This window comes from Leptolyngbya sp. Cla-17, assembly GCF_016807185.1.
Taxonomy (GTDB): Bacteria; Cyanobacteriota; Cyanobacteriia; order Leptolyngbyales; family Leptolyngbyaceae; genus ULC077BIN1.
The window spans coordinates 1,411,222-1,468,892 of sequence record NZ_JAEVYN010000002.1 but is presented as its reverse complement, the minus strand read 5'-3'; the positions used below and the strand labels follow the sequence as shown (position 1 = coordinate 1,468,892).

54 protein-coding genes and 1 pseudogene (1 of these 55 running past the window's edge) are annotated in these 57,671 nt (G+C 47.8%); 30 read left to right on the top strand and 25 right to left on the bottom strand.

Annotation, left to right across the window (positions count from 1 at the left end):
- Positions 1-281 precede the first annotated feature (281 nt).
- Complete coding sequence (locus tag JOY44_RS17925) at positions 282-842, bottom strand: DUF721 domain-containing protein (protein WP_171574956.1); 561 nt, start codon at positions 840-842, stop codon at positions 282-284.
- Between the two features lie 283 nt (positions 843-1,125).
- On the opposite strand from JOY44_RS17925, the gene JOY44_RS17920 reads away from it, so the two are divergent.
- Both JOY44_RS17920 and JOY44_RS17915 read left to right on the top strand, forming a co-directional pair.
- A complete protein-coding gene (locus JOY44_RS17920; protein WP_171574955.1) occupies positions 1,126-2,556 on the top strand; it encodes an SPOR domain-containing protein in 1,431 nt (476 codons plus the stop codon).
- A gap of 52 nt (positions 2,557-2,608) precedes the next feature.
- The gene (locus JOY44_RS17915; protein ID WP_171574954.1) at positions 2,609-3,352 is read left to right on the top strand and encodes a PspA/IM30 family protein; all 744 of its coding nucleotides are present in this window, start codon (positions 2,609-2,611) and stop codon (positions 3,350-3,352) included.
- 217 nt (positions 3,353-3,569) lie between these two features.
- Here the strand turns inward: JOY44_RS17915 and JOY44_RS17910 are convergent, their stop codons facing one another.
- Positions 3,570-4,070, bottom strand: coding sequence for a pentapeptide repeat-containing protein (locus JOY44_RS17910; protein WP_171574953.1), 501 nt, complete (start codon positions 4,068-4,070; stop codon positions 3,570-3,572).
- Positions 4,071-4,120: 50 nt separating this feature from the next.
- On the opposite strand from JOY44_RS17910, the gene JOY44_RS17905 reads away from it, so the two are divergent.
- Positions 4,121-4,537: a helix-turn-helix domain-containing protein gene (locus tag JOY44_RS17905; protein ID WP_171571820.1), complete on the top strand. Its 417-nt coding sequence runs from the start codon at positions 4,121-4,123 to the stop codon at positions 4,535-4,537.
- Positions 4,450-5,091 (top strand): IS630 family transposase, encoded by a 642-nt coding sequence (locus tag JOY44_RS17900; RefSeq protein WP_171571819.1) that lies wholly within the window; start codon positions 4,450-4,452, stop codon positions 5,089-5,091. The genes JOY44_RS17905 and JOY44_RS17900 overlap by 88 nt, the downstream gene beginning before the upstream one ends.
- Before the next feature lie 657 nt (positions 5,092-5,748).
- Here the strand turns inward: JOY44_RS17900 and JOY44_RS17895 are convergent.
- Positions 5,749-6,312 carry a Uma2 family endonuclease gene (locus JOY44_RS17895; protein WP_171574952.1) on the bottom strand — a complete coding sequence of 188 codons (564 nt, stop codon included), beginning with the start codon at positions 6,310-6,312 and terminating at the stop codon, positions 5,749-5,751.
- A 137-nt stretch (positions 6,313-6,449) separates the two neighbouring features.
- On the opposite strand from JOY44_RS17895, the gene JOY44_RS17890 reads away from it, so the two are divergent.
- The 8 genes from JOY44_RS17890 (at position 6,450) to JOY44_RS17855 (ending at position 16,279) form a co-directional block, all read left to right on the top strand.
- A complete protein-coding gene (locus tag JOY44_RS17890; RefSeq protein ID WP_171574951.1) occupies positions 6,450-7,232 on the top strand; it encodes a PspA/IM30 family protein in 783 nt (260 codons plus the stop codon).
- 157 nt (positions 7,233-7,389) lie between these two features.
- A complete protein-coding gene (locus JOY44_RS17885) occupies positions 7,390-7,725 on the top strand; it encodes a thioredoxin family protein (protein WP_171574950.1) in 336 nt (111 codons plus the stop codon).
- Between the two features lie 36 nt (positions 7,726-7,761).
- Positions 7,762-8,973 (top strand): LL-diaminopimelate aminotransferase, encoded by a 1,212-nt coding sequence (locus tag JOY44_RS17880; protein WP_171574949.1) that lies wholly within the window; start codon positions 7,762-7,764, stop codon positions 8,971-8,973.
- A gap of 59 nt (positions 8,974-9,032) precedes the next feature.
- Complete coding sequence (locus tag JOY44_RS17875) at positions 9,033-10,565, top strand: hypothetical protein (protein WP_171574948.1); 1,533 nt, start codon at positions 9,033-9,035, stop codon at positions 10,563-10,565.
- Between the two features lie 226 nt (positions 10,566-10,791).
- The gene (locus JOY44_RS17870; protein WP_171574947.1) at positions 10,792-13,293 is read left to right on the top strand and encodes a hypothetical protein; all 2,502 of its coding nucleotides are present in this window, start codon (positions 10,792-10,794) and stop codon (positions 13,291-13,293) included.
- Between the two features lie 73 nt (positions 13,294-13,366).
- Positions 13,367-14,137 (top strand): Uma2 family endonuclease, encoded by a 771-nt coding sequence (locus JOY44_RS17865; protein ID WP_171574946.1) that lies wholly within the window; start codon positions 13,367-13,369, stop codon positions 14,135-14,137.
- Positions 14,138-14,147: 10 nt separating this feature from the next.
- The gene (locus JOY44_RS17860; protein ID WP_171574945.1) at positions 14,148-15,725 is read left to right on the top strand and encodes a DEAD/DEAH box helicase; all 1,578 of its coding nucleotides are present in this window, start codon (positions 14,148-14,150) and stop codon (positions 15,723-15,725) included.
- An 11-nt stretch (positions 15,726-15,736) separates the two neighbouring features.
- Entirely contained in the window at positions 15,737-16,279 is a 543-nt protein-coding gene (locus JOY44_RS17855; protein ID WP_171574944.1) for a hypothetical protein, read from the top strand.
- A gap of 19 nt (positions 16,280-16,298) precedes the next feature.
- Here JOY44_RS17855 and pdeM read toward each other — a convergent pair whose 3' ends face one another.
- Positions 16,299-16,961 carry a ligase-associated DNA damage response endonuclease PdeM gene (gene pdeM, locus JOY44_RS17850; RefSeq protein ID WP_171574943.1) on the bottom strand — a complete coding sequence of 221 codons (663 nt, stop codon included), beginning with the start codon at positions 16,959-16,961 and terminating at the stop codon, positions 16,299-16,301.
- A gap of 14 nt (positions 16,962-16,975) precedes the next feature.
- Entirely contained in the window at positions 16,976-17,539 is a 564-nt protein-coding gene (locus JOY44_RS17845) for a Uma2 family endonuclease (protein ID WP_171574942.1), read from the bottom strand.
- Positions 17,540-17,744: 205 nt separating this feature from the next.
- Here JOY44_RS17845 and JOY44_RS17840 point away from each other — a divergent pair, with 205 nt between their 5' ends.
- The 6 genes from JOY44_RS17840 (at position 17,745) to JOY44_RS17815 (ending at position 24,705) form a co-directional block, all read left to right on the top strand.
- Positions 17,745-18,047 carry a DUF3593 domain-containing protein gene (locus tag JOY44_RS17840; RefSeq protein WP_171574941.1) on the top strand — a complete coding sequence of 101 codons (303 nt, stop codon included), beginning with the start codon at positions 17,745-17,747 and terminating at the stop codon, positions 18,045-18,047.
- A gap of 84 nt (positions 18,048-18,131) precedes the next feature.
- Positions 18,132-18,971: a tetratricopeptide repeat protein gene (locus JOY44_RS17835; protein WP_171574940.1), complete on the top strand. Its 840-nt coding sequence runs from the start codon at positions 18,132-18,134 to the stop codon at positions 18,969-18,971.
- 86 nt (positions 18,972-19,057) lie between these two features.
- A complete protein-coding gene (locus JOY44_RS17830; RefSeq protein WP_171574939.1) occupies positions 19,058-20,710 on the top strand; it encodes an ABC1 kinase family protein in 1,653 nt (550 codons plus the stop codon).
- 62 nt (positions 20,711-20,772) lie between these two features.
- Positions 20,773-21,978 carry a glutathione S-transferase family protein gene (locus JOY44_RS17825; protein WP_171574938.1) on the top strand — a complete coding sequence of 402 codons (1,206 nt, stop codon included), beginning with the start codon at positions 20,773-20,775 and terminating at the stop codon, positions 21,976-21,978.
- Between the two features lie 390 nt (positions 21,979-22,368).
- Complete coding sequence (locus JOY44_RS17820; protein WP_171574937.1) at positions 22,369-22,770, top strand: fasciclin domain-containing protein; 402 nt, start codon at positions 22,369-22,371, stop codon at positions 22,768-22,770.
- A 357-nt stretch (positions 22,771-23,127) separates the two neighbouring features.
- A complete protein-coding gene (locus tag JOY44_RS17815; RefSeq protein ID WP_171574936.1) occupies positions 23,128-24,705 on the top strand; it encodes a B12-binding domain-containing radical SAM protein in 1,578 nt (525 codons plus the stop codon).
- A 66-nt stretch (positions 24,706-24,771) separates the two neighbouring features.
- Here JOY44_RS17815 and JOY44_RS17810 read toward each other — a convergent pair whose 3' ends face one another.
- The 4 genes from JOY44_RS17810 to JOY44_RS17795 form a co-directional block, all read right to left on the bottom strand.
- Complete coding sequence (locus JOY44_RS17810) at positions 24,772-24,975, bottom strand: NblA/ycf18 family protein (protein WP_171574935.1); 204 nt, start codon at positions 24,973-24,975, stop codon at positions 24,772-24,774.
- Positions 24,976-25,694: 719 nt separating this feature from the next.
- Positions 25,695-25,922 carry a DUF3134 family protein gene (locus JOY44_RS17805; RefSeq protein WP_171574934.1) on the bottom strand — a complete coding sequence of 76 codons (228 nt, stop codon included), beginning with the start codon at positions 25,920-25,922 and terminating at the stop codon, positions 25,695-25,697.
- A 631-nt stretch (positions 25,923-26,553) separates the two neighbouring features.
- The gene (locus JOY44_RS17800) at positions 26,554-27,186 is read right to left on the bottom strand and encodes a sterol desaturase family protein (RefSeq protein WP_197985544.1); all 633 of its coding nucleotides are present in this window, start codon (positions 27,184-27,186) and stop codon (positions 26,554-26,556) included.
- A gap of 130 nt (positions 27,187-27,316) precedes the next feature.
- The gene (locus JOY44_RS17795; protein WP_171574932.1) at positions 27,317-29,632 is read right to left on the bottom strand and encodes an NACHT domain-containing protein; all 2,316 of its coding nucleotides are present in this window, start codon (positions 29,630-29,632) and stop codon (positions 27,317-27,319) included.
- 319 nt (positions 29,633-29,951) lie between these two features.
- Between JOY44_RS17795 and JOY44_RS17790 the strand changes: the two genes are divergently transcribed.
- Positions 29,952-30,647, top strand: a complete 696-nt coding sequence (locus JOY44_RS17790) for a DUF547 domain-containing protein (RefSeq protein WP_171574931.1) — start codon at positions 29,952-29,954, stop codon at positions 30,645-30,647.
- Here JOY44_RS17790 and JOY44_RS17785 read toward each other — a convergent pair.
- The 5 genes from JOY44_RS17785 to JOY44_RS17765 all read right to left on the bottom strand — a co-directional run bounded on the left by JOY44_RS17785 (position 30,629) and on the right by JOY44_RS17765 (position 34,257).
- A complete protein-coding gene (locus tag JOY44_RS17785; RefSeq protein ID WP_171574930.1) occupies positions 30,629-31,360 on the bottom strand; it encodes a TIGR04283 family arsenosugar biosynthesis glycosyltransferase in 732 nt (243 codons plus the stop codon). The genes JOY44_RS17790 and JOY44_RS17785 overlap by 19 nt on opposite strands.
- A gap of 29 nt (positions 31,361-31,389) precedes the next feature.
- Entirely contained in the window at positions 31,390-31,764 is a 375-nt protein-coding gene (locus JOY44_RS17780) for a rhodanese-like domain-containing protein (protein ID WP_171574929.1), read from the bottom strand.
- A gap of 95 nt (positions 31,765-31,859) precedes the next feature.
- Positions 31,860-33,188, bottom strand: a complete 1,329-nt coding sequence (locus JOY44_RS17775; RefSeq protein ID WP_171571962.1) for an IS110 family transposase — start codon at positions 33,186-33,188, stop codon at positions 31,860-31,862.
- The gene (locus tag JOY44_RS17770; RefSeq protein WP_171571961.1) at positions 33,188-33,367 is read right to left on the bottom strand and encodes a hypothetical protein; all 180 of its coding nucleotides are present in this window, start codon (positions 33,365-33,367) and stop codon (positions 33,188-33,190) included. Before JOY44_RS17770 ends, JOY44_RS17775 begins: the two co-directional genes overlap by 1 nt.
- Before the next feature lie 60 nt (positions 33,368-33,427).
- A protein-coding gene (locus JOY44_RS17765; protein ID WP_415881116.1) for an IS5 family transposase occupies positions 33,428-34,257 on the bottom strand; the annotation gives its coding sequence in 2 pieces (ribosomal slippage) (positions 33,428-33,867 and positions 33,867-34,257; 831 coding nt in all).
- A 382-nt stretch (positions 34,258-34,639) separates the two neighbouring features.
- Between JOY44_RS17765 and JOY44_RS17760 the strand changes: the two genes are divergently transcribed.
- Complete coding sequence (locus JOY44_RS17760) at positions 34,640-35,881, top strand: glycosyltransferase (RefSeq protein WP_171574928.1); 1,242 nt, start codon at positions 34,640-34,642, stop codon at positions 35,879-35,881.
- Between the two features lie 81 nt (positions 35,882-35,962).
- Here JOY44_RS17760 and JOY44_RS17755 read toward each other — a convergent pair whose 3' ends face one another.
- The 4 genes from JOY44_RS17755 to JOY44_RS17740 all read right to left on the bottom strand — a co-directional run bounded on the left by JOY44_RS17755 (position 35,963) and on the right by JOY44_RS17740 (position 40,005).
- The gene (locus tag JOY44_RS17755) at positions 35,963-36,574 is read right to left on the bottom strand and encodes an SAM-dependent methyltransferase (RefSeq protein WP_171574927.1); all 612 of its coding nucleotides are present in this window, start codon (positions 36,572-36,574) and stop codon (positions 35,963-35,965) included.
- A complete protein-coding gene (locus JOY44_RS17750) occupies positions 36,574-37,368 on the bottom strand; it encodes a PIG-L deacetylase family protein (protein ID WP_203032048.1) in 795 nt (264 codons plus the stop codon). The genes JOY44_RS17755 and JOY44_RS17750 overlap by 1 nt, the downstream gene beginning before the upstream one ends.
- Positions 37,362-38,603 carry an acyl-CoA dehydrogenase family protein gene (locus tag JOY44_RS17745; protein WP_197985543.1) on the bottom strand — a complete coding sequence of 414 codons (1,242 nt, stop codon included), beginning with the start codon at positions 38,601-38,603 and terminating at the stop codon, positions 37,362-37,364. Before JOY44_RS17745 ends, JOY44_RS17750 begins: the two co-directional genes overlap by 7 nt.
- A gap of 115 nt (positions 38,604-38,718) precedes the next feature.
- Positions 38,719-40,005 carry a serpin family protein gene (locus tag JOY44_RS17740; protein ID WP_171574924.1) on the bottom strand — a complete coding sequence of 429 codons (1,287 nt, stop codon included), beginning with the start codon at positions 40,003-40,005 and terminating at the stop codon, positions 38,719-38,721.
- A 209-nt stretch (positions 40,006-40,214) separates the two neighbouring features.
- Here JOY44_RS17740 and JOY44_RS17735 point away from each other — a divergent pair, with 209 nt between their 5' ends.
- Positions 40,215-41,711 carry an ArnT family glycosyltransferase gene (locus tag JOY44_RS17735; RefSeq protein ID WP_171574923.1) on the top strand — a complete coding sequence of 499 codons (1,497 nt, stop codon included), beginning with the start codon at positions 40,215-40,217 and terminating at the stop codon, positions 41,709-41,711.
- A gap of 88 nt (positions 41,712-41,799) precedes the next feature.
- Here the strand turns inward: JOY44_RS17735 and JOY44_RS17730 are convergent, their stop codons facing one another.
- Together JOY44_RS17730 and JOY44_RS17725 are read right to left on the bottom strand one after the other, a co-directional pair.
- The gene (locus JOY44_RS17730) at positions 41,800-43,410 is read right to left on the bottom strand and encodes an ArnT family glycosyltransferase (RefSeq protein WP_415881115.1); all 1,611 of its coding nucleotides are present in this window, start codon (positions 43,408-43,410) and stop codon (positions 41,800-41,802) included.
- Between the two features lie 106 nt (positions 43,411-43,516).
- A complete protein-coding gene (locus JOY44_RS17725; protein WP_242541801.1) occupies positions 43,517-44,104 on the bottom strand; it encodes an SMI1/KNR4 family protein in 588 nt (195 codons plus the stop codon).
- A 58-nt stretch (positions 44,105-44,162) separates the two neighbouring features.
- Between JOY44_RS17725 and JOY44_RS17720 the strand changes: the two genes are divergently transcribed.
- Together JOY44_RS17720 and JOY44_RS17715 are read left to right on the top strand one after the other, a co-directional pair.
- Entirely contained in the window at positions 44,163-44,525 is a 363-nt protein-coding gene (locus tag JOY44_RS17720) for an ArsR/SmtB family transcription factor (RefSeq protein WP_242541800.1), read from the top strand.
- A 142-nt stretch (positions 44,526-44,667) separates the two neighbouring features.
- Entirely contained in the window at positions 44,668-45,282 is a 615-nt protein-coding gene (locus JOY44_RS17715) for a cation transporter (protein WP_171574919.1), read from the top strand.
- A 32-nt stretch (positions 45,283-45,314) separates the two neighbouring features.
- Here JOY44_RS17715 and JOY44_RS17710 read toward each other — a convergent pair whose 3' ends face one another.
- Positions 45,315-46,970, bottom strand: coding sequence for a hypothetical protein (locus JOY44_RS17710; protein ID WP_171574918.1), 1,656 nt, complete (start codon positions 46,968-46,970; stop codon positions 45,315-45,317).
- A 275-nt stretch (positions 46,971-47,245) separates the two neighbouring features.
- Here JOY44_RS17710 and JOY44_RS17705 point away from each other — a divergent pair, with 275 nt between their 5' ends.
- The 6 genes and pseudogenes from JOY44_RS17705 (at position 47,246) to JOY44_RS17680 (ending at position 52,420) form a co-directional block, all read left to right on the top strand.
- Positions 47,246-48,319, top strand: coding sequence for a Gfo/Idh/MocA family protein (locus JOY44_RS17705; protein WP_171576090.1), 1,074 nt, complete (start codon positions 47,246-47,248; stop codon positions 48,317-48,319).
- A gap of 447 nt (positions 48,320-48,766) precedes the next feature.
- The gene (locus JOY44_RS17700; RefSeq protein ID WP_171574917.1) at positions 48,767-49,279 is read left to right on the top strand and encodes a helix-turn-helix domain-containing protein; all 513 of its coding nucleotides are present in this window, start codon (positions 48,767-48,769) and stop codon (positions 49,277-49,279) included.
- A 171-nt stretch (positions 49,280-49,450) separates the two neighbouring features.
- The gene (locus JOY44_RS31185; protein WP_207211195.1) at positions 49,451-49,654 is read left to right on the top strand and encodes a hypothetical protein; all 204 of its coding nucleotides are present in this window, start codon (positions 49,451-49,453) and stop codon (positions 49,652-49,654) included.
- Positions 49,655-49,685: 31 nt separating this feature from the next.
- Positions 49,686-50,700, top strand: a pseudogene (locus tag JOY44_RS17690) (transposase).
- A gap of 136 nt (positions 50,701-50,836) precedes the next feature.
- Positions 50,837-51,202, top strand: a complete 366-nt coding sequence (locus tag JOY44_RS17685; RefSeq protein ID WP_171574915.1) for a hypothetical protein — start codon at positions 50,837-50,839, stop codon at positions 51,200-51,202.
- A gap of 340 nt (positions 51,203-51,542) precedes the next feature.
- Positions 51,543-52,420 (top strand): IS630 family transposase gene (locus JOY44_RS17680; protein WP_242541783.1). Its coding sequence is split into 2 segments (ribosomal slippage): positions 51,543-51,872 and positions 51,875-52,420, totalling 876 coding nucleotides; the frame shifts between segments, so codons are not numbered across the junction.
- Positions 52,421-52,538: 118 nt separating this feature from the next.
- Here the strand turns inward: JOY44_RS17680 and cobT are convergent.
- From cobT to JOY44_RS17665, 3 genes are read right to left on the bottom strand one after another with little or no spacing between them, the layout of a single operon-like run.
- The gene (gene cobT, locus JOY44_RS17675) at positions 52,539-53,672 is read right to left on the bottom strand and encodes a nicotinate mononucleotide-dependent phosphoribosyltransferase CobT (RefSeq protein ID WP_171574914.1); all 1,134 of its coding nucleotides are present in this window, start codon (positions 53,670-53,672) and stop codon (positions 52,539-52,541) included.
- A 38-nt stretch (positions 53,673-53,710) separates the two neighbouring features.
- Positions 53,711-54,571 carry a DUF2232 domain-containing protein gene (locus JOY44_RS17670; protein WP_197985539.1) on the bottom strand — a complete coding sequence of 287 codons (861 nt, stop codon included), beginning with the start codon at positions 54,569-54,571 and terminating at the stop codon, positions 53,711-53,713.
- An 11-nt stretch (positions 54,572-54,582) separates the two neighbouring features.
- Positions 54,583-54,945, bottom strand: coding sequence for a hypothetical protein (locus JOY44_RS17665; RefSeq protein ID WP_171574913.1), 363 nt, complete (start codon positions 54,943-54,945; stop codon positions 54,583-54,585).
- Positions 54,946-55,306: 361 nt separating this feature from the next.
- On the opposite strand from JOY44_RS17665, the gene ftsH reads away from it, so the two are divergent.
- A complete protein-coding gene (ftsH, locus tag JOY44_RS17660; protein WP_171574912.1) occupies positions 55,307-57,070 on the top strand; it encodes an ATP-dependent zinc metalloprotease FtsH in 1,764 nt (587 codons plus the stop codon).
- 85 nt (positions 57,071-57,155) lie between these two features.
- On the opposite strand, the gene glsA is transcribed toward ftsH, so the two are convergent.
- Positions 57,156-57,671: the 3' portion of a glutaminase A gene (gene glsA / locus JOY44_RS17655; protein WP_171574911.1), read on the bottom strand. It continues 381 nt past the right edge of the window; 516 of the gene's 897 nt are visible here — the last part of the coding sequence; its start codon lies beyond the right edge, outside the window; its stop codon occupies positions 57,156-57,158.

Sequence of the window (57,671 nt, the reverse complement as noted above, 5' to 3'; positions counted from 1 at the left end):
AAAATGAGTCTTTTTTTGGGGATCGGTATCTATAGAAGTATCTTATCCACCGACCATAAGAGAAAAAATCTCACTTTTGAAAGAGCTTAGAGATTGATTTTCGACTGCTTTTCGACTGCTAAGATAACCTTCGCGTTCGTTTAACCTTTGCGCTCATTATGCCACCCAATTACTAACGGCTAGTTAATATTGGCTCCTTGGAAAAATTTGTGCATGTTCTAACTCACTAGAACATGTGATTGTTGTCACTTTGCAAATTGATAAGCTGAGTCGAAGCTTGGCTACCAATGTTTTGCCGCGCAGAGTGAACAAACTTGCCAACGCTCTAGTTCACCTGCTGGAGTGGGTGAATGACATTGAGGACAGCGGGGAAGGTGTTTGGTTCGCGATCGCACGACCATCGACCAATTTTGGAACGCCAGTAGCGGAGTATCTGAGGGCGATGCAGCGGGGGTGGGATGCGGAATAGCCGCCCCTGGCAAACGACTAGGATGAGACTGCCATAGCTCTCTCTGATCCTGTTCACCGGGAAAGGTTGCTAAGGGAATCTCTGCCCACTGAGCTGTAGAAAAACGAATATCGGTCAGCGATCGCGGCAAAACTTGATTCAGCTTCTCCAAAATACGCTGGCGCTCAAACACAAGATTCTGTGCCCAAGCAGAACTAGAAGTTGCAACTTTAAGCACTCCTCGCTGAATTGAGGTTGGGCGAGTTTGTGCCGCAACGACGGCTCCAACCACCGTTTGCCAGTGCCCCAAAACCTGTTGAAACTGCTTCTGGTGTTGCTGCTTATACTGGTTTTCTAAAGAACCAAGGACATGGTTGAGCGAATGAAAAGCCATGATTTGCAAGATCTGCAATAAAAGATTAAAAAATGTAATTAAAAAAAGTGATCAATGTCAGATAAAGAAGTGTATAACTTTGGCTCAGGTTCAACTTAAATTTCAATTGATTAGAGATACTGTGCGAAATTTGGTTTTTACCTTGGAGAGCATCGGCATCTATACCTCGCCGTAAGTCAGCTAGATAGTATCGTATTCTCTTGATTTTGAAACACTGAACTTCGATTGGTTGTGGGGTGGATCGCTTGGGTGATTTGATGAGGAATTGGTTGGGAGTTTTGAAATGCGTCAGTCTTCTACAATAACGTCTTCTAAAGCTTATGCTCAATCGCTGCATCCACTGTTGCAGAGAGCTTTTGCATGTTCCGATATTCAGCTTGATGAAGAACTTTCTCGGTACCGACGGCAAAAAGCGCTTGGCAAAGCGACCTATTCTCCTCGCCCTGCGGCTTATCGAAAAGCGCCAAAAAGTCTTGACCTAATCTCAACTGCGCCAATCCCTGAATCCTCTCCATCTCAGCAAGTTACATCCAACGCTGAACTGACATTAGAGCGATCGCCGGCAACCGTTGGACTGAACTTGGCGATCGCGGCTGTGCCTGAGCAAGCCAACTTATCTATTTCAAACGACTCTGAATTGAAAGAACTGGCCGCCCAATATGCGGCACAGGTTGCCGATGGAGCAGAGTCAGCTTTGGATGAAGTTAGCCCAGACTACTATTTAGAGTCCTCTGAATTGTTGCGAAGTCTCGCCGCTGAGGAGGCAGAAGTTCAAGCCGAGCAAAGCTTTTTGCAAAGTTTGCTGACCCCGTTAGGCATGGGGTCTATGTTGTTGTTGCTGCTGTCTAGCGCGATGTTTGGCTTTTTAGTGATGAATCCAGCCAGCATCAGCCGTTTCTTTGATGGTAAAGAGATTCAAACAGTTGCCAATTCTCCAGGAGCCTCTACTTTCACTCCAAACAACTCTACTGCTGGCATGGCTAATGCGCCTCAACCCAATCTTGCCAGCCGTGAATTTCCCGATTTAAGCTTGCAAACATTAGGCTCTGTTGAAGTAGCGCCTACTGTAAGCATGGGCACTCCTCCATCGGGCAATGTAGGGAGTCCGGTCAAAGGTACTCAACCTGTAAACTTAGGGCTTTCTGGCAATTCAACTTCTACTAATGGGCTAACGCAATCTTCTGAGCCTGTGCCAATCAGCGCTGCAAATCTAAGAGTTGCAGAACCCCTTCCTGATGCTGCGTCTTCATTTTCTTCCTCTGCACCTATTTCAAGCTCAGCGCCATCGACTTCTAGAGTGTCGTTACCTAAACCCTCGGCTCCTATTCCTCGCTATAGACCCTCGGCTCAGCCTTACCGTTCTGCTCCAGCGCAAAGTTCTGCGCTGCCTGCTAAATCCTATGTTGCGCCGCCTGTCAGGTTTGAGCCTGTGAAGCCAGAACTTCCCACTGTTGCTCCTGCTCCAACGCCATCTCAACAGCCTGCTCCCGTAGGAGAGCTTGATTATAAGGTTGTAACTCCCTATAGCAGCGATCGCTCTTTAGATGAAGCACAGCAAAAAGTGCCCGATGCCTATTTGCAAAATTATCCGGCTGGAGCAAAAGTACAGCTTGGCTCTTTTGAAAATGAAGGTGCTGCTAAAGCTCGTGTTGAACAATTGCGTCAACAGGGAGTGCAAGCAGAAATTTATAAGCCAGAAGGGATAAAGCCTTAACCGAAAAGGTAGGGTAGTATGATTGACATGCTCTTTTACCTGTGGGAATGTCATGGGATTTTTTGACCGAATCTGGCGGGTGATTCGTGCCAACTTGAATGCGCTGATCAGTCAGGCAGAAGATCCTGAAAAGATCTTGGAACAGGTTGTGTTGGATATGCAGGATGACCTGATTCAACTGCGGCAAGCCGTAGCACAGGCGATCGCGACCCAGAAACGTACCGAGCGGCAATACTCCCAATCGAAAACCACAGCCGATGAGTGGTACAGGCGAGCGCAGCTTGCCCTGCAAAAAGGGGAAGAAGAGTTGGCAAGAGAAGCACTTGTACGCCGTAAATCCTATGAAGAAACCGCTACAGCAATGCAAGCTCAACTGACCCAGCAAGTTGGAGTGGTGGATCAGCTTAAGCAAAACATGAGAAAGCTGGAAAATAAAATTTCTGAAGCGAAAACAAAGAAAGATCTTTACATTGCTCGTGCCCGTTCTGCCAAAGCTACTCAGCAAATCAATGAAATGATGGGTAACGTGGGAACTGGTAGTGCCATGCAAGCGTTCGATCGCATGGAAGAGAAGGTGCTGCAACTGGAAGCCCAGTCGGAAGCCATCACTGAACTCAGCATGGACGATTTAGAACAGCGGTTTGAAAAACTCGGTCAAGCTGATGACATTGATGCAGAGCTAGAATCAATGAAATCGCAAGCTCTCTCTGGCACGAGTTCAACCGTTCAACTTCCAGCTAGTCAATCTGCCGACCCGGAACTAGAAAAACTCCGCCAGCAAATCCGCGAGGGTTAGACCATAAATCACTACAGCATGGTCATTTATTGGTCTGAAACAGATCAGCTTTACCTGTACATCTGCCAGAATTTCCGATCCAGCAATTTGTGATGCATGGCAGCACCTACGAAGAAGCTGCAAGAAATGGTCAAGAGATAATTGACAGCCTTGTAGAGTGGTACAAGTCACAAGGCGAACTCTTGCCCCAAGCCATCTTCGCCAAAGTTGCTTAGACTTACTGCTCCGATTCCCGTTCGTCCGCTTTCTCTTCAACTTCCTCAACAGGTCGGTTTTGCAATAAATAATCCGGCAACTCTGCTTCTTGCCAGTTCTTAGCGTGTATCACGCTATCCCATATGAGTCCCTCTGCACTGAGATAAAGCTGCTTTTGCTTAAATTTTGCTTCTTGCAGATCAGTCTCTAAAAACCAAGCTCCATGAAGCTTTGCGCCACCAAGTTGAGCCTTTTGCAGTTTCGCTCTTGTTAAATCTGCATCCTGCAAATCAGCTAACTCAAGACATGCATTTTGCAAGTTAGCTGCGAAGAAGCATACTCCTTTCAAGTTAGCGCCCACAAATTCAGCTTCTTGAAGATTAGCTCTTAAGAAACTTGCGCCTTCTAATTCAGTCTTTGTAAGCATTGCTCCTTGCAGATTAGAGTCGGAAAAATCTATACCTGACAATTGGGCATATTGAGGAAGTTGCACACTCCGCAAGTCAACTTTCGTTAAGTTCAAAGTATAAGGTTCCGCAGAATCTACAGCGGATTGCAGTCAGATAGAGGACAATGAAGGATTACAACGTTGGGTCAAAAATGAAGCCGTATTCCATAGACTTTCGAGAGAAGATTGTAAGTGCTATGGAGAAGGGTGATAGCTCGATCCGAAAAGTTGCTGCCCGCTTTGCTGTCAGCAAGAGTTGCGTCGAGAGATGGATGATTCAGAAGCGCACAGAAGGTCACGTCGTTCCCCATAAGCAGGGTGGTTCGGTGAGTCCTGTGATGGAGCACAAAGACCAGTTAGTGGCGATCTTCGAGAACCAGCGCGATGCGACCTTAGCGGAATATTGTGAGCTACTCTTTGATGAGACTGGGCTATGGGTTAGCCAAAGTACTATGTGCCGAACCTTTCAGAGACTCAATTTACCGCGCAAAAAAAAACGCTCCGCTCCAGCCAAGCCACCAGCGAACGAGTCCAACTCCTGAGACAGGAGTACTGGGCACAGGTGACGAGTATAGAACTCAAAGATTTAGTGTTTCTCGATGAGATGGGTGTTCTACTGGGACTCATGCGAACCCATGCCCGTGCTGCACCTGGGGAACGAGCGTATGACTTCAAACCTTTTTATCGGGGCAAGAAGGTGAGTGTCATGGGCGCGATTACCGTCTCAAAGGTGCTGGCTGTGATGACGATAGATCAGTCGATGGACGCGGTTGTCTTTGAGGTGTACGTCTCAAAGTGTCTTGTGCCTCAACTGTGGAAAGGGGCTGTCGTGGTCATGGATAACCTGCCTGCTCACAAGGTAAAAGCCATTGCACCTTTAATTGAGGCGGTTGGAGCGAAGGTTCTGTATCTGTCTCCTTACTCTCCCGAATTTAATCCGATTGAGCATTGGTGGTCACAGTTAAAGGCTTTCCTAAGACAGTTCTCGCCGACAACCTCGAAAAGGGTAGATACCCTCATTGCCACAGCGATGGATTTGATAGATCCTCAACATTTGCACAACTGGTTTGCACACTGCTGTTACTGTCCCTCTTAACACTGCAATCCGCCGTAGATAGGAATATTTGCGACGGGCAATGACAGTCATTACTGCTTGAATATCGGTTTTTAGAGATAAGCTCTCTTCGGTGTTTGTCATGTCAGTAAAAGCAGGTGACTTTTCGCGGACGTAGGCAGTCAAGGTTTCCATGACTTGCCAGTAGTAATCGTCTTCTGATTGGGCAATTTTTTCTAAGGCATAAATGCCGCCTAATTGGGCGTGGATACTTTCATTTGCCAAAAGTTCTACAGCTTTGCTGAAGCGTTCGGCGACTTGTCTGGCTTCAGTTGCTTCGACGTTTCGCTGTGTCAGAGCAATATTTCGCTGGGTTTCTTTCAGGTTTCGCCAAGCGACGTAAGCAGTAATCGCAACGAACAAACCAGCAATGCCTTGAATCATGCCTGTGCGGATGTTGTTTTCAGCAACGATGCGTTCTTTTTCCAGATCAGCCAGCTTTTCGGGGTTGGTGATGAGCTTCATCCGTTCTTGCAGAGGAGCAACTTGGAGTTTGGGGAGTTGCCAGAGAGCAATGAGGATGAGGGGAATACCGATGAGACTAGCCAGGAGAAGCGATCGCTTAGAAGGTTGAAGCATCTGGCTGAGGAGATGAATGTTTCTAATAGAAACAGGAGTACTAAAGCTTTTTCTGGAGGCTTACTCCAGCAGCCAGCCGAAAACTTCGCCTAGGGTTAGGGTTAAGCCAGCGGCAAAAGCGGGAACGGGCAGAACGGCGGTTGGATCTTCAAATGCTTCGACTTGTTGACCGGGGGAATAAATCAAAATTAGGCTTTCTTCTGGGTCAATTAGCCAGCCGAGTTGAGTGCCGTGTTCCAGACAGTACAGAATATTTAGAGTGACGCGAGTGGTGCGTTGGTCGGGCGAGAGGATTTCAATCGTCCAATCGGGAGGAATGGGAAAAACGTTGGCAACTCTGCCATCAGGTTCACGCGGAATTCTTTCTTGAAGAAACACTGTGACATCGGGCACGGTTGAACGACCACCAAAGGTGCAACGCAGTTCTGTGTATGCTCTAGCAAGCTTCTGTGATTTTAGAGTTGTATTGATAAAGCTACCGAGTTCTATTTGAATTGTGCTGTGGTGTCCTTGGGGTATTGGCTTTTGAATAATTTTGCCATTAATGTATTCGCTGGCAGGTTTGGTTACTGGCCGTTGTAGAAACTCTTCCAAAGACACGGTTTTTTCTGGGGTTTGAACCATGGTTCGCTCCAATAATGAGCATTCTTACTGGTTATGCTAGCTTGATCTATCTTAAAAAATTCTCTGTGAATGGGCGATCGCGGATTGACGTCCTACACTGGAGATTATGCTTCTTACAAAATTAAGGATTGGCAGTCATGGGATTGTTTGACCGTGTTAGCCGGGTAGTACGTGCAAATCTAAACGATGTCGTCAGTAAAGCTGAAGACCCCGAAAAGATTCTAGAGCAAACGATTATTGATATGCAGGAAGACCTGGTGCAAATGCGTCAGGCAGTAGCAAGCGCGATCGCAAGTCAAAAGCGTAGTCAGCAGCAACATAACCAGGCTCAGACCGAAGCAAACAACTGGCAGCAACGGGCACAGTTGGCAATTCAAAAGGGTGATGAAGGGTTGGCGCGGGAAGCTTTGGTTCGTAAAAAGACCAATTCTGAAACTGCTGCCTCGCTCAAAACCCAACTTGACCAGCAAAGTACGATGGTCGATACCTTAAAGCGTAATCTGATTGCGCTCGAAGGTAAGATTTCGGAAGCCAAAACTAAAAAAGACATGCTCAAAGCCCGGGCATCGGCGGCAAAAGCCAACGAGCAACTGCAAAACGTGGTGGGTCGTATGGGCACTGGTAGCGCCATGGGAGCCTTTGAGCGCATGGAAGAAAAAGTGCTGCAAATGGAGGCAAAGTCTCAAGCAGCAGCAGAATTGGCAGGAGCGGATTTGGAAAGTCAGTTTGCCCTGTTGGAATCAGGCGGCGATGTGGATGATGAACTGGCAGCCATGAAGGCCCAGCTATTAGGCGGTGCTCAAGACAAAGCCCAGCTTCCTTCTAGCGCTCCGGCAGACAAAGCGACTGCTCAGCAGGCGAGTAGCCCTGAGGTAGATGCCGAACTGGAAGCGTTGAAAACAAAGCTCGACCAACTTTAGGTTGTGAGGAGTTAGCTGAATAGTCTTTACTAGGCGATCGCTAACGGTCATCATCACAGTTATTTTCCTAGCCTTCTATATTGACTGTATTTGCCTTGAAGGTTCAAAACAAGTCAAAATACGGAGGCTTTGTTTTGAATACTATTTAGGAAAGGGTATGAGTAGCGTCACGATAATCACAGATGCTGAATTTTCGGCGGAAGTGTTGCAAGCCGAACAGCCCGTGCTGGTCTATTTTTGGGCACCCTGGTGTGGTCCTTGCCGCTTGATGGCTCCAATGATGGACGCTGTAGCAGCGGATTATGGCGATCGCCTAAAGGTGATCAAAATGGAAGTTGATCCCAATCCAACATCCGTTAAAACCTATAAAGTGGATGGAGTTCCTGCCTTTCGCCTCTTTCAGGCAGGCGCGGTTGTTGCTTCCGTTGAAGGAGCGATTCCAAAGCAACAGATTGAAGCATTTTTGACTGCCAACATGTCAGCAGCATCCTGAATCCGACTCGTCCAGAATCTTGACGCAACCCCAATCATGCAGTTTGCCCAGCGATTAGCGCCCCTTCAATCGAACGTATTTGCTGATATGGATCAGGCAAAAGCAAAAGCGCGGAGCCTGGGACGGGAACTAATCGATTTATCGCTTGGCTCATCGGATTTGCCCACCCCGGAACCTGTGCTACGGGCGATCGCCGATTCTCTACCCGACTCCAGCACTCACGGCTATCTTCTATTTTCTGGAACTCAAGCGTTTCGCCAAGCTGCTGCCCAGTGGTATACCCAAAAGTTTGGCATCCCCGTTGATCCCGAAACCGAAGTACTGCCGCTGATTGGCTCTCAAGAAGGCACTGCCCATCTGCCACTCGCTATTCTCAATCCGGGAGACTTTGCGCTCTTACAAGATCCGGGCTATCCCTCTCATGCAGGCGGTGTTTACCTCGCCAGTGGACAAATCTATCCAATGCCGCTGCTGGCAGACAATCACTTTTTACCTGTACTAGAAGATATCCCGGCGACGGTGCTGGTGCAAGCAAAAATGATGGTGTTGAGCTACCCCCACAACCCTACCACTGCGATCGCGCCCTTAGAATTTTTTCAAAAAGCCGTCGCCTTTTGCCAGCACCATCATCTCGTTCTCGTCCACGACTTTCCCTACGTCGATTTAGTGTTTGATTCCTCCCTCGGTCAAGGGGGACAAAGGGAGGATCGGTTTGTTGCCACCGCACCCTCCATCCTGCAAGCTGACCCAAATAAAACCGTCTCTATTGAATTTTTCACCATGTCTAAGTCCTACAACATGGGCGGCTTTCGGGTGGGCTATGCGATCGGCAATGCAGAGTTAATTCGGGCGTTGCGTCAAGTGAAAGCGGCAATTGACTTTAACCAATATCGCGGCATTTTGAACGGGGCGATCGCGGCCCTAACTGGCTCCCAAGACTCTATTCAAACGGTCGTCGAAACCTTTCGTCAGCGCCGAGATGCGGCCGTTGCTGCCCTGCATCGCATCGGCTGGAACGTGCCCATCCCTACCGCCACGATGTATATCTGGGCAAAACTTCCCGATCCTTGGACGCAGAACTCTATCGGTTTTTCGACCCAACTCGTAGAAGCAACCGGGGTCGCCGTTTCGCCCGGTGCAGGCTTTGGCAAATCAGGCGAAGGCTATGTGCGCTTGGCGCTAGTGCATGAGCCAGTGGTGTTAGAAACCGCGATCGCCCGCATTCAGCAGTTTTTGGGCGAATCCTGAAGCTTAATTCATTTGGGAGTGCTTGCTTTTCAGTAGCAGTGGAGTGATGGATAGACAGCATGGATCGAAACCGCACAACCGTCTCAGTTCAGGAACGTAACAATAGTTTCGCGATCGCTTTCTCATTCATCTTTTTCCTTGTGGCGTTGGTGGGCGTATTGAACCACGAAATGTGGAGCGACGAACTGATGTTTTGGATGATGGCGCGGGATAATCACTCTCTAGGCGACCTAATCCGAACGCTGCGATTTGAGTATATGCATCCCTGGCTGTGGGGTATTTTGCTCTATGGGATTAGCCGCTTCACACGTGAACCTCTAGCAATGCAGGTGTTTCACATTGCGATCGCTACAGCTTCTATATTTTTGCTGGTCAGGTTTGCCCCCTTCACTCGCCTGCAAAAAGTGCTGCTATCTTTTGGCTACTTTTTCTTGTATGAGTACAGCGTCATTAGCCGTAACTACGGGCTGGGGGTGCTGGTCATCTTTTTATTTTGCGTCTTGTTTCCCAGTCGGCGACAGAGCTATTTACCGCTCGGTGGCGTTTTAGCGGTAATGGTAAACGTCAACTTCTACAGCCGCATGACCGCGATCGCTCTGGTTGCCATGCTGCTGCTGGAGCTTTGGCGCGATAAAATCCTGATAAAGCGAGCCTTTCAGCGAAAAGGAGAACTCACTGCCAGTGCATTGATTGTAATGGCAGGACTATTACTGTCCGTTATTCAGAATATTCCACCGGATAGAGGTGGTGGTTCCTTGGGACTTTTGAGCAATGGACTGACGCTGAAGCAGGTTGCCTCCGCGATCGCCAACCTGTGGCGCGCTTACTTTCCCATACCCGGATTGTCATTGCGCTTTTGGAACAGCAATATTTTGGATGATGGCACTGCCGCGCTTCTCAGTTGGATTCCACTTGGCTTCTCCATTGCCCTATTTCGTCACCGACCGCTAATCCTGTTTCTATACCTATTTAATCTGGCAGAAGTGCTGCTGTTTCATATTTTATGGACAGGGTTGGTGCGGCATTTGGGGATAATTTTCATTCTATTTATTGTGTGTTTGTGGCTCTCAAACGAGTATCCCGCAGAGCCAATACCAGCGCGCTCTAAGTTTCGGTTGCCAGGTTTTTTCGATCGCTACCAGGCTCAATTTTTAAGCGTTGTATTGGTAGTTCAAGTTGTGGCTGGCGTTTATGCCTATACCCTGGATTTGGTGAATCCTTTTTCGGCAGCAAGAGCCGTTGCCCAGTTTATTCGCAGCCAGCCAGGAGAACCTCGATTAGTTGCCGGAGCAATCGATGTGTTCACGCAATCGGTTTCAGGCCATTTAGATCAACCCATTTTTTATCCAGAACGCGATCGCCTGGGCACCTACATTAGTTCCGACCAGCGGGCATTGCGACCAACCTCGCAGCAATTGGTTGAAGTCATCACCAAAGTGCCTGGGGGCGACAACAGCTTGCTGATATTAAACAAACCTCTTAATCCGGTTCCAAAGATTCCCAACTGGAGTTTGACAGAAATTGCTCAGTTCCAGAACGCGATTGTTCGCGTCGAAAATTACTCGCTCTATTCCCTGCGCCGCAACCCGTAGAGCTACCTTCATTGATGTAACGAAATATTTTGATGTTCGCCGAATATGGATCGCCGGCATACACTGGTCAGGCTAAAATGCGATATTTATAAATTTTTGTAAAAAATATCCACTCTTCAACTACATCTAGTATGCTAAGCGTTCAAAGGCGGTATTTTTCATTTGTAGAACGCTAGATGTAGTTTTTTGAGTTGTTAATCCAGCGGAGCATTCCCTAAAGGTAGATATGGAAGAGTGGAAGTTTCTCGTACAAAAAGATGGCGATCGCTCCTGGCTGCCGCTGGATTCCCCCGATGTTGAAATTTTAGAAGGGCGATATCGCATCGTTGCACGATTTGCCCAGGCGAATACAGAAGTGCATATTCGCATCTGCCATTTAGCGATCGCAGAAGATCCCCCTAAGCGCCGACTTCAAAAACGCTTTAGTCAAACCAACGCGAATGGGCTGATGGTTGTGGTTCCCTACACCTACCTTAGTCCTGGCATTTGGGATTTTTCTTGTTTTTCCCCTGACCCAATGTCCCATTTGATGGGTGACACACTGCATCACTCCATTCGTTTACAGGTGTTTGCTCCTGTCCTTGACCAAGGTGAAGATTGGGATTGGGATGGCGACGAGTCAAATGATGTAGATGTGGAAATTGAATCCACTTCATCCCCAGAAACGCGATCGAGCGGGATGGAAAACAACGAAATTGAGCCGAACAATGTTGAGGAAAGCGCTTTATTAGAAGTTGCGGAAGCTCCAACTACGCCAGAAATCGTAGCTTTAAATGTGGAAATTGCTCAGGCATTGGGACTGTCTATGGATCGCTTAGTTGCGATGACAGAGCAGCTCTCTCATCAACTGATTGAAGAAGTGTTTCGAGAGTTTGGCACTGTCCCAAGTGCCAGTCAAGCTGAATTAAGGTTAGGTGCCAATGAGCCTATGCCTGAGTTAGCTATTGAACAAGATTTAGAGCCGCAGCCGCCAACGACCTTAGGGCAGGTGGATGCTAGAGCCGTGCAGATTATTTTGGAGCAGGAAGCATTTCAAGCCAGCGTCGGGCAGAGTGTAACTGTAGCAGGTCGTTTGATGCTACAGGATCGGTGGCAAATCCCCAAGATTGCACTCAGGACAGACAATAGCCTGGACCAGGCACAAAATGATGGAGAGACTGACTTAGATGGGGCGATTTTAGATGGGGCGATCGCAGCCTCAACGCAATGGATCGCTCAAGAACTGCGGATTTCTTTCCGCAATCCCCAAGATTCAGAAGTTATTTTTAGCAATCTCCAGTCTCTTACAAATGAGCAGTTGCCTCACGCCTTCAGCTTCACAGTAGAGTTGCCTGCCCACTTGACCACTCATCTTTTGATTGGGGAAATAGAACTGTGGGGATCCGCCTCCGAACAGGCTGAACCGATTGCCCTCCAAAGCGCAACCGTCACTGTTACCATGAATCCCGAAGAACTGATGGCAGAATTTCAGCGGGTGAGAACGGCGCTAGACCAAGAGCCAGACGACAGTGATTTGTCTGATTTGGCGGTTGAATTTAGTGAGCGGCTACACCGCTCCAAAACCAAGCCGGTTCTGGACCTCTCATTCTTAGACCTGACAGCGACAAATTTGGTTGCGGGGCAAGACCGAGCTTCAACGCAAGAGATCTCAGCGTTATCCCAAACTGCAAGATCTCAGGGATTGGGACTTCCGCCTCAATTGAGTGAACCTCAAACCGACTCCACTGGCATAAAGCGCAAGCTTGATCTGCCTGAGTTTATCGTGACCACTCGAACGACCACCAGCGCTACAGCTGTTCAGGAGGCGATCGCCCAGGAAACAATTGTTGAAGAACTGAATGAGCAGGTCAAGAGTGCAGAGGCTGGACATGAAAGTGAAGCAGCAGTTACAGAAGCGATTCGTGAAACGCTCTCGCCCGGAATCGCTGTTAGTGAATTGACCGAAAAAGAGCAAGATAGCGATGTTGATTCTGAGGTTATGGCTTTAATAGAGCAATTATCTATTGATGCAGCCAAAGCAGCAGATACCCCAACCGTTGTAGAGAAACCGTCGCCAATCAAGTCTGCGTTTCAAGCCTTGCGATTACAAGACCGCTTTTTAGAGCGTCTTTCGGTGTTGGCAGCCGATGAAGAATTGTTAGTCGCTTTAAAGGAAATTTTTCCACCAGAAACTACTACTGAAAGCAATTCAGTGACGGCTGAAGAAACCTTGACTCAAACCCCAGCAGAAGATTGGGTCACTCATGAAGTCGTCGTGGATGATGATCCGATGTGGCAAGAGTGGATGCGGCGATCGCTCTCCCGTGCCAAGCGAGGAGAAGCTTTGGAGTTGCCTTGTGCCAACCCACTGATGATGCCAGAAGACGAAGCGATTCCAGTTCCAATCATTGAGATTTTGACTGACGAAATCGTGGCAGGTAGACCGATGAATGTGCGGCTGAAACTGCCGAACCTGTTGCCCAAGATCTACATCAAGCTGTGGGTGAATGATTGCCAAACGCGATCGCTGTTGGATGGTCCCCGCTGGATGGTAGATTTCTTTCCCAATGGACACGACGAACTGGAAGCTGTAACTCAACTCACTGTTCCCTTCGGCACGCTGGCAATTCGACTAGAAGCGATCGCGGTAGAAGTGCAAACCCAACGAGAAAGCCAAAAGACTAGCTTCGACTGCGAAGTGATTCCCCCCGACTTTTTAGAACTGCCCCTCGAAGACTTTAACTTCTAAACTGTCAAGAATTCCCGTGCTAAATGCTTTCAAACCCGCTACTATAGCCTTAGAGTAGCGGGAACCAGTATCTATGTCCCAAGGCTTAACAACGGAAGTTGATCTCTCAGCAGATGAATTTGGTCTCTCACCAGATATTGACGCTTTGGTGATTGAGGATAATGCACCTGTGGATAATTTAATTTCCGAGAAACAGCAGCGTTTACTCACTGAGCCACTGTATAGCAACGAAAACCTGTTGGGTGATCGCATTTTTTTAGCCGCTGCAAACGTGGGTGTGTTTTATGCAATCAAACAGTCGCCTCTGGTGCCAGATGTTTTTGTCAGCCTAGATGTAGAAGTGCCGCAGGATTGGACACAAAAGAAAAACCGCTCTTATCTAATTTGGGAATTTGGCAAGCCGCCCGACATAGTGATCGAAATTGTTTCCAATCGGGAAGGAAACGAATTGGGTCGCAAATTGCGAGATTACGCCCGCATGGGAGTTGGATACTATGCTGTGTTTGATCCCTTACGTCAACTGGGCAGCACCGACTTGTATCTATTTGAAAATCGGGCAAATCGCTATCAAGAATTATCTGAGCACTGGTTTGAAGAAATTCAGCTGGGGTTAATGCTGTGGGATGGAGTCTTCGAGGGAAAGGGAGATCACTGGCTACGCTGGCATGATGCAACAGGAGCTGTGATTCCCACCGGCGCAGAACTGGCGAACCAAGAACGTCAACGCGCCAATACGGAAAGCCAACGTGCAGAGACAGAACGCCAACGCGCCGAAGCAGCAGAAGCGAGGGCAGCGCAGTTGGCAGCACAACTGCGATCTCTGGGCATCAATCCTGATTTGTAGAGGATACTCAATGGCGCGGAAACCGACGCTATCCTACGATCGCGGCACCCTGATTTTGCATCCGCCGCCAAGCGGAAAAGAATGGTTGGACTACGCAACTTGGGATGATCGCATTGAGCGCTTTCGAGTTCCGGCAAGCCAGTATCGCAGCTTAGTTTTAGGGCTACGCGCAGCAGATATTGATGTCATCGATAAAGCCAAGGGCTTTCAAGAAATTGAACTGGTGCCTAGCCTGGAAATGGAACCCTATCGGCATCAGCAGGAAGCCCTAGAAGCATGGAAGCAGGCGGGTCGAATGGGTGTGGTTGTGCTGCCCACAGCCGCCGGAAAAACCTACCTGGCGCAACTGGCAATGCAGTCAACGCAGCGCAGCACCCTGATTTTGGTGCCAACGTTGGATTTAATGCACCAGTGGTATGCTCACCTGATTGCAGCCTTTCCCGATGCCAACATTGGGCTACTGGGCGGCGGATCGCGCGATCGCACCCCCGTTTTGGTTGCTACCTACGATAGTGCCGCGATTAACGCCGAAACGTTGGGCAACCAGTATGCGCTACTGATATTTGATGAGTGCCATCATTTGCCTAGCGATTTTAACCGCGTGATTGCTGAATATGCGATCGCGCCCTACCGTCTTGGCTTAACCGCCACTCCAGAGCGCACCGATGGCAAACACGCCGATTTAGAGATTCTGATTGGTGCAGAACTCTATCGCCGTACTGCCGAAGAACTTTCAGGCACCGCCCTCGCAAAACACAAAGCGGTTCAAATTAAGGTGCACCTGTCGCGGCAAGAGCGGGAACAGTACGATCGTCTGATACAAACGCGCAATGCCTTTTTGCAAGAAGCCGATATTTACTTAAGCAGTACCCAGGGATGGCAGCGATTTGTGCAGGCAAGCGCCCGGTCTAAACCAGGGCGAAAAGCGATGCTGGCGCACCGCGAAGCCAGGGCGATCGCCTTTGGCACTGAAGGGAAACTGCGCGTGCTAGCCGATCTGCTCGCCACTCATTATCCTGAACGCACACTGATTTTCACCGACGACAACGCCACAGTTTATCGAATTTCTCAGGAATTTCTAATTCCTGCCATTACTCATCAAACAGGCGTTAAGGAGCGCCATGAAATTTTGACTCGGTTCAAACAGGGCGACTACCGCTGCTTAGTAGCCTCACGCGTGTTGAATGAAGGGGTCGATGTGCCCGATGCTAGTATCGCGATCGTGTTATCGGGCACAGGCTCCATACGGGAACATATTCAGCGGTTAGGGCGAGTATTGCGAAAGGGAAACAATCCTAACAAACTAGCGCTGCTATATGAAGTGGTGGCAGAAGACACCAGTGAGGAAAACGTTTCTCGTCGTCGTCATGGGCAAACCTCTGCCCAATCTGCTAAAACGGAAGTCTACCCCCAAATGGCTCAGCGACAGTTAGAGTTAGTGCCTACACCTTATGCTGCGCCAATAAGGGCTGAGTTGCAGGCGGCAGAAGCAGAGGGTGAATGGAATGATCTACCAAACAGCAATCAGCAGTCAGAACCAGGGGCAAAGAAATCTACTACAAAAAAATCAAAAAATAATCAGATCTAAGGAGTTTGCAGATGAAAAGCTGGATGATTGGCGGAATTGCGATCGCCTTACTGACTTGCACCCCCGCCCTAGGGCAGACTTTCTACAACAGTTACGGTGAAACCATCTCTCAATCTCAATATCAATCCCAGTATTCGCCTCACTATCCATCTCAATCTCAATCTCAGTATTCACCTCAATATCAATATCAATCTCCGTATTCGCCTCACTATCCATCTCAATATCAACATCGGTATTCGCCTCAAGCACCCGCAATTTATGTGGCTCCGGCCAGTTCCTCAATCGTTATTTATCGAAGTTCTTCCTACCCAAACCGCCGCGGCTTTGTCACTAATCCCTATAGACAATCGGTGCCTCTGTATCCAGCAGCCTCCATCTACGGCTATCCCTCATCTAATCGCTCAAACTCTATTCGCTTAAACTTAAATTTTGGGGGAATATCTGTGCCCCGACGATCTCGCTCTTGGCAAACTTACCCCAGCCAAACAATCTACTCTGCACCCAATTCTTATGGTGGTCAATATCCCATCTATGGCAGACCCTATCGTCAATAGACCTGAATTTTCTTTAGGGTTAGCCGTTAATGGCAATGATGCGATCGCTAACAACGATATATGCCGTGGAGTGTCGCGTTAGCGGCATTTCATGGCTACCTGTAAACTCGCCAAAAGAGGGCAAGATCAGCATATTTTGAGCATGGTCTAAATAAAAGCAAGGCAGTCGTAAATTATCAAGTTTGCTTTTCATTCGGATACAAGGATGCACATGACCACAGATGTTGAGGCAGCCAGGTTGAGGACTGGGTTCATGGCTAAGCACTACATTTTCAACCTGAATGGATGTTGTGATGCATTCAATCGAAAGTTGATTAAGAGTTGAGACAAGGGCGCGATCGTGGTTGCCCAGAATTAACGTAACATCTACTTGAGTAGCTGTTAAAAACTGAAACCAGCCATCCAAAACTTCATCGACTAAAGCAAATTTGGAATGAAATAGATCGCCCAATATAAACAGCCTTTGGGGGTGAAACATTTGGCATAGTGTTTGGAGGCGCTGGAGTGTCGCCTGATTTACTTGGTTAGAAACGGGAATTCCTGCGGCTTGAAACGTTTCCGATTTGCCTAAATGAACATCGGATACTAGCAAACTGTTGGCATCATTTAAATAGATCGCCTTTTCTGACAGCAACTTTAGCTTTACACCCGATAGTTCGATCGCTTCCATCTCAGAACCCATGAAAGCCTTCTAAATTAGCATCTTTGTGTCTGTAACCACTCAAATATTTGGGTTACGGTCATTGTTAAATGAATTCTTGCTAGAACGGGCAGCGTGCGATCGCCACGATAGATTTTTGGTACTTTTCGGGGTTCAAATACCCAAATTGAGTAATCCTCAAGATCAATCATCCAGCCAAGCTGACAACCATACTGCAAGCAATGCAGCAAGTTGTCAATTACGTGAGCGGCTTTTTGAGCAGGAGATAGAATTTCGATGGACCAACGAGGAGCTTCTAAAAATTCGTCTTTAGGTTCACCACGACTGTTGAATTGCAGTTGACTCCAAGCAATCACCGCAACATCGGGAACAACTGAGCGATCGCCAAACGTACAGCGAAATTCTGGTAAAACACTGTAATCATTGGTGCTGTCGTCAATGGCGCTAAGGAGGCATTGTTGCAAAATCGAATGTCGAGCTTTGGGCACAGGCTTTCGCAGAGGTTGCCCGTTGACAAACTCCCATGCAGGGGATTCCTCAAGATTTGGCAGCTTTAGAAATTCTTCGATGGTTAGCGTTTTAGGTAGTGCGGGGCTCATCTACTCACGGCTAGAGACTGCACAATGCAACACTTTCATCATAAAGCTTTCCCTTCTGATCGATTGGATTGCTGCCTTAATTCCACCTGATTGAATTGAGTGAGTTTAGCCCTATACCATTAGCCTTATATAATCAATGCATGTTCACAGCGCAATTCCATAGAGATTTCTGTGGAGAACTTCGCTAACGTTCTACGAATCGCTCATGCCATCTAAAGAAACCTTGTTTGCCCTATCGTTGTTTCCCTATCTAGGTTTTTTGTGGTTTCTCACCCGCTCAAAACAGACTCCACGCTTGGCGCTGATCGGGTTTTACATGCTTTTGGTGTTCGTCGCGGTCACTATTCCGGCTGGCATTTACGCCAAAGTCACCTATGGTAAAGAACTAGCAAATGTAGACTGGCTGCATGGTGGCGCAGAGTCTTTTCTCACCTTGTCCAATATTTTGGTGGTATTGGGTTTTCGGCAGGCGATCGCCGATCATCGCGCCGTTCCAAAAAATGAATAATTCACCCCATTATTTCTAGGAGCGATCGCTACCAGCTTTAAAAAAATCCAAATTCAAAACACGTTTGTATGAGAGTTGATCACTATGGGTTCTTCAATTGTGGTGACTAGCGAAAACTTTGCAACTGAAGTGCTGGAGAAATCCAACGAGCAGATTGTAATTGTTGATTTTTTCGCCCCGTGGTGCGGTCCTTGCCAAATAATCAAGCCTATGCTGGAAAAGTTGGTGCAAGAGTATGATTTTGTGCTGGCAAAAGTAGATATTGATGAAAATCCTGATCTGGCGCAAACCTACGGCGTACAGGGCATACCGGATGTCCGAATCGTGGCGGATGGCAAGGTGAATCAGGGCTTTGTTGGCGCGTTACCTGAATCTGAACTGCGACAGCTAATAGCGCAGCTAAACCCACCTCCGACTCTAGATGCATCCATGCAAAAAGTGTATGATGCAGCCGCAATCAATCAACTTAGCACTGCTGAATCATTGCTAAATACTTTGTTGGAACAACATTCTAACAATCGTGGAGTGATCTTAGAAGCTATCAACTTTTATATTGAAACAAACCAAATCGAAAGGGCACAGGCTCTTTTAACTGTGATTGAACATGAAACAGATTATGCACCTCAGATCAAGCTGCTCAAAGCCCTAATCTTTTTTAAGCAGATTGCCACGGAACCTGAAACCTCAGATGATCGCGATCGCCTATTTCAAACTGCGGCGAATCAGGTGTTAGTTGATGAATATCAAGCCGCTCTCGATACTTTATTAGAAATGCTCAGCCGCGATTCCCAGAGCGATCTCACGAGTCGAACCTACCGTGACGACGGTGTCCGCAGAGCCATGCTGACAGTATTTGATCTGCTGGGCGATGACCACCTTTTAACAAAAGAGTACCGCAAGAAACTGATGTCGGTATTGTATTGAAAGCAAGTATCCAACAATCATTAATCCTTGTTACTGTTGAGGGGTTGCTGGTTCAAGCTCATAACTCCTAAACCCTAGCGCTTCTCATGTTTCTACGTCTCGCCAAAACCAGTTCTCGCCAACGAGATATTGCTGAAGTTGTCCTCCGCAATGGCTGGGGCTACATGCGTCGGCTGTTATCTGGCACCAAAGCCGAAGAACCGCAGCTTCCGCCCCCTGCTGTTTTGCGAAATATTTTGACGGAACTCGGTCCGGTATTCGTCAAACTAGGGCAATTGCTGAGTACCCGCCCAGATCTGCTCCCCCCCGAATATATTCAAGAACTCACAGCCCTGCAAGCAGATGTGCCTCCGGTCGCGTGGCAAGAGATAGAAATATTGCTGCGTCAAGAAGTGCAAGAACCTTTGGACACGGTATTTGCAAAAATAAATCCTGACGCAGTTGCGGCTGGCTCGATCGCCCAAACCCATCGCGCAACCTTGGCAGACGGGCGTGAAGTGGCTCTCAAGGTGCAGCGCCCCGGCATTGATATCACCATCGAACAAGATATTACGCTGCTTCGTAGTTTGGCAGAACTCGCTTCCCTCACTAAGGTTGGGCAATACTACGACCTAAAAGCATTGGCTAAGGAATTTGCTACCGCGCTCCGGGGTGAACTCAACTTTTCCCAGGAGGCAGAGTGTACCGATCAACTCCGGCGCAACTTTGTAGGCAGTCGTTGGTTTGACTCCAATCGCCTGGTGGTGCCCGAAATCTATTGGGATTTAACCACGGATAAACTGCTGGTGATGGAATGGCTGGATGGAGTGCCACTGCTGAATGGAGATTTTCAAGGTATTGGATATGATGGCGATCGCAAAGCGGAGGAACAGGCGATCGTTAGCCTGTTGATTCGTGCCTTTTTCCAGCAGATTTACATCGATGGCTTCTTTCATGCCGATCCTCATCCTGGTAACCTGTTTTATCTCAACGATGGACGGTTGGCTTTATTAGACAGCGGCATGGTGGGACGGCTTGATCCACGCACGCAGCAAGCCCTTACCGAAATGATGCTAGCGATCGTCAACCTGGATGCCCAGCGCTGTGCCCAACTCACTCTCCAGTTGACAGAACCGATCGAACCCGTCAACATGGCACGGCTAGAAGCAGACTACGATCGCCTGCTGCGTCGTTACTATAACCTCAATCTAAACCAGGTTAATTTCAGTAAACTGTTTTATGAAATTCTCCAGCGCGCCCGTTCTAACAATCTGCGCGTCCCCGGTAACATGGGGCTTTATGCAAAGACTCTGGCAAATTTGGAAGGAGTTGCCCGCACGTTAGATCCAGAGTTTAACCTGACTGAGCAAATTAAACCTCTAATGACTGACTTGTTTCAGCGCCAGATTGTCGGAGAGGCGCCGATGCAGGCTTTATTGCGAACGGCTTTGGACTTAAAAAGCTTGGGCTTGCAATCTCCTCGCCAGATTGAAATGCTGCTCGATCGCGTTACCTCCGAAACCCTACAGTGGAAAGTTGATCTGCGAGACCTAGATTTACTCCGCCGCAGCATTGATGATTCCGCCAACCGCCTCTCTTTCAGCATCGTCGTTGGCTCAATGATCATGGGCGCAGCGCTCATCCTAGCAAACGATAATACCGGACGGCTCTTTTGGATTAGCAGCACTTTATTTTTCTCTGCTAGTTTCCTTGGCTTTTGGCTTATCGTCAGCATCTTGCGATCGGGACGACTTCGGTAACTAAGGCAAGTTTCTTTACGATAAAAGAAGGACATCAACCTTTGAATTCTTACTCTCTTCTTATGACCACTACTCCTTTAAGCTGGATTGAACTGGAGGCCCTGTCCACTTTCCAGGTTGATCCCATCAATGGCGCAACTAACGCTCAGGCTGAGTTACGCTTATTTGGTCATCCCGAATCTGATGTCCGCGTGACGCTGTATCGCGATAATCATGCCTGGTGCCCCTACTGCCAGAAAATTTGGTTGTGGTTAGAAGAGAAACAAATCCCGTACCGCATCGAAAAAGTAACGATGTTTTGCTACGGGCAAAAAGAAAGTTGGTACAAGCGCAAAGTGCCATCAGGAATGCTACCTGCTATTGCGCTAGACGATCGCATCATTACCGAAAGCGATGACATTTTGATCGCCTTGGAACAGGTTTTTGGTCCGCTCGGTTTAGGCATGACAGACTCAAAAGTGATGTTGCTCAGACAGTTAGAGCGTTTGTTATTCCGAGCCTGGTGCGCTTGGCTCTGTTATCCAGCGGGTTCATCCCGGCAAGAACAGGACAACCGCGCTCAATTTACAGCGATCGTGGCCAAGGTTGAGGCAGCCCTAAGTCGCACTCCCGGCGTTTATTTCCTAGATGATTTCGGCACGGTTGATGTGATCTTCACTCCCTATGTCGAACGGATGAATGCCAGTCTTTATTACTACAAGGGCTACTCTTTACGAGAAGAAAATCCACGCCTGTCTGCCTGGTTTGACGCGATGGAAAGCCGACCCACCTATCGTGGCACTCAAAGCGACTTCCATACTCATGTGCATGATCTCCCGCCTCAAATGGGTGGCTGCTTTGAAAACGGCGAACCTCAGATGCAGATCAACAAGCAACGAGTGGATAATGGTCCTTGGTTTGGTTTGCCTGATGTAACCTATCCAGAACCTGAAACTTCTCGTGTTGAGGCGCTCCATCGCGTGATTAAACACCGCACTAATATTATTCGGGTCAACCCTGCTGATGACCGCTTGTTTGATCAAGCGCTGCGGTGTGCCCTGACATTAATGATGACTGGAGAAACTTGCACGCCTCCATCCGGATCAGATACCGCCCTGCGGTACTTGCGCGATCGCATCAACGTTCCTCGTGACATGTCGATCTATGCTGCCAAACATCTCAGAGAATCTCTAGAAAAAACGGCGGCCTTAGTGGGCGATCGCCAAGGCATCCCCCTGCCCACAAACCATCGACGTGATCAAGATCCGGCGAACTTTGCTAGACGTTAGAACTGAATTTAGTGATGCTTACACAGATCTATCAATCGCCTTAGCATCTGATTAGTCGGCTTTTAAAACATGACTAAGCAATTATTTGCAAGTACCCTTATGCTGAAAATTGACTAAACTATTCACTGAATATTGAGCATTAAATATTTTGGGCGATCGCGTTAAATAAACAGTTGATTTGGTGTAGATGGAAAAAAATTTAAGATAGTGTGTTTGCGATTACTAAGTTATTTCAATCAATTCATTAATTTCGGGAAAATACACAACTAATACTGAGTCAAACATCAACTCAAACATGATGTTACACATCAAGCTGTTATACTTATGAAAGTTAACAATCATTATTAATAGATGACACTGTTAACAGATGACACACACTAGGTGAAATACATGGCTGATATTGTTGATACTGCTGTTAGTGCTGGATCTTTTAGCACTTTGGTTGCTGCCGTCAAGGCTGCTGGCTTAGTCGAAACCCTCAAAGGTACAGGACCATTTACAGTCTTCGCACCAACGGATGAGGCGTTTGCCAAATTGCCAGCAGGCACAGTAGATGGACTACTCAAAGACATCCCTCAACTTAAGAAGATTCTGACCTACCATGTCGTATCAGGCAAGGTAATGGCAGCTGATGTCACAAACCTGAAATCAGCTAAGACCGTTGAAGGTTCAGAGGTCAAGATCGATGCTTCCAATGGCGTTAAGATCAACGATTCTACAGTTACAACTGCTGATGTAGCGGCTGACAATGGTGTTATTCACATCATCGATACCGTGCTAATGCCCGCATAAATTCATTCTCAAGAATAGCAGTTGCTATTCTTGAGAATCTCCTTGTAAAACTCAAAAACAAGGCAACGTTTATTTGTTAGTTGTCTAGAGCATGATGCTGTATTTTTTGGCATCATGCTTTAGATATATATGGATTGAAGTAATGTAATCTGTACATGTTTTTGCGTGCTTATCTGTACTTTTCCTACGTTTTACTTCGCTTTATAGGATTGGAAATATACTAATGGCTATGCCAAAAATTGATGCTTGTTTGATTGAAATTGTAGAAAACGCGGGGAGCATTTAGATTTCAATCGGCTTGAACGTACGACGCTGTCCCGCACCTAAAAGTTAACTTAAATAGTTACCGAGGGAGTTATGAAAGCATTGTTACTCTATCCTAAATTTCCGCAGTCCTTCTGGTCATACGATCGCTTCATGGAGATTGCTGGACTGAAAGCAGTGATTCCACCCCTAGGAATTATTACAGTTGCTGCGCTTTTGCCCCAAGATTGGGAGATTCGATTTCGCGATCGCAATGTCACCTGTGAAACAGAAGCCGATTGGGCATGGTGCGATTTAGTGATTATCTCAGCCATGATTGTGCATAAACCGGATTTCCAGGCGCTGATTCGGAAAGCTGTCAGATTGGGTAAATCAGTTGCAGTAGGGGGTCCTTATCCTACTTCTGTTCCTCAAGATGCCTTAGACGCTGGAGCACATTTCTTGATTTTAGATGAAGGTGAGATGACAGTTCCCAAGTTTCTGGAAGCGCTCCGTCAAGGTGAAACTCAGGGAATTTTCCGCTCCATTGACAAGCCAGATGTCACCCAAAGCCCAATGCCACGCTTTGACTTGCTAAAGCAGGATGCTTACTTGATGATGGCAATTCAGTTTTCGCGCGGATGTCCTTTTAACTGCGAATTTTGCGACATCATTTCTCTTTATGGTCGCAAACCTCGCACCAAGGAGCCAGATCAAGCCTTAGCAGAGCTACAAACTCTCTATGATTTAGGTTGGCGCGGCTCACTTTTCATCGTGGATGATAACTTTATTGGCAATCAGCGGAATGTGAAGCGCTTTCTCAGGGAACTGGTTCCCTGGATGGAACAGCATAACCATCCATTCACTTTTATTACTGAAGCATCCGTTAATCTGGCAGAAGACGATGAGATGCTGCAACTGATGGGTGAAGCAGGTTTCTATGCAGTCTTTCTCGGCATCGAAACTCCTGACCAGGATAGCTTACAAGTCACCCGCAAGGTGCAAAATACTCGCAATCCTCTTATAGAAGCTTGCCTCAAAATCAATGAAGCAGGGCTACTGATCTACGCCGGGTTTATCCTCGGTTTTGATGGAGAGCGATCAGGAGCAGGCGATCGCATTCAAGCCTTCATTGAACAAACCAGTATTCCTCAACCTATGTTGGGTATCCTTCAAGCTCTCCCCAACACAGCCCTCTGGGATCGCTTGCAAAGAGAACAGCGATTGATTGAGGGCACCAACCATGCGACGGGCGATCTAAACATGCTGATGAATTTTGTGCCAACTCGACCCATTTCCGAAATCGCCGAAGAGTACGTCGAAGGTTTTTGGACGTTGTACGAGCCTCAGAATTATCTCAGACGCTGTTTGCAGCAATGCCTTAAGATTCGCTTGAAGAGTAAAGAACAAACGATGCAATTTCCGCTGAGTAAGGGGCTACGGTTAATTACCCAAATCATTTGGCATCAAGGGATTCGGCGACCTGAAATTCGAGGACAATTCTGGCATCAACTCTGGATCATCCTCTTACACAAGCCGCAGGTTCTTAATATGTACCTGGGTCTATGCGCTGCTGGCGAACACTTTTGGGAATATCGTGCATTAGCCAGAGAGCGAATTACTCAACAGATTGGTTATGACCCACTCGAACACTCTAGGGTGTCTGAGCCAGAATCAGTGTTGATACACTAGTGCTTCTGGACAACGTTGATCGACAATTTGTGACTGCAAGGATTGGGTCAACTATGGAAGTAAGACCTACGTACCAGCTTGGAGAGAAGCTATGTCTAACTGCCACTCGTGCTTCAGGAGTTCTTGATACATTTTTTCTTGAACCATCATCAGCCGATACTGTTCAACCAAGAACTCTTGAGCTTGCTCACGAGACATTGACTGTACTTGGTCTGCAAAGCGTCTGAGGCTAAATTCCTGTTCAAGGGTAAGTTCGATTGCCTGGTTCATAAATGCCTCTTTTACCGAAATAAGTGGAGAAAATGTGAGCCTGCTATAGGCTAGCTGTCTTGAAATCTTGCTTTGAACCCAATAGCTGATTACCTTGACCTCATAGACCTACGTCTGTCATCAAGGAGGAACAAGCTTTTTTGTTTCGTTATGTTAACTACTATAACGAATTATTTACATAATTGACAATTTCAAAGATTACAAGCGCGAGCACTTTTGTTTGTAGTGAAACCTTACCAAAAGGGGTTCTCGTGCGTATGGCAAAGTGGTTGTCGTTTAATCAATAAAAAATTCCCACCTGCTCAGCTTGAGTGAGAAGTGGGAATTTCAATTAATAAAACGATCGCTCGCCCTATAAAGAATCCATATTGAACATCAGTCGTAAAAGCTTTGGGCCTTTACATAGTTAGATTGTGGGTCCGTCATGTCTCTTGGGATCTTTCTTTTGCTTCTTTGATCCATCAGATTCGGCTTTCGGTTTTTTAGATTCTTTATTGGTCTTCTTTTCTTTTGACATATTAGGTCTCCACTCTAAATTTCTTCAATCTAGTCTGCTGTTTAGGTCAGCAACCTTGGTTTGCTCTTCTTATTAAGGTTAATACCCAAACCTTCCCACATTTTAGTTGATTCGAGAAGCATTACATGCAGAAAAACGTGATTAAAATGACTAGCGATCGCACATTAAGAGGGTTTTCAAAAAGCATTATGTGGAGAAAAAATTACTCTTCGCTCTCTTCTTCATCTTCTATGTCATGAATTTCTGGCTCTAGAAATTCATCTAAATCTCCTGAGATCTTATGTTCCTGAAAATCACCAATCTCAGAAGGCTTTAACCTACCAGAACTTTCTAGCCAACCGAGAAGAGTCTCCTGTGCGATTTTAGGAGCCACTCTCATGGCTTGGTTGCGGGGTTCTTCACTGAGAGAGGGATTATTGAATGTAATCATAATAATCGTTGCCTTGGTGGAATAAAAACGTTTGAATTTGTTGAATTTTTCAGCGGCGATAAGCTGTGGCTGTCGTAGTAGAGAAGATGCAGTTACACCAATGACAACAAGTTGAATTATTGATTCTTAAGAGTGTTGCGATCGCATAAGTCGAAGTTTTTACGCTAAATTCAGTGGAACAATGTGGTGAAATCTAACTATAAGCATTGATACTCGACTAGCAGCAAGCAATGTAGCTGTTAACCTAAAAAGACATACCACTACTGCTATCAGAGTAAAAAGCAGTCCAGAACAAACATATGAGGCTCAATCTGTAGCTATTAATGAGACTTTTATGTCTTACACATGCCTATTAAAGAGGCGTTAGTCGATGAAACGTTACCACAACAAATGGCAGCTTAACTCCGGCAAATTTTCACTTGTCTGCGCATTGTCTGTGCTTCAATGCTTCTCTTTAAGGTTGAGAACTTTTCCCGGTGTCTTAGTGTAGATTATGGGTGCCTTCTTACAAACCTATAAACCCATCATAGTTTGTTTGAGCAATAGCCGTAGGGTCAAAGCAATCTATCAATTGCCAAAACCCTTATGCCGTATGAGTTCCAATGGTTGAAATAAAGGCATTTCAACTGAACTAGCGTTCATCAAACTTCTTTTCGTAGTTAGGGTCTTGAGTGCCAAAGAGATTATCCCAAAACGTAAAATACAGCCCATAATGCACGGTGTATTTAAGGTGATGAATGGAGTGATGAGCCGGACCAATGAACCATCGGCCTAGCCAATGATGCGGAAACCACAGGGGCAAGCGATCTATTCCTAGATGATTTAACACTGCCCAAACCGTCATGGTGGTCAATACCGCAATCAAGGTGATGAAGTGCAGCGGCACGACGAACACAATGCCGACCAGAAAGAGCGACTGAACGATCGCCTCTAACGGATCAAAAGCAAACGATGTCCATGGAGTTGGATGACGCGATCGATGATGCCCCTGATGTAGCCAGGCAAAGAGTAAGGGATGGTGAAACAATCGATGGGTGAAATAAAAATAGGCATCTTGAAGAACCAACACAGCGCCATAGCTAGCGCCTAAATACCACAAACCATACTGTTGAGCGTGGCTATACAAACGGGTCATTCCCCAACCGTATGCTGACATGACACACGCTGCCGCCAGTGCAAACACCCCCGCCGAGAAGACAGAAAGTTGAATATCCGCTTGAATCGATCGCCAGGAGGGATCCGGATGCCGTTTTCCAGAATTCACATGGTTCACAAAAAAGTGAATGGATGGTGAGTAAAAGCACCAATACATTCCTCCCGCTACAAAAAAGTACCGCAATAGAATAATTCCAAAAAAAGCGATGCCATAAAAACCAAACGAGTGGTCTATCAATTTAATCTCCTTGCCATTCCCGATCTTCTAGTTCCCTTTGAGGAAGCAGCAGTGTAGCTTCAATTTCCTGTCGAATTGCCGGTGTGACTTCGCAGTTACTATTCAAGCAATCTATCAGAAGTTGATTCGCATCGTAGTAGCGTTGTAGCACTTGCTGTTGATCGGGACTAAATTGCCAGGAATGGTTAATGTTACGGTAATTAGTGATCGTGTCTCTTAATTGCTTGATCCAAGCAGAATAGTGTTTTTGCCACCAGTCCGGCAGCCGTTCTCGATTCTGGCTAGCAGACGGCAACTGGTCTCTCGATTGTTGAAGGGACTTATATAATCCAACATCCAGAACCATTACCAAAATATTGTTAAGCGCCTCACTACAGGCATTAGTATGGGCAAAATCCTGACTATTGTTTGCGCACTCTAGCAACAAGTTCTCTAGCGCCTCATCTAAAAACATTCCCTGATCAAGGGTACAGGCTAACGTGAAGTCAGCCGCCACATGCGGATTTTTAGCAAGAGCAAAATAAAATGCCCGCTTGGTCGCCACTTTGGTTTCCTTCGGGATCTGTTGAGATTTTTGACTGCCCCACCTCAAAAATTCTTGCAAATACGGGTCTTGAGCAACGAATGCGTCAATTTGTTGCTTCATTAACTGCACCAGTGAATCTGCACTTCGCAACATCGCAGACGTTAACAAAAAAACTTCGCGCCAGTGTGGATCGGTAATGTGAGTCACCAACCCGCCCAGCGCTTGCTCTAATGCGCCCAGATTATGGCTGGCAACAATTTTTCGAGCGGTAAGGTATTCTTGAAACGCCAAATAGGAAAACGAAAAAACGCCACGTGCTCGTTCGGTGAGTAACCCATGCTGCGCTTCGATCGCTCTCAACATTGCTTCGCTTTCAAGTTGAAGTTCCTCTGGTTCTAAACTCGCACCGGGCAACTCTCGCAAATAGTCGCCAATGTAGTGTTCAATCGTGCGTTGCTCAAAAAAATACTGCCCTTGTTCAAAGGTAACGGCTGCAAGCTGGCTCAACAGCCTCAGCTTCTGTGGCAATAGAAACCCTCGATAAACCTCATCGCGTTCAATGCCTCTCGCTTCATCCCATTTACCCAGCAGCAAATCCAGCCCTTGCTTATAAAACTCACTCCGCTTGGTCGGAAATTTCTCGTGACCCTGAAACACCCAGCAGGCGATATGCAAAAACAGGGGCGTACCCACAAGTTGCCGAAACTGCCAATTTTCTGGCAAATCCAATTTCTGAATAAACTGAGCAGCCTGATTTTTCCCGGCTTGAACCGTTGTTTTGGTAAATGCCATAAACCACTTTTGGGCGAAAGTAGTGATTTGAGCGTGAGTAAAGGGGGCAATTTCTACATCGGTGAAGCCGCGCAGTTGCAGCTTATGGGCAGCGGTGCGACAGGATGCCACAAATTGATTTCGATGATACTTATCTGAAAATTTGCGAATTTCTTTTAGAACTGCTGTGCTGTCTTGCTTCAGCAATTCATCCATGCCATCTAGCAACAGCAACACCTGACCTGCTTGCAGCAAGGTTTCAAGCGCAGACGGGTTAGAAATTCCAGAGGCAAGAAATACTTGTTCTATATAGTTAAATAGGCTAAATTCACCGCGCTGTCTAGACTCTTCTGCAAAGTTTCTGAGCAAGATAAAAATCGGTACTTGGTTTGCGGCGAATTTGCCTAAATTGCACTGAATCGCCAGGTATTGCAAAAAGGTGGTTTTGCCAACCCCCGGTTTACCCAAAACTCGAAGTTTTGAGTAAGTTTCAACTGCCTGCATTCCCGGTATCTGAGTCTGCTCAACCTCCCCCAAGCCAATGCGGTCAAATTTAGCGGTTTTCAAGTTTTGTAGATCAACAATCTCAAACTGCTGTTGACTAGCAATCTTCTCTAAGATATTGACATCTACATAAATATCATCAATGCTAACTGGACGGTTGATATCTAATAGCTGCAAAATGCTGCACTGATTTTGAATGGTATCTCTATGCTGCGATCGCACCTGTTGCACCAGAACGTCAATATTCAGAGGTGTAGTCTCAGTTGTCGCACCCAATTCAGGAAATTCTGCTGGCGGATTATCTGCAATCTTTCGCCAATCTAAATCGAGGATCAAACAAACAGATAAAAATGTTTGGCGCTCAACAGGTTGTCCAGTGAAAAATCGCCAGATCGGTTGTCGGGTTTTTAAGTTGACTTCTCCTGCTAGATTTTCTTGAGTCCACCCTGTAAGCGAAAAAGCTCGTTTAGCCTGTTGAATCCCCAAGGAAGAAGCTTGGAGCGATCGCTTAACCATAAAATCAAAATCTCACATAAAACTTACAAATTCAAACTTGTATATATAAAAAACATGCTTATGGGTTCTTTTGAAGTGTATTAATGTTCACCATCTTGCCGAAATCATACAAAATCTCAGGAGCTGCTCCAACTATCATTGGGCTTAAATCAAACGTTTTGACCTTAAGGGACTTGCGTAAAAGTAAAATATCGTCTTCAGGATGGGTTTAGTGCAAACCGTAATGCCTTAATTTTGGGAAATGATACATTACGCCAACTCCTCTTGCTGGTGCTTTGTTGATCTATAGCCGATTGATATTTAGATGGAAGCAGGACCCATGATTGATTTTGCTGTGTGGGATAGTTTGCTGCACCAATATGTGGATCAGCAGGGGCGAGTAGACTATCTTGCTTGGAGTCAGCAACCTCAAGCGCTGACAAATTGGCTAGCAAGTTTGGAATCGGTAGATCTGAACCCGACTCTGCCTGCTGATCAGCTAGCGCTTTGGATGAATCTATACAATGCGTTCACAATTTCCACGATTTTAAAACGCTATCCGATCGCTTCAATTCGACCTGTGGTGCTAGGACTTCCCAACTGGATTGCTTTCCTGCGATTTTTCCAGCGTCGGGTTTATCGATTTTCAAATAAAACCTACAGCCTCAATCAAATTGAGAACGATATGCTGCGCGATCGCTGTCACGATGCACGTATTCATTTCGCGATCGTGTGTGCTTCTATTGGCTGTCCGCTGCTCCGCAACGAAGCCTACACCTCGGCTCTAGTGGAACACCAGCTAGACAACGATGCTCACCGTTTTATCAACAACCCCGACAAAGTTCGGTATGATGCCCAAACTGGAACGCTTTATTGCAGCAAGATCTTGAAATGGTATCGCCAAGATTTTCTGCAACTGGCAAGCTCAATTCCAGACTATATTTGCGCCTATCGCCAAGACTTGCCTTTGACTGCTTCAACCCCAATCGCCTATCTCCATTATGATTGGAGCCTAAATCAGCGAACATCCTCATAAAACTGCTTCAAATAATCAGCAGAAACCCCAACTCCCCATAAACAGCCAACATACAAATAGATGGCAGTGGCTTTCCAGGCTCCCCAATGGGCAACTCGTCGATCTGAGCTTTGCACAATCCGGTTGACTTGGCGGATGCGCCCTTTTTTTGCCAACCGTAAGCATAAATCGCCATCCTCCAAAATTGGCAGCGCCTCATTGAATCCACCGCAATCCCAAAAGTCAAATCGACGACAAAACATCACCTGATCGCCAAATAGGAGGCGTAATCCTCCAAAGAATCGGTGCGGTCTGAACAGTAGCGGTGCGTAGTAAGTTTTTAGGTAGTTGTGCAGTGAGATTCCCCAGCGGGTTGTTTCGGGTCCCGTCATCAAAGAAATGAAGCCACCACAGGCAACCGTTTGATCGGCTAAGGTTCGCTGAATTATGGCGATTAGATCATCGGGAACCTGAGTATCCGCATGTAAAAAGCAAAGAACGTTCCCCTTCGCCAAGGTTGCGCCATGATTCATTTGAATCGAGCGTCCCCTGCGATCGCAAGCCAACACTTTCACCCCAGCCAAATGGGCGATTGCAACAGTTTCATCCTGGCTGCCTCCATCAACAACCAGCACCTCGGCGGGTGGTGGATCGAGAATTGTAAGTTGCCCTAATGTTCGCCTGAGGCTGCTTGCCTCATTTAGGGTGGGAATGATGATCGAGACCTGAAACATGGTTTCCAACTATTGGTGTAGCTGAGCCGTCACTCCACGCGTCCCGGTTCAGTATGTCGCCTTTCTATTAGCACTCCCCACACAGCATTGTAAGGGTGAACCCGTTGGGTCGGTTGCCCCGCATGAACCAATGGGCGATCTTCATTTGCCCATTGAAATAGACCGCCCTCCAGGTTGAAAACTTGATTGAAACCAGCGTGTTGAAGCTGTTGAACCACTTTTGCACTTCGATAGCCAATGGAGCAGTAGATAACGATCGCTTGATTCCTCGACGCTTTAAGCACCTGTTCTATAGGGACAGAGTTGATATCAATTCGTCTTGCGCCGATCAGATGGCTGACGGCATACTCCTCCTCACTTCTTGCGTCTAAAACCAGTGGATGAAATTCCTCTGAATCCCCCATCTGAGCAAATTCTAGCGTCGTCAGTCGGGGAACGAGCGGGAATTTGAGGCGGATGAATCTTTTGAGTAAATTAGAACTGCTTTGAAAATAGAGGACTAGCTCGGTGGTTGAGGGGCGGTAAGGGGCGTTAATTGAACCTGATATCCCAACCGCTCTATCCGGTGCTGCAAGGTTTGGAGCAGTTGGTGTTGGGTGCGTTGCCCCGAATCGGTAGTGCGGTAGTCGCGGTAGGGTTGGTGTTGTTTGAGGATGTGATAGACCGCAATCAACAGGCGGTGGGCGACGGCAACAATGGCGCGTTTGTGTCCCCGACGGGACGCAAGTCGGCGATAGACCGTAGCAAAATGGGAGGCTTTGCAGCGCACAGCAGCATTTGCCATTTGTACCAAGATGCTTCGCAACCAGCGATTTGCGGGTGGAGTTTTGCCAGAGTATTGTTTGCCCGCACTCTCATGATTGCCCGGACAAACCCCAGCCCACTTACACAGATGCGCGGCGCTGGGAAAGCGTCGCATATCACTCCCGATTTCTGCCAGCAGCAGTTGAGCACTGTGACGGGCGATTCCCGGAATGCTGTCGAGCAACGGCATCGCTTGCTGCCACGCCAACGGCAGGTCAGAGGAAGAATCTGTCTGAGGCTTGGATTCAGCCGCCGGAACGAGGACTTCGACCGGAGGCATGTGCTGCTCAATCAACTGCTCGATTCGCGCGTCAAACGGTTTGAGCTGGCGGTCGAGAAACTCTAGATGGTCGAGATGCATTTGGATCAAGAACCGATGATGGTCCCGCACTCGACCCGAGAGCGCTGCAATCAGTTCGGCTTGCTTGGATCGCATGCGTCCTCTGGCAAGTTCAGCGAGGGCTTCTGGGTCTTCAACTCCTGCCACCAGTGCTTTGAGTATGGCGCGCGACGAGACTCCCCCGATGTCACTGACCACCGATGCCAGCTTCAGATTTGCCCATTCCAACACTTTTTGCAGGCGATTGATGACACTCGCGCGTTCGCGAATCAGCGTCGTGCGCTGGCGGGTCAAGTCGCGCAAATCACGTTGGGGCAGGGGTGGAATAAAACTGCCACGGACGAGTCCATAGCTCAGTAGCTCGGCTAACCACTCGGCATCTTTGACATCGGTTTTGCGTCCAGGTACTTGCTTGAAGTGATGCGAGTTCACGACTATCACCTCAAAGCTGCTCTCCAATACGTTGTACACGGGTTTCCAATATTCCCCTGTACTTTCCATGGCAATGTGCGTGATCTCGCTACTCGATAGCCAGTCGCACAGATTTAACAACTCGCGGATGGTCGTACCGTAGGTGCGGGTTTCGCGCTGCGGTTTCCCATTCATATCCAAACTTAAGCAACAGACCACGACCGTCTTTTTGTGAACATCAATTCCAGCGCAGCGCTCATGGGTGACTTGCATCAGGCTTCTCCTTGATTAGGGTTAAGCTGGTTCACCCGCCATGTCGTTAATTGATCCTGCTTTGCGTGCTGTCTCGCAGTCGGCGAAATGCACAAATGGGTGTCCCAAGGGCGGGTACGGTCAGTCTCCTGCTCAGGCTGATTGGCGCTAGTTCCAATTCGACCTCTAAACCAGTTCATCTGACGTTACCACTTTCATCCCAGGGTGTGAGCAATCGCTCATGATGTCTCTTGCGTGAATCAAGAAGAGAGCGAAAGTTCACAGTTGATGATCGCCGCAATCAGGTTGAAGCGCAACCCGAAGCGCTTGCGTCGATTTCGATAGCGTTCAGCCAGAATCCGAAAAATCTTGAGCTTGCGGTTGACATGCTCAGCGACTACTCGCAATCGGGCTAGATTTCGGTTGTGCTGCCGCTCAGCTTTGCTCAATTTGCCTTTACGGGGCTTTTTGGTTGGAGTGCAACTACAGGGGTGTAGCGTTGCCATACCCTGATAGCCTCTGTCCGCTAAACACAACTGCTCCGGCAGCATCGGCAGGCGATGGAGCTTGAACAAGCGAAAGTCATGGACTCGCCCTTTGCCAAAGGCTGTGCAGATAATCTGTCCAGTCGCTTGATTGACTACCACTTGAGCTTTTAGGGTATGCCGCTTTTTCTTGCCGCTGTAGTAGCCTCGCTGTTTTTTTGGGGACGCTCAATGGGGCTTTCAGTCACATCCACTGCCACTACGCTCCAAGTACTGGCATTCTGGTAGAGTTGCTTTTTGCCGGGTAGCCGAAACTGGTCTGAATTGGTCAATAATCCTTCCACCTTTTGAATCAATCGACATACGGCTGACTCGCTCATCCCCCACGTGGTGGCGATATGAAACTGTGTCCGGTATTCTCGCCAGTATTCAAGTACGACCAACAATTGGTCTTCTACGCTTAATTTGCACTGTCCACCCCGTTTTCCCCTGCGGTCAAGATCGGGACGCAATATTGCTACCATCTGCTCAAACGTTTCAAGGTGAACCCCACATCGACGTTTGAAAGCTCCGGGTTTAAGTTGGCTAAGTTGCTCGTAGGTCATAATATCCTCCTCCTTGACCTAGTTCTAGCTGCTTACATACATTCACGCAAGAGGTCTATTGAATAGCAGCGATCGCCCAACCATATCATTTTGAATTTCTAAAACTGTTGATAAAAAGGTCAGGCGAACAACATTTTGAGGGGTGATTCTGGTTACCTTTTCTACCGCCATTCTTGCAAATATGCGTAACTTGCGCTCAGCGCAGTGCAGCAAATTGATCTGACTTCATGCTTTATTCTCCAATGCCGAAATTCTATCAAGGGATAGATTCTGTTTGTAGTACAGCAATTCACAATGATGTTTATTACAACAGGTTAAGAGCTTCTAATCATGTATCTAACTGTGGTTATCCAATGCGTTTGGGCGAACAGTAGGTTGTCCTATGAATGTTGATTGCATCAAAGCGATCGCGGCTCCATCGGTTCATTGGTTTCCTAAAGCCGAATCTCATTCTTTAGTTCAGACTCCTCCGCTGCCTCAATGCGAGGTGTGTGTCATTGTTCCCGTGCGGAATGAATCGGAGAGATTGCAAAGCACATTAACTGCTTTAGCCAATCAGTCTGATTTAGCAGGCCTATCGCTTGATCCAAAGCGCTACGAAATCATTTTATTGGCGAACAATTGCGAGGATGATTCTGCTGCGATCGCTCATCGGTTTGCTCAGCAGCATCCTCATTTGGCGTTGCATGTTGTCGAGGAGACACTTTCTGCTGCGAATGCTCACATTGGGTGGGTGCGAAAGCTGTTGATGGATGAGGCATACAACCGCCTGATCTCAATTGGATGTAGCCGAGGTATTATCGCCTCGACCGATGGAGACACCCGCGTCGCTCCCAATTGGATTGCGGCTACTCTACAGGAAATTGATTGTGGTGCTGATGCTGTTGGCGGGCGAATTGTCACAGATCGACGCGATCGCGCTGCCCTAACCCCGTATACGAGAGCTTGCCATCTTCGAGAAGTCGGTTATCGCTTTTTGGTGGCTGAACTAGAAGCTCATCTCGATCCGGATGCGTTAGATGTACACTCCCGCCACTTTCAACACTATGGCGCGAGCCTGGCAGTGACCGCAGAGATGTATGGACGCGCTGGAGGCATACCGCCCGTCAGAACTTCAGAAGATGTTGCGCTTTACCAGGCGCTGATGCGGATAGATGCTAGCTTTCGCCACAGTCCATTGGTGCGGGCAACGACTTCAGCTCGACAAGTGGGACGCGCTCAACATGGCTTAGCAGATCAGTTGAGCCAATGGACAGCCATGGAACATGAAAAGCAGTCCTTTCTAGTTGAGTCAGCCGCTGCAATCACTACTCGCTTGCACGCCCAACGAGAACTGCGATCGCTCTGGCAACACAGAAAAAATGGCTATGAACCCACGCTAAAAGATGTAGCAATGCCAGCCGATAGGTTAGGAATTACAAAAGATTGGGTGCGGGATCAGCTGGTGCAAGCTCAATTTTTCGGCGAATTGTTTGAGCAAGTTGAACAACGACAGGAGCAAGAAGGGATTTGGCAACAGCGTTGGTTTCCGAGCAAAATCGAACAGGCAATTGATGATTTGCGCTTATTGCTGGAACCTGTGCGGCAGCAACGCAGAAAGGTAAAGCAAACATCTATGGCATGAAAATGTTTATAGTATGAATTCGAGGATGAGTCCCGATCTACCCTTCAATCTTTGCCAGGACGCATGATACTGCCACTGCGACTAAGTTGACTCGTCATCGACTCGTTCAAATAGATCAAGTCGATATTTATCAGCGCGATCGCCCTTCAGGTGCTTAAGCTGAGAACTAGGCAATGCCAAGAACGATTCATGTACTTCATCTCCACTTAATGGATTGTGATAGTCATCGTCGTAGGGTGTCCAATGCACCAGCAGGAGATGTCCACCCGGTTCAAGATGCTGCAACATCAACTGCTGCGCTTTTTCGAGGTCTTCTCGACACCAGTAGTAACCGACTTCTGAAAGCACTGTGAGGTCAAATTGTTCATTGGGGTAAGCCTTCGGAACGCACATCAATTGAAAGCGGATGTTTAATAGAGACTGACAACGAGTGATCGCCTGCTGTTGAGCAATTTCTGAGACATCGATTGATAGTAGAGAGGTGCAACGACCAGCCAGCATTTCGGTTAAAACACCAATGGAAGTGCCAATTTCAAGCGCCGATTGATAGTGATCTTTGGATAAGGCAGCAAGAGTTGCTGCATATTTCTGCGCTTCGTATTCGCTCGTTTCAAACTTCCAGGGATCAGGGTCAAGACTATAGAGCGCGTCGAAATAGTCAGGCGTAAGTGTTTGCTTTTGGGGCAAATCCATCAAACTTCCTCCAAATATAGTTCCCAAGGTTGAGCGAAGTTAGCCAGCATCTCAGGCGTGAGGCGAAAGCCTTCTGGATCATCATCAATTAAATCAGTTGTTTGAGAGCGATAAGCAGCGATCGCCCTCAGTTTGATCTCTAACACGCTGCTAACATCGAGTCGCCAACCGATTACCTGTTCACCTGCAAAACCTCGTCGCTGCTCTACGTCCCAATCCCAAATTGGGTACTCAAGGATGCGCGGTGCATACGCTTTAGGCGGCTCTAAATCAATCAGTGCGGTGCGGATCAATTGCCAAGTAGCTCGATGATCGGGGTGGGGATCGAATCGCCACGGCAGAAAGATGGTTGCAGGCATCAATGTTTTCAGGAATGCCCGACAACGAGCTACTGCTTCTTGCAGTCTGGGTGATTTTAGAATTGGAATGGAACCATCCTGCAATCGCAAAAAGGTTGCAATTTGATTCATTCCTAAAATGGATAAGGCCTCTAGGGTTTCTGTTTCTCGCAGTATCCGCAGACATGGAGCCGGGTACTTAACTGAACGGGGATGAGACAGGGTGCCATCGCTGATGACTAAAACCTGAACAGAACAACCCAACGCCCGCAGCAGGGCGATCGCGCCACCGCAACCCAATGTTTCATCGTCTGGGTGAGGCGCAACGACTAATACAGAATTTGTCGCGATCGTATCAACGGAGCGCAATGGTAACAGGGTCGGATTGGAAAAAGAAAATTGGCTATCAACTAAAGGATTCATAAACCCGTCGTCTAGCAAAACAACACTCAGCACTCAGCATTAGATCCACCCATCCACAAACAACTGGTAGGAACTCCTTGAGACAGAGCATACTGACCCACATTGGCAAGTGCTCCGTCAAAAACGGGTTGACGCAGATACAAGCTTAAATCTCGGATGATCCGCTCCATGGGATGCGGCGGTAGCAAGCCACGCGTTCCCACTGATCGTTCACACAACTGGATTGTCTCCATGCAAATCTGCTCGATCGCCGTCCGCACCATATTGGCGTAGGCAACCAGTTGATCGGATTGTTGGGGGGGATGATGTGGGTTGCCACCAAACATAGGCGCATAGGCTTTCACTTGATTTGCCGCTCCTTGCAGCCAAAGATTGCCGCTTTCGATCGCGATCGCCATGCGTCCTAATCGGTGCTGTTGATAAGGATCACTCGTTCGATTCAAGCTCTGCAAATACTCGCGAGTTGCATCCAACAGCGCTTCTGCGCCGCCTAGCTGCACGGCTGCAAAGCGAATCACGCCTGCGCTGAGCCACGGTTGCCGAAAGTAGTCTCCTGGTTTTCCAATTAATGACGTTGCCTCTAATTCAACGCCACTAAAATCCACCTTAAAACTAGCAGTAGCTCGCATTCCAGAGGGTTGCCACCAAGATGGATCGCTGACCGTTGCCACCTCCTCCATGGGCACAATACACATTTGGCAACTGCCATCGGGTAGCGCCCCATTCGCAAAAGGACGATCAACAAAGCCAGAACCAGAACAAAAGGTCTTTGAGCCTTCTAGGCGATACCGTTCATTTTGCTGATCATCGCTGAGGGAATGCAGTTTGACTCCATCCTCCGCTTCGGCATTCCAAACTCCAAAAATCTTATGGCGATCGCGAGCATCACTGGCATAGGCTTCAATTTGCGCAGGTGTGCCAAAGGTTTGAATCAGTTGGAGTGCATTGATGTGTCCTTCATAAATTCGTCCGACTGCCAAATTGCCGCGCCCTATTTGTTTCAACAACAGCAGCAGTTCGTATGTTGTGTTTGCATCAATGCCTAAGCCAACGCCGCCCAACTGAGCCTGTAGCGGTGCTGCCAATAAATCGGCTTTGGCGATACGCTCAAATTCTGCGATCGGAAACGCGCCATTTCGGTCTATGGCAGCCGCGTTCGCTGCACAGAAATCAGCAATTTCAGTCGCACGAGCAAGAATATCAGTAATTTGCAAATCAGTGTGTCGATATGCCAAATCAATCAAAGGATCAGCCGCAATAGGTGCCACTTCGATCTCTCTCAATGTTTACTAAGAAAATATTGCACTAATTTCACTCTAAAGACCTCTATCTTCTGGTAGCTTCCAAGGTTAATCAGTCACAAAGGCTATTGCAATCATAGAGCTAAATTTTTGGATTTGAGATGGTACCCATGAATAACACTGTTCCAGTCTGGTCGTCACGGATGGCACAAAAGAAGGGGCGATCAACGCGCATCCGAAAAGGCTCCTCTATCGGTCTAGCAGAAGTTGTCCGAATACCGATGGAGGTGACTGCGGCGGCTTCGGTGCCTGTTTCATTCACTTCCACAAAAGTTTTATGCTTTACCTCATCAATTTTGGTTGGAACTTGGCTGAGTCCTGAAAAGTTGGCGCGACTGCTGAACGCTTCCGCCATACCTAATTGTGAAAGGGCGCTTTTCAGCTGCACATCATATTCCAGTTTGAAACGCGGCACCTGAATGGAACCTTGGCGCTGGCGGAATTGAGTCATCCATTGCTCCCAGTTTTCAGCCGTTAAATTCCTTTGAAAATTCGCAAGGCTAGAGGACGACTGGGGCAAGAAAACATAGAGGCTCATCCGCCGTTTGGTGCCATAGGGTAGGCTAACTGCTTGGAATTGGCTGGTTTCATAATAGCGATACTCCCCGCCCTGAGTCATCATGGGATGTTGTTTGGTCTGTTTATTAGGCAAGTAAAACGGCTGAAGGGCTGTGTTTTGTGGGTCAAATTTACGCGACCAGTTGCCTTTGAAATAGATGGCGTTGACCAAAAACATGACATCGCTCGAATCGATGCTGTCGATGATGGCATCAATTTTGCCGCGCGTATTTTGGCTGACCCACGTGTTGATGGTCGCCACCGATCGCGGATTGCCAAAGTCTAGTTCACTCACCTTTGCTTGATAAAACTGGCGGTTGCGCTGAAGAAATTCTGATTTAAAGGAAATGCCTTGCCGAGTCCACAGGGAGTTGGCGATCGCCAGTTGTATCTCTGGATCAGGATTTGCCAGCATCGTTTTTAGGGTGGCATTTGCTTCGTTGAGTTCCTGCAAGCTCATGCCTTGCAGTTCCATTGCTCGTGCCATCGCCTGCTGGGTTTCTCCATTTGCACCGTTGTAGGCCATTGCCAGCGCGATCGCCACACTCGACGGTGAGATGAATACATTCTTGCCATCATCTTGTTTGGCTATGGCAGAAAACAGCTTGAAGCCGAAACGAGTGTTGGCATTGATCAACTTTGGGCTAACGGTCGTATTCTGTGCAACCATACGAAATTTGGGTTGGGCGGACTGAGTTTGAGGCAAGAGGGGCAATGCGATCGCAGTGTGAAGCGGCATCACTTTTACTAAACTGACTAAGCCCACCAGCAGCAAACTGCCCATCAACGCCACACCGATTGTTTGGTTCATTCGTATCCCCATCTCACGCTCCTCACTTAACAGCCTATCGTTCGCTTTTTACTCATCCAGCCTGCCACATTTAGCATGACGACCAGGTTCTGTTACAGTTCCAGCAACTAGATTAAGCAGGTTTGACCCAAACAGTTTTGATAAGCAAGAGACCAGAATCCTGTACGCTGTTTCCTACTTCTGCACCCCTCTACCCTCCTTGTTTTCTCATGTTAAAGCGAGTTCTTCCTTTTCTCGTTGCCTTTCTTACCTTCCGACTCGTTTTCTGGTTTGCGACTTTTCCCAATCCAGACGAAGCCTATTACTGGCTATGGGGAAAATATCCAGCTTTGTCTTACTACGATCATCCACCTTTTCATGCTTGGGTTCAAGGTATATTTACGGCTCTTTTAGGTCGCTCTTTGTTTGTTTTACGTCTGCCTAATTTGCTGAGTAATGCAGCTTTTTTCTATTGCTATTATCAAATTTCAAACTATCTCTATGGCAAGTGGGAAAAGGATTATTTTTGGATAACACTCTCTTTGATTCTTGCGTCACCGTTATATTTTTTATTCTTTGGCTTAGCTTGGAACGACCATTGGTTAGTTATATTTTCTTTGAGTTCTGCCTATCTTTTTATTCGATTTTTAGATAGCTACCTTGACGCTAAAAAGGGAAATACTTTACTACTTTATAGTTCAGCTTTTTTGCTTGGTTTAGCTTTTTTATGTAAGTACAATGCTGTGTTTGTGGGTGCAGGATTTGTTGCGACGGTTTTATCACTGCCAGCTTTACGATCGCTGTTGCGCGATCGCCGCTTTTATATTGCGATCCTGATCACCCTCAGCGCTCTTTTGCCAGTTTTAGTGTGGAATTTTAGCAATGATTTTCAGTCTTTTCGCTACTACGCCACTCGCAGCGTTGATGTAGACAGCTTTCAGCTTAAATGGGCTGAACCTCTAAATTTTCTGTTGTTTTCAATTCTGATGGTTTCCCCACTTAACGGTTGGGCAATGGTGAAAGCCATTCGTCAGCCAGATATACAGATCCGTTCGGACACGATCTACCGCACCGTTGCTCTGTGGATTTTTGCCATTTCAACCGTTTCCCTGACCGCGATCGCTCTTTTTTCCACCGCCTTCTATTACTGGAATATCACCGCTTATTTGCTACTGTTTCCCCTTTTACCCTCCGTTTTTCTGAAGTCTCCCGCACCCCACACTCCGCACCCCACGCTTCGCGCTCCCAAACTATTCACCGTTGGGCAACTTTACGGATTACTGTTTGCGGCGCTGCTCGTAGTTCACTACAGCGTAATTCCCTTGTCCGCATTCGCAGACCCCAGCAGTGATCCTGATTCGCGAATGCTATTTGGCTGGGATGCGGTGGGCAGAGCTGTGCAAACACAGCAGCAAGAACTCGGAGAATCCTTTTTAGTCACAACTGATTATCGGTCAGCATCGGCATTAGCCTACGAATTAAACGATCCTGCTGTGATGGCTATTTCAGATCGCATCGATCAATTTGATGTTTGGTACAATCCCGATCTGCTGAGCGGCAAAAATGCAGTAATTCTAGCAGATGACTGGCATCCCCCTAACCCTAAACTGTTGGCGCAGTTTGACCGCACTTCAAAGCCTATCGCCGTTCCCATCTATCGATTTGGGCGATCGCTCAAAACTTACTACGTGATCAAAGGCTACCTCTTTCAAAAAAATGACGAATGATGAATTGCGAATGATGAGTAGCGAGTGATGATTGCCAAACTCAAAACTCTTCGCGCTCCGTACTCCGTACTCAAAACTCCACACTTTACTATTTGGGAAGGCGTTTGACTAAAATCCAATAGTCGATCGCGGCGATTTGTTGCAGTGATTTCAGGTTTAACTGATCCAAGGTGGGTTGATCAGTTAGCAGGTAAGGTGGTGGGTCTTGCTGCCACCGATTGGCGATCGCCTCGGTTGACATTGGGCTAACCCAGCGATCGCTGTAGAAGTTTAAAGAAGGGCGACTATTGGGGTAAGAGGTGAGGATGGGTTGACCAGCGGGAGTATGCTGTTTCAGCATTAACGCTACAGGTTTAACAGGATATTGCTCTTGAAGTTCCCAAACCCAATAGGGCGACACCATCACCAGCAGGAGAGAAACGTAGCTGCCCCAAAGCAACACTAAGATAAACTGAGAATCTTGGCGCATCGCCAGCACTGTGGCAGAGGTAAGCGTAATGGTTAGCATCATGCCAAGAATGGCGAGAGTGGGCGTGGGCGCTAACCCGATGGGGCTAAAGTAAACGCTGAGTCCGGCTGCTGCGATCGCGATGATACCCAGCAGAATTTTCCAGACTTTAGGATATTCACGGCTGGATAACCAGCGGATGCCAAACATATCCTCCGGTTCCCAGATAGTTGAGAGCATCATACCGCCAACCAATGCCAGAGCCGGATACAGGGGCAAAATATACCAGGGTAATTTAGTTTGCATGAGCGAGATCGTCAGCAGATAGCCGCCAGCCCACACCAACATCAGCTTTGCCCACCCCCAACCCCGATGTTCCCAAGCAAGTCGGAAGCCTTGAGGCAGAAAAATCAGCCAGGGTAGCGTGTATTTCAACAGTTCCAGTAAGTAATACCAGGGAGGTCCACTATTATTTTCGACCGCATTCCAGACGCGGCTGAGAGATTGATCGACCAAATGGCGATCTAAAAAGACAGCGCCATATCGTTGCCACTGCGCCCAATACCAAGCGATAAAGGGCGCAATCCCTAAGGCGAGACTGCTCCATAGATAGCCGGATGTCAGCAGCCGTGGCGTATCCCACAGAATAAACAGCAGCGCGATCGCCCCCATCAATCCGCCAACTAGACCTTTCGTTAGGCACATCAGCCCAATTCCAGCGCCCACCCCTAGCCCCCAGCGCAGGTCGCGCCGCATCCGCAGCAGCGAATAAAACATCACTAAAGAAAAGCAAACCAACGCTCCATCTAGCATGGCAAGCCGTCCGTGGCGCACAAAGGGCAGCAGCACCAGCAGAATCAACGCTGAGAACACCGCTGGGGTGCGCTTTGGAAAGAGTTCTCGTCCAATCCAATACAGTAAGGGGATAGATAAGGAACAGAGGAATGCACCCGGAAACCGCGCTGTCCACTCATTCACTCCCGCGATCGCATAGCACTGAGCAATCAACCAATGGATTAAAGTCGGTTTGTTTTGATAAGGCGCATTACCAAGGGTGGGATAGAGCCAAGTTAAAGACGTAGCCTCTGTTGGGTTCGTTTGCGCCCGCCAGATATCCTTTGCTACTTCTGCCACAATACCCTCATCCCAGTCGCGCAAGGGCACGCCACCCAAGCCCACCATGAAGAGAAGTACGGCTGCCAGCCAAAGCGCGATCGCCCACGTCCAATCGATTCGATGCTTTGCAAACAAACGCTTCATCCTATCTAAAAACGCCCAAAAACCGCAGTTATGTGATCGCGAAAGCATCGACTAGCCATCAGTACTCTAGTGTAGCGAAGTGGGCGATCGCATGGATTCACAGAATAAAACAGCCTTGGTCGGTGATTTTTTCCATCAATTCATAAAATGATCGGTAGCGATAAGCCCCCGGCAGTTTGTTGCCCAGGTGCCATGCCTCCCATTCACCCGTCTCAGAAACCACCTGAGGAATCAGCAGAAAAATGTCGCCATCGCCACTACCGCTGCTAATTTCCAGGGCAGTCGATAAGTACTCAGGACGCAGGTGAATACAATCTTGATCTGCCCCATATACAAAGTACTTCTCGTCTAATAGCGGCGATTGACCCGCAGATTGCCAAGTGCTAATCCACTCTTGATTGCGTGAGGCAAACCAATCAATTTCAGAGGTTGAGTAAAGATGCATCTCTGTCCAATCGGAGTTGCGCCACCCGTTTGAAACTGCCAAAAACGCTCGGTAGGAGGGCGGAAACCGAGTATTCAAGCGAGTTTCTGCCTCAGCAATTTGAGCTTCAGATGCGGCGGGGTAGCCCAACCAGCCGGATTTCACCATGTCTGGGGTGAGATCCCAATCCTCCTCGTCTCGCTCCTCTATCAGCTTGCGGCTAAACTTTTTCAGCAGACTCTCCCAGTTGAAACTTGACATAGATTATGCAGGTATATTTAGGTCTGTACTCTTTAGTGATCAATCCATAATCTTCACTGTGCCCAAGATAAAGTCTACCGATATTTGTCAAGTGCGTTGCTTCAATGTGCCGTTGGTAGAGCAAGTGCGTCAGGCGTTACCCGATGATGATGCGCTTGAAGCGGCTGAGATTCTCTTTTCTGCGCTTGCAGATAAGTCCAGACTGAAAATTCTTCATGCGCTTCAGGGTGGGCAGGAGCTTTGTGTTTGCGACGTAGCGGCTGTGTTAAATGTACAAGTCTCCGCCGTTTCTCACCACTTACGCAAGCTACGCGATCTGAAACTTTTAAAGTATAGAAACGATGGCAAGCTGGTTTACTATTCACTGCGAGATGAATCTGTAGGTCACGTGTTGAACTACGTCCTTGAGAAAATCGAATAGCCCAGCATATTTTTTGTTTACTCATTACAACACTCTTTTGAATGTTGTAATGAGCCAGTCCTTTTGGTAGTATTCAACAGAATATATTCCAACAAACGTTTGAATGTTTGGATGATACGCCTAGATATTGCTGGAGGGGAATGTGGCTGATCATTGCTGTCAAAAAAAATCTAGTGCGCTCGAAAAGCTATCTAAGCGGCAGAGCAAAGTGTTATGGATTGTGCTTGGGATCAATGGGGTGATGTTTGGGGTTGAGTTTTTCTCTGGAATTTGGTCAAATTCTTTGGCGCTAACGGGTGACTCGTTAGATATGTTGGGAGATGCGATCGCCTATGGAAGTAGCCTTTACGTGATTAACATGGGCAACAAAGCTCATGCTCGCTCTGCAATGCTTAAGGGCATCATCATGTTTGCCTCAGCGATCGCTGTATTTTCGCGGGCTGCCTATCAACTATCCTTCAGCATCCCTCCAGAACTGACTGTGATGAGTAGTATCGGTTTTGTTGCGCTCTGTGCAAACTTAGTGTGTTTGTATCTCCTCACCCAACACCGAAGCGACAACATTAATATGTCTTCTGTCTGGCTCTGCTCTCGCAACGACATTATTGCCAATGTATCTGTCTTGGGTGCAGCAGGCTTAGTGTATCTCACGAAGTCATCGCTGCCCGACATCCTGGTCGGCTTGCTTCTAGCTGTTTTGTTTGCAAAATCAGCCGGAGCAGTGCTGTCTCAATCATTACAACAGTTGAGAGCTTGATCAAGCGTTTATCGTTTCTGAGTGAGTCACTACTAATAAGCGATGGGTAGCGGCACTTGCTCTGTGGAAATGGACGTTGGTAGTGGTTGACTGGTGGGAGACAGGGTAGTACCAGACGAATCACTCAAGCGATTGGAGCGATCAGGGGCGATTGCTATACTTTGCGATGATGACTCTGAGGCATCGGGCTCAAAAGAAACAGGTTTAAGCGATCGCACAGGACGAGAACGTTTAACCATAGCTTCTCGTATTAACGGATTCTTTTTCTTCGTAGGGCGACTGGCCACAACCGTTTCAAGGGTTTCTATGGCAATCGGTTTTTTCTCATCCCCAGGCACATCCACCACAGTCAGATAGCCCGCGAAGTTTTTGCCACCCACCATTTTTAGGGCTTGCAAAATTTTGGGCATATCGGCATGAAGCAACTGCCCCTTCTCGCTATAAAGCTCTTGGGCAGACAGACAACCCAGGGTAGGATTCCAGTTGTAGCTATCGGGATAGTTTTTATCCTTGCCTCTAAAAAAATCGGCTGATTCGCCAGACCCGTGAATTCGGAACAAACTGCGTCCGGCTTTTCCTGCCCAAAAGCTTTGCTGGAGAGGACGATAAGCACGCCAAGACGAAGGAAGCAGTGCTTGGTACTGTTGCAAACTACCGCTAAAGGTTCCAGGATTACCCGGTATAAATTGTTTTGCGCCAGCTTCAAATGGAACAAACAAATTGACTAAGGGAAACTGACCATAGGCACGAAAAAACTCATCCTCTGCTTTGGGCACTACGCTCTCTACTCGGTAGATGCCTTGGGGTGTTTGCCCACGGGTGAAATTCCAACTTAATCCATGAATGGACTCTAACAGTAACGGAACTGACCAGAGCTTGCCCTCTTGTCGCACCCATTGACCGTTCCGATCTTTGAGGATAGCTCGGCATAAAATGCGGCGATCAGGTCGGCAGAGCGCATAGAGATGCAGTTGATTATCTGCAACTTCCCACTTTAGTAAATCCTTCAGCGGTGGCAAAGACTGAGCATCAACTGAATTGGCAATATCCATCAAGGTGGTTTGCAAATAGATGTTACTCGACCACTTAGGAAATCGAGCTTTAGCCTTTTCTGCTAGGCGTTGCAGTTCACTGGGCTGCATTCCCCCTTTTGACAGGGAAGAAAGAGATTTGGCAACCCATTCAGGATCAGGACTCTGAGCGATCGTGTCTAAAAAACGCTGCCCTAGCGCACCATAGAAGGCAGAATCGCCCAAATAAAGCTGGTTTGCTACTTTCATAGCCATATCGACCGTGCGAATTTGGGCATTGGTTAGACCCGATCGCGGGGTCATTGCCAAAATTCGATTGAGCGCTTCTACGACAAAGGGCTGTTTGGGTTCAACGATCGCCGTCGTCCACAGTAAATGCTTCCAGTGTTGCTCATGCTCTGCCCCTACCGGAAATTTCTCAAAATCGTAATTTTCAGGACGAATTTGACGCTCTTGCTTTTGACGCTGCAAAATCCGAGCGCTGGCGGTTGCCTGCACCTTTTCGGGCTCATTCGGAGACATGCTAATGCTGCGGGCATTGGAACGAGCTGCGGATTTGAGCGTTAGTCCACCCAGAATGAGCAAGCTAACCAGTGCGATCGCTTCAATTTTTTTACGAGTTGAAGTAAATTGCCAGTAGGCTAAGAGGTGTCTCATGTCTGAACGCTAAAACTCACAAAAAAGTACAACCATCTTAGGGAGGGTTCCCTTCTTTCTAGCATTCATAAACCTATTAGCCAACTTCGGATAGAAACGTATAGAAAATTAAGAAACTTGACTCCAAAATAGTTTGTGCTTCCAGGAACCTCTACGGCACTTTGGAATTCTTTATAAAGATAGTCGCTGTGGTACTATCTGGATGGCTAATCAGGCATATGGCGACGAACTAGCCCTTTTTGGTGGTGGAGGAGATGACAGGAGTGCAAAATAATATGTCGGCAGGTTCCCATAACTCCCAGTTGCAGCGGAACCAGCCTGAACCTATCCGCGTGGGAGTGGTTGGGGTCGGCAATATGGGGCAGCACCATACTCGCGTCCTTAGCATGTTAAAGGATGTTGAACTGGTCGGAGTCTCTGACATTAATATGGAGCGCGGTATTGATACTGCTAGTAAATATCGAGTCCGTTTTTTTGAAGACTATCGGGATTTGCTGCCTCACATTGATGCGGTATGTGTGGCAGTGCCGACACGCCTGCACCATTCAGTAGGGCTAGCCTGTCTGCAAGCTGGTGTGCATGTGCTGATTGAAAAACCGATCGCCGCCAGCATTATCGAAGCAGAATCGCTGGTGAATGCAGCGGCAGAATCCCAATGTATTCTTCAGGTGGGGCACATTGAGCGCTTTAATCCGGCGTTTCAAGAACTCAGCAAGGTGTTGAAGACGGAGGAATTATTGGCGTTAGAAGCGCATCGCATGAGTCCTTACAGCGATCGCGCCAATGATGTGTCAGTCGTTCTTGACCTGATGATCCACGACATCGATTTGTTGCTGGAACTCGCGGCGGCTCCCGTTGTTAAACTAACCGCCAGCGGCAGTCGCGGTTCAGGTGGTTCTAGCTATCTGGATTATGTAACCGCTACACTGAATTTTGCAAATGGTATTGTGGCAACGCTCACTGCAAGCAAAGTGACCCATCGCAAAATTCGCCGGATTGCCGCCCATTGCAAAAGCTCGTTGACCGAAGCCAACTTTCTCAATAATGAAATCTTGATTCATCGCCAAACTACTGCCAACTACATGACAGAGTATGGGCAAGTGCTGTATCGGCAAGATGGCTTGATTGAAAAGGTGCATACCAGCAATATTGAGCCACTGCACGCTGAGCTAGAGCATTTTGTTAGCTGTGTTCGGGGTGGCGACCAGCCCTCAGTGGGAGGTGAACAAGCCCTGAAAGCGCTGCGACTTGCCAGTATGATCGAGCAAATGGCACTGGATGGTCAACCCTGGATGCACAACCAGGGATTAGAAGCCAATGCTATCAATCCTTCTGTTGTAACGGTTTAGGAATAAGGTCGCTTGGTAGGGGCGAGTGTGTCAATTGATCACGCTAAATTGTCAGACTCGCTCAAAGAGAAATTTTGGGTAAACGAGCTTTGCCTAACTTCATCTCCCTGCTTTCTGATCTCCATCTTTGCTTAAGACTACACAACAGCCCTGCTCTTTCTAATCTTTACCGCTGCTAGCGCTGGGTGCGGTGCCCTACTTCAACGCCTCAAACCGCTCAGATTGAGCACACCAGCCATAGGCATAGTCTTCAGTATCATCTACCCCTGCCTGGTCTACGTAAACCAGTTGTTCTACGCAATACCCTTGCAATTGAGCGAGGAAGGCTTGCGGTTGCGTTTCATCGCGCTCTTGATAGCCATAGCTCTTTTTTTGCGAGTGATACCAAATCGAAAAAAGGGAGTGACAAATGGGAGACTAAGGTCTAGCTTGTGGAGAACAACAGCAATGATGGGTGTCACTCGCATCAAAATCCGAGAAACAGTGGCAGAACTGGAAGCTCTGATTCAACAGCAATCAAATCCGAACCTAAAAGAACGGTTGCAAGTGTTGTACTTGCTGCAGTTACCGGATGCCATGAGTATTAGCGCGATTGCGAAAGTGGTTGGACGGCACCGGGGCAGCGTACAACGCTGGTTGAGCCAGTACCGGGAAACAGGCTTGAACGGACTGCTTGAAACGCACCAAAGCCCAGGACGACCGCAGGTGATTCCAACATGGGCAGTGGCGAGCCTGAAACGACGGTTGGATGACCCTGAAACAGGCTTTGGCAGCTATACGCAAGTGCAGCAATGGCTATCGGAAACCTTGAACGTGGAAGCTGAGTATGCCACCGTGCATCATCTGGTGCGGTATCGCTTGGGTGCGAAGTTGAAAGCCGCCCGTCCCGTGCATGCCAAACAGAACCCAGAAGCCCTTACGGCCTTTAAGCAAACCTCAGCGACGACCTCATCCTGCTGAAACAGTATGCAGCGCTAGTCAAACCGGAGTTTGAACGGCTTCGCTACTTTGCGGCTGACGAGAGTCGCTGTGGATTGAAAACGACGGTTGGTCGCTTGATCACGAGTTTAGGCGTGAAACCATTGGGCAGTTGGCAATGGCAGCTTCATTGCCTTTTGGATTTACGGTGCCGTGGAACCAACCACCGGAGAGCTGTTCTTTCTGCAATTTACCCATGTCGATAGGCAGTGCTATCAGCTTTTTCTCGAACAGTTTTCGCAAGCGTATCCAGATAGCCTCAACATCCTCCAAGTCGATAATGGAGCCTTCCACAAAGCCAAAGACCTGGTGATTCCAGACAACATCATCTTCAGGACTTACGCAGGGAGGGGATGAGGCAAAATAAGAGAACGCTTAAACAAGAAGAATGAGCTTCACTAAACTTGACTACTGCCAATATCTGCTGAGCAGCCCTATCAACTACACCGTGACTAACCTGGCTGACCATCTTGATGAGATTAGCCATGACCGGATCAACCGCTACTTGCGAGGCGAGAAACTGACTCCGCGTCTGTTGTGGGATAACGTGAAACCATCGCTGCAAGAGTCTGAGAATGCTTATATCCTATTCGACGATACGGTATTGGACAAACGCTATTCGGCATCAATTGAACTGACACGGCGGCAATACAGCGGCAACGAACATCGAGTGATTCGGGGCATTGGGCTAGTGAGTTGCGTATACGTCAATGGAGAAACTGGGCAATTTTGGGTAATTGATTATCGCTTGTATGAAGAGCGATGGGGATGGACACAGCAAGCTTGACCATGTCGCTCAAATGCTTAATGGAGTGGTGTATAGCAAGCAGCTACCCTTTACAAAGGTGTTGATGGATAGCTGGTATGCGACTCAAAAAATGATGGCGCAGATTGACCAACCGGGGAAGGTATACTACTGTCCGCTCAAAACGAATCGGCGCGTAGATGATAGTGGCGGCACTGCGCCCTATCAGCGAGTGGATGAACTGGGCTGGAGTGACCAGGAGTTAGAGCAAGGCAAGCTCATAAAAATTCGAGGATTTACTCAAGACAAGAAGGTGAAACTATTCCGGGTTACTGTTTCTACCAACAGGACAGAGTTTGTCGTGACCAACGACTTAACTCAATCTTCTACGGATGCGGTTCAAGATGAGTGTGGCATCCCTTGGAAGATTGAGGAGTTTCACCGTGAACTCAAGCAGTCGACTGGAGTGGAAGCTTGTCAATGCCGTAAAGCGCAGATTCAGCGCAATCATATTGCCTGTGCCTTGCTCGTTTGGGGTCGCCTCAAAGCGATCGCTTATCAGACCAGTAGAACGGTTTATCAGATTAAGTATGGGATGCTCTCAGATTACTTGATGGCCCAACTCAAGCATCCATCTGTTCAAATGACTTTTGCGTAACTCCTGTTAACTAGTTATCAACTATTCAATAGTTCGCTTGCCGATTAAACGTTAAATGATTCAGGAATAACTGAATTTGAATCAACATCAGTGCTTAAGATAGATGCGACAACTATTTAGATAATTTGAGACAGACATGGACACCCTGCAACAGCAGTTAAGCGTATTGAATACCAAAGTTGATGGATTATATCAACTGATTGAACAGTTGAGCGATCGCGTTGACGAAGTGGTGTCAGCATGTCAAAAACCAGATCAGGCCAATCGTTTTGGCGCGGAAATGGCTTTGAGAAGTCGCTCTTATCGAATTCAAAGTAAGTTTGAATCGACCATGGAACATAAGGATGTGTTGGTTGATCATGATCTGGATGCTTCTTTTCAAACAGCTGAGCGTCAACTCTCTCCCGAAATTCAGATTCAGCGGTTAACGGCTCAACTCACTGCTGCATACAGCCGAATGGCTGCTTTGGAAGATCAGTTAGTCGCCCAGCGAATTCACTAAGTTCATCTCACACTGTCCTTCAGCAGTCGATTTTTATTAGCTATTTTTTGATGAAATCAGATCAAACCCTATCCCTCTTGAATCACTTTCGGAAAAGCAAATTTAATCAAAAATGCTGAAGCTTCTATACGGCTTGAGTCTAGCATACGCAGCTTATTTCCGATATTTCAAAACATTTGACAATGAAGCGTATATACCAGACAGCAGTCGGTGAAAGACTTTCAGCGTTTTGCCTGGATTTTACTTTAACTAGAGTGACATATGAGGGCTATAGCTATTGCCAGGACAATTAGGACATAGACTGAGAGGCATTCCCCCCTATAGGAAAGTGAGTGCATCTATGGCAAAAGCGTACAGTTACGACTTGCGGCAAAAGGTGATCAATGCCATCCAATTAGACGGCATGAAGCAGAGTGAAGCCGCCCAAGTGTTTCAACTCAGTCGCAACACGATCAATTTATGGCTGAAGCGACAGAAAGAAACCGGAGACTACCAAGCCAAAACAACTCGTCCGCACCGAACGAGCAGCAAAATCACCGATTGGGACAAGTTTGCCAAATTTGTCAAGCAGCATGGGGGCAAAACCCAAGCGCAAATGGTCGAGTTGTGGCAAGACCAACTCAGTGTTCGCACAATTTCCAGGGCGTTACACAAACTGGGCTTGAGTCGAAAAAAAAGACCTATGGCTACCTTGAACGCGATGAGCACAAACGAGCAGAGTTCCTAGAGCAGCTAGCCAAAGTGTCTTTATCCGACCGGGTGTACATCGATGAATCAGGAATGGATGAGCGAGAGGATTATGGATATGGTTGGTGTGAACCCGGTGTGCGATTTGAAGCACTCAAGTCAGGGCGACGGGGTCAACGAATCAATATGATTGCGGCTTACTGTGAGCTCGAGTTGAGTGCTCCCTTTACCGTGAACGGCTCTTGTAATCGAGTCGTGTTTGAAATCTGGCTAGAAACCTGTTTACTGCCAACACTAAAGCCTGGGAAGGTTTTGATTCTCGATAACGCGACGTTTCATCATGGTGGTCGCGTTGCTCAATTGGTTGAGTCTGCGGGGTGTCGGTTGTTATATTTACCCGCTTATTCTCCAGATTTCAATCGGATTGAAAAGTGTTGGGCTTGGCTCAAAAGTCGCATTCGCAACAGCTTGTCTAGCTTTAGTTCCTTACGCCAAGCAATGGAGTCGGTTCTAAGAGATGCCGTATCCTAACACTGTTGTCTGTAGCTATACATTAAACTGCAAACTTTTAGAGGCTATTTATTGCTTTGCGATCGCTGTTTTTTTAAAGAAAACTTAGCATTAATGTTTAAGCAAGGGAATTTTTGGATCACGTTTTCTCGTTTTTTTGTTGGTATTTAGCTGCAATGGATTCAACTGCATGGAGCAAATCTGAGTTTTTCCATCCTTGGTATAAGTGCGCCGCGATCGCGCATCCTCCTGCACCCACGCCCTCTTTCACATAGCCTTGCTCATAGGCGCGTAATTGGGCAAATCGAGAATCAGCAAAACTCAATTGTGTCGCAATCAACGGCACTGCCACTAATTGCGCTAAACCAACCGTGTCTCCTGTCGGATCATCGGCAACCCAGCGCGTTGTGCCCACCACAATATTTTGGGGCTGCCAGGAGATCTCTGACTGCTGAACAATCGCCCGTGCCAAAGCATACACCGCCAACATTTGGGTGCCACCTGCCAGCAATACTCCCCCCATGCGACTCGCAGCGATCGCCATACCCGCTACTGCTGCCTGCATCGGGTCGCCCACCGCTGCCAAAAGCGACCAGGGAGACAACGAATCAGTACCCTCTAGTCCAGTTTTGACTAACTTCCATTTTTGGTCATGGTTACAGGTTGGATGGCTGCTGTTGACCTTACCAGCAGCGGCGATCCCCAAGCCTGTGAGTACTGCTAGCGCTGTAGTGGTTCCGCCCACGACACACTCCGCCAAAATGACATAGCTGCCTGCCGCGGCGATCGCCAACTTTTCACCCCACAGCAATCCTTGGGTAAATAAATGCTCGACCGTTGCCTGCTCCATAGCCTCTCCTGTACTAAGGCAACGAGCCGGAACACCCTGCAAATCGATTGCTGGAACGGCGGTCGGCTGAGGCAATCCGGCGTTAAATAGGTAAACGGGCAAGTGCATCCCTTCCACCACCGCACGCGAAATGAATACGGGTGAAGCACCAACATGCAGCGGTGGCAGCGAATAGGTAGGCTGAGGCTGCACCCCATTCACCAAAAATTCGGCATCAGCGATCGCGGTATAGCGGCGATCATCTGGTGTTGCTCCTGCCGCAGAGATCCCTGGAATCAACCCTGTCTCTGTGAAACCCAACACACATGCTACAACCGGGCGCTTTCCTCGATGACGTTCCAGCCAAGCCTGTCCCTGCGGTATTTGAGTGTACACTCGAACGGCAGGCAGGTCGTTGGCATTCACTTGTCCAGCGTCACTCATGCGTCATCCATCATGTGTCCTGCGTCATTCGCGATTTGTCATTTGTTTTCGTCGTATTCCATGATTACTTGCACCCATTTGGGCGGTCGAGGAATGGGGTTGTGGAGGCGATCGAACAAAAACCAGCAAACTAAATGAACCACAAATAGATAAATTAAGTTGTTGATAAATATCATCACCAGCATGAGCGCCTGAATTAACGGCAAGCTGGGTTGAAAGGCAAGATTGAGGCGAATGCAAATCCAGTCAATTAAATCCGTAATTTGAACGGTGGTGTACTGCCACAGGTCATCTCCAAGGAGCAGTGAAATCAACCAAATACGAAAGAAAAAGCCGATCGCGCCTAAAAGTGCGCCGATGCTAATCGATACTGCCCAACTCGCTTTTCTTCGCCACAACATCCCTAGCAGCACGCCCATTAAACCAAAGGGCATGATGTAGAGCAAACTGCGGGGAGGTCCCATTAATACGCTGAGTAACAAGCCAGAAACCAACGTTCCCATCCAGGCAGCCCGATTGCCCCAGCGTAGGTAGATGAGAGCGATTGGGACTGAAAAGAATAGTCGCAGGATTGGTCCCATGGGAAAGTAAAAATTTACGAGCCAAATTAGGCTAGCGGCACTGGCTAAAAACGCTGTTTCGACCAGCATTAATGGGCTGGATGAATGGAGCGATTCGTGAAACGATCCCTGCGGGAATCGCGCAGATGAATTCTCTGAAAATATTGGTTGCTCGACTTCTACAATCGAAGCGTTGGGCGTTGCCAGTTCTTTCTCGACATCATCCCAAGTGACCTCCATCCCCTCAGAAGTTACATTCATCCCCTCAGATGAATTGATCGACGAATTAGCCAATGGCGTAGAGTCGCCCTGCTCAGAGCTTTTAGGGGATTCGTTCATGCGAAGATCTCCTAACCCAGCGCTGGAAACGACTGTTTAGCGGCTTCAGTCAGGCGATTTAATAAGCGCTGTAGGCTGGATGGGTGCAAAATTGCCCAAGCATTCACAGCAAAGCAAACGGTTCCTAATGTTAGCAGCACGTAGGTTGGCACCATCACGACCCCAACTGCAAACCAGGTCAGCACGTGGAGTACCATCATTCCAGCGAATGCGATCGCAACCCCTGAAACCTTCAAAACTTCTGCACTTGGACGGCGCAATCCAGTCAAAACTATCGTCAATATAGTGGCGAGTAAATTCAATGGAACTAATGCGGCGCAAATCGCAACGCAGTAAGCATGGGAAAAGTGGAGCAAGCTGTTGAAATCAAACATTCGGTGTTAACAGTTACGGCACATGGATGACACTTTACCCGCCCTATCTCTCTTATCCTAATTGCTACAACTTTAGATAGAGTTCTGATCGAGCTTCTTCAGTATGAAGGGTTTTGAGCGTGAAAACGAACCTATTACAGGATGTTAAGCGTATCACAGTGGCTTGTGCGGTAAACCCAATTGAGCAGGTGTAACAACCGCCCTGATTGACTTGGAGTATTCGGAAGACCCCAAGACCATGGTAGTAGTTTCCATCTATCGTTCTTCTAGGAACTGAAACAGAATAAATACAGTAAGAAGTCCGATGTAAAAGGAAATTTGTCTGGCTTCTTAATGTTCCCCTTTCACCCGGAGCCCTTTGATGAAGACGGAAACCAGCTTGCAGTCGGCATATAGCACCTTTATTGAGCAGGTAGAATCTCTGCAAGTTCACCGGGTGACGATCAAACCCGATCGCATCGAATACACCCTTAAACCAGAGTTTGGTAGTCACCAGTACCACACCGAACTTGGGGGACAAACCGATGATCTGATCCGGTTGTTGCAAAGTCACAGTGTAGAGTTCAGCATTCTGCCTGATGGCTCTGCTACTGCTGCAAATATTATGGGCTTGATCCTTTCGGCTGGAGCGATCGCAGGCGCTTTTGCATGGCTGTTGAAATTAAGCAATGCGGGTGGCGGCATCGGTTTGGGTATGGGCATGGGTAAGAGTAACCCCCGTAGCTACAACCAAGGTAAAATGGGTATTCGCTTTGCGGATGTGGCAGGTGTGGATGAAGCCAAGCAAGAACTGCAAGAGGTGGTTGATTTCCTCTCGAATGGCGAGAAATACCGCAAGATTGGGGCAAAAATTCCCAAAGGGGTTCTTCTAGTAGGGCCTCCAGGCACGGGTAAGACCCTTTTAGCCAAAGCTGTCGCGGGTGAAGCGGGCGTGCCGTTTTTGAGCATGTCTGGATCAGAATTTGTGGAAATGTTTGTAGGCGTGGGCGCATCGCGGGTGCGTGATTTGTTCAGTCGGGCGAAGCGTCAAGCACCTTGCATTATCTTTATTGACGAACTAGACGCGATCGGTAAGACTCGCGGTGGCGGTAATCCTAACGGTGGCAATGACGAACGGGAGCAAACCTTAAACCAATTGCTGACGGAAATGGATGGCTTTGATGGCAATGATGGCGTGATTGTTGTGGCTGCTACCAATCGCCCCGAAATTCTTGATCCGGCGCTGCGTCGTCCGGGTCGCTTCGATCGCCAAGTTTTAGTGGATCGCCCTGACAAAAGTGGCAGAGTCCAAATTTTGCAGGTTCATGCTCAGCCGGTGAGCATCGGTGAGGATGTGGATTTAGACGCGATCGCTACCCAAACCGCTGGTTTCACAGGTGCAGATCTCGCAAACTTGGTGAATGAAGCAGCACTGATGGCGGCACGTCACAATCGTCAAGCGGTGCTGATGGCAGACTTTAAAGAAGCGATCGAACGGGTGATTGCAGGTCTGGAGAAGCGATCGCGAGTGCTTACCCCCTTGGAGCGGCAAACCGTAGCGTATCACGAGGTGGGTCATGCTCTTGTGGGCGCCCTGATGCCTGGTAATAACAAGGTTTCGAAAATCTCCATTGTGCCGCGAGGTCTGGGAGCGCTAGGCTATACCCTGCAAATGCCAGAGGTTGATCGCTTCTTGCTCCTCGAAGATGAATTGCGGGGGCAACTCGCAACATTACTGGGCGGGCGATCGGCAGAAGAAATCATCTTTGGCAAGGTTTCCACTGGAGCCAGTGATGACATTCAAAAAGCAACGGATTTAGCTGAAAAGGCGATTACTCAGTACGGCATGAGTGCCACTTTGGGACCGGTTGCTTTTGCCAAAAACTCTGCTCAATTTCTGGAAGGCAGCAGCGATCGCCGAGCGATTAGTACGGAAGTTGCAGTAGAAATTGACCGTCAAGTTAAGCAGAGTATCGACAAAGCTCACGACATGGCGCTATCAATTCTGCAACTCAACCGAGGCTTGTTGGAGTCTGCCACCCAAGTTTTATTAGAAACAGAGGTGTTAGAAGACGATAAGCTACAGGCAATCTTGGCTCAGGTGCAGGCACCAGCAGGTCTAAATGCCTGGTTGATGCAGAGTTGAGCTTGCACTTTGAGCAAGAGGTTGATGATTAAATTGCATCGTTCAACCTCTTGCTTGGCGTATTTAAATATATCTAAATAATAAATTAGCCAAACAGACTCAGGTTCAGCGATCGCACCAGTTGCTCCAGTAGCCATAACCCTGCAACAGAATTTCCGGTGTCGTCCAAGGTGGGGCTGTAGCAAGCGATCGCGCCTTGTTTGGGAATAACCGCCAGCAACGCTCCGCTGACCCCTGATTTCATTGGCACCCCAACCCGCACAGCAAACTCTCCTGATGCTTCATATAGCCCACAGGTGAGCATCAATGCATTGACTGTTCGCTGATCAGCATCTATTGCTTTAGAAGATGCCAGCAGTAGACCGAGACGAGCCAAATCGACCACCGTACCGGATAAGCAGCAAATATGGTTGTAGGTATCCAGTGCTACCTCAATGGAATTCAAGTAGCCCGATTGTTTGAGCAAATGGGCGATCGCTCGATTGGTTTCATTGCCGACTGAGCGCACCGATGCCAGCATTGCCTCATCCATCACCAATTGCGCTCCTGCTGAGTGGTTCAGCCATTGCCGCAATGCTTCACAGCGAGAACTGCCATCTAC

Excerpts from the sequence above, each read along its gene's own strand:
- JOY44_RS17880 (WP_171574949.1), top strand. The coding sequence starts at position 7,762 with ATGCAGTTTGCCCAGCGATTAGCGCCCCTTCAATCGAACGTATTTGCT.
- JOY44_RS17670 (WP_197985539.1), bottom strand. The coding sequence starts at position 54,571 with ATGAACGAATCCCCTAAAAGCTCTGAGCAGGGCGACTCTACGCCATTG.
- JOY44_RS17775 (WP_171571962.1), bottom strand. The coding sequence starts at position 33,188 with ATGCAAGTCACCCATGAGCGCTGCGCTGGAATTGATGTTCACAAAAAG.
- JOY44_RS17885 (WP_171574950.1), top strand. The coding sequence starts at position 7,390 with ATGAGTAGCGTCACGATAATCACAGATGCTGAATTTTCGGCGGAAGTG.
- JOY44_RS17830 (WP_171574939.1), top strand. The coding sequence starts at position 19,058 with ATGTTTCTACGTCTCGCCAAAACCAGTTCTCGCCAACGAGATATTGCT.
- JOY44_RS17785 (WP_171574930.1), bottom strand. The coding sequence starts at position 31,360 with ATGTTTCAGGTCTCGATCATCATTCCCACCCTAAATGAGGCAAGCAGC.
- JOY44_RS17905 (WP_171571820.1), top strand. The coding sequence starts at position 4,121 with ATGAAGGATTACAACGTTGGGTCAAAAATGAAGCCGTATTCCATAGAC.
- JOY44_RS17820 (WP_171574937.1), top strand. The coding sequence starts at position 22,369 with ATGGCTGATATTGTTGATACTGCTGTTAGTGCTGGATCTTTTAGCACT.
- JOY44_RS17845 (WP_171574942.1), bottom strand. The coding sequence starts at position 17,539 with ATGAGCCCCGCACTACCTAAAACGCTAACCATCGAAGAATTTCTAAAG.
- JOY44_RS17770 (WP_171571961.1), bottom strand. The coding sequence starts at position 33,367 with ATGAACTGGTTTAGAGGTCGAATTGGAACTAGCGCCAATCAGCCTGAG.
- JOY44_RS17795 (WP_171574932.1), bottom strand. The coding sequence starts at position 29,632 with ATGGTTAAGCGATCGCTCCAAGCTTCTTCCTTGGGGATTCAACAGGCT.
- JOY44_RS17805 (WP_171574934.1), bottom strand. The coding sequence starts at position 25,922 with ATGATTACATTCAATAATCCCTCTCTCAGTGAAGAACCCCGCAACCAA.
- JOY44_RS17700 (WP_171574917.1), top strand. The coding sequence starts at position 48,767 with ATGATGGGTGTCACTCGCATCAAAATCCGAGAAACAGTGGCAGAACTG.
- pdeM (WP_171574943.1), bottom strand. The coding sequence starts at position 16,961 with ATGGGTTCTGAGATGGAAGCGATCGAACTATCGGGTGTAAAGCTAAAG.
- ftsH (WP_171574912.1), top strand. The coding sequence starts at position 55,307 with ATGAAGACGGAAACCAGCTTGCAGTCGGCATATAGCACCTTTATTGAG.
- JOY44_RS17790 (WP_171574931.1), top strand. The coding sequence starts at position 29,952 with ATGATTGATTTTGCTGTGTGGGATAGTTTGCTGCACCAATATGTGGAT.
- JOY44_RS17780 (WP_171574929.1), bottom strand. The coding sequence starts at position 31,764 with ATGGGGGATTCAGAGGAATTTCATCCACTGGTTTTAGACGCAAGAAGT.
- JOY44_RS17835 (WP_171574940.1), top strand. The coding sequence starts at position 18,132 with ATGGGTTCTTCAATTGTGGTGACTAGCGAAAACTTTGCAACTGAAGTG.
- JOY44_RS17870 (WP_171574947.1), top strand. The coding sequence starts at position 10,792 with ATGGAAGAGTGGAAGTTTCTCGTACAAAAAGATGGCGATCGCTCCTGG.
- JOY44_RS17825 (WP_171574938.1), top strand. The coding sequence starts at position 20,773 with ATGACCACTACTCCTTTAAGCTGGATTGAACTGGAGGCCCTGTCCACT.
- cobT (WP_171574914.1), bottom strand. The coding sequence starts at position 53,672 with ATGAGTGACGCTGGACAAGTGAATGCCAACGACCTGCCTGCCGTTCGA.
- JOY44_RS17860 (WP_171574945.1), top strand. The coding sequence starts at position 14,148 with ATGGCGCGGAAACCGACGCTATCCTACGATCGCGGCACCCTGATTTTG.
- JOY44_RS17865 (WP_171574946.1), top strand. The coding sequence starts at position 13,367 with ATGTCCCAAGGCTTAACAACGGAAGTTGATCTCTCAGCAGATGAATTT.
- JOY44_RS17760 (WP_171574928.1), top strand. The coding sequence starts at position 34,640 with ATGAATGTTGATTGCATCAAAGCGATCGCGGCTCCATCGGTTCATTGG.
- JOY44_RS17685 (WP_171574915.1), top strand. The coding sequence starts at position 50,837 with ATGGACACCCTGCAACAGCAGTTAAGCGTATTGAATACCAAAGTTGAT.
- JOY44_RS17840 (WP_171574941.1), top strand. The coding sequence starts at position 17,745 with ATGCCATCTAAAGAAACCTTGTTTGCCCTATCGTTGTTTCCCTATCTA.
- JOY44_RS17925 (WP_171574956.1), bottom strand. The coding sequence starts at position 842 with ATGGCTTTTCATTCGCTCAACCATGTCCTTGGTTCTTTAGAAAACCAG.
- JOY44_RS17920 (WP_171574955.1), top strand. The coding sequence starts at position 1,126 with ATGCGTCAGTCTTCTACAATAACGTCTTCTAAAGCTTATGCTCAATCG.
- JOY44_RS17815 (WP_171574936.1), top strand. The coding sequence starts at position 23,128 with ATGAAAGCATTGTTACTCTATCCTAAATTTCCGCAGTCCTTCTGGTCA.
- JOY44_RS17875 (WP_171574948.1), top strand. The coding sequence starts at position 9,033 with ATGGATCGAAACCGCACAACCGTCTCAGTTCAGGAACGTAACAATAGT.
- JOY44_RS17915 (WP_171574954.1), top strand. The coding sequence starts at position 2,609 with ATGGGATTTTTTGACCGAATCTGGCGGGTGATTCGTGCCAACTTGAAT.
- JOY44_RS17665 (WP_171574913.1), bottom strand. The coding sequence starts at position 54,945 with ATGTTTGATTTCAACAGCTTGCTCCACTTTTCCCATGCTTACTGCGTT.
- JOY44_RS17810 (WP_171574935.1), bottom strand. The coding sequence starts at position 24,975 with ATGAACCAGGCAATCGAACTTACCCTTGAACAGGAATTTAGCCTCAGA.
- JOY44_RS17705 (WP_171576090.1), top strand. The coding sequence starts at position 47,246 with ATGTCGGCAGGTTCCCATAACTCCCAGTTGCAGCGGAACCAGCCTGAA.
- JOY44_RS17855 (WP_171574944.1), top strand. The coding sequence starts at position 15,737 with ATGAAAAGCTGGATGATTGGCGGAATTGCGATCGCCTTACTGACTTGC.
- JOY44_RS17740 (WP_171574924.1), bottom strand. The coding sequence starts at position 40,005 with ATGAACCAAACAATCGGTGTGGCGTTGATGGGCAGTTTGCTGCTGGTG.
- JOY44_RS17725 (WP_242541801.1), bottom strand. The coding sequence starts at position 44,104 with ATGTCAAGTTTCAACTGGGAGAGTCTGCTGAAAAAGTTTAGCCGCAAG.
- JOY44_RS17755 (WP_171574927.1), bottom strand. The coding sequence starts at position 36,574 with ATGGATTTGCCCCAAAAGCAAACACTTACGCCTGACTATTTCGACGCG.
- JOY44_RS17735 (WP_171574923.1), top strand. The coding sequence starts at position 40,215 with ATGTTAAAGCGAGTTCTTCCTTTTCTCGTTGCCTTTCTTACCTTCCGA.
- JOY44_RS17710 (WP_171574918.1), bottom strand. The coding sequence starts at position 46,970 with ATGAGACACCTCTTAGCCTACTGGCAATTTACTTCAACTCGTAAAAAA.
- JOY44_RS17890 (WP_171574951.1), top strand. The coding sequence starts at position 6,450 with ATGGGATTGTTTGACCGTGTTAGCCGGGTAGTACGTGCAAATCTAAAC.
- JOY44_RS17895 (WP_171574952.1), bottom strand. The coding sequence starts at position 6,312 with ATGGTTCAAACCCCAGAAAAAACCGTGTCTTTGGAAGAGTTTCTACAA.